The organism is Pseudoalteromonas sp. BSi20480 (assembly GCF_000241365.1).
In the GTDB taxonomy this organism is placed as follows: Bacteria; Pseudomonadota; Gammaproteobacteria; order Enterobacterales; family Alteromonadaceae; genus Pseudoalteromonas; species Pseudoalteromonas marina.
Map to the genome: position 1 here is coordinate 1 of NZ_BADX01000148.1, position 57671 is coordinate 57671.

Annotated in this window: 51 protein-coding genes and 1 pseudogene (1 of these 52 running past the window's edge); 36 read left to right on the plus strand and 16 right to left on the minus strand. The window is 38.6% G+C overall.

What is annotated here, in order from left to right:
- Positions 1 to 19: 19 nt before the first annotated feature.
- On the plus strand, positions 20 to 1150 hold the full coding sequence (rnd, locus tag P20480_RS04325) for a ribonuclease D (RefSeq protein WP_008131726.1): 1131 nt from the start codon (positions 20 to 22) through the stop codon (positions 1148 to 1150).
- A 61-nt stretch (positions 1151 to 1211) separates the two neighbouring features.
- On the opposite strand, the gene minE is transcribed toward rnd, so the two are convergent.
- From minE to minC, 3 genes are read right to left on the minus strand one after another with little or no spacing between them, the layout of a single operon-like run.
- Positions 1212 to 1475 carry a cell division topological specificity factor MinE gene (minE, locus tag P20480_RS04320; protein ID WP_006793461.1) on the minus strand — a complete coding sequence of 88 codons (264 nt, stop codon included), beginning with the start codon at positions 1473 to 1475 and terminating at the stop codon, positions 1212 to 1214.
- A 1-nt stretch (position 1476) separates the two neighbouring features.
- Positions 1477 to 2286, minus strand: a complete 810-nt coding sequence (gene minD / locus P20480_RS04315; RefSeq protein WP_006793462.1) for a septum site-determining protein MinD — start codon at positions 2284 to 2286, stop codon at positions 1477 to 1479.
- A gap of 5 nt (positions 2287 to 2291) precedes the next feature.
- Positions 2292 to 2996 carry a septum site-determining protein MinC gene (minC, locus tag P20480_RS04310; protein ID WP_008131728.1) on the minus strand — a complete coding sequence of 235 codons (705 nt, stop codon included), beginning with the start codon at positions 2994 to 2996 and terminating at the stop codon, positions 2292 to 2294.
- 155 nt (positions 2997 to 3151) lie between these two features.
- Here minC and P20480_RS04305 point away from each other — a divergent pair, with 155 nt between their 5' ends.
- Entirely contained in the window at positions 3152 to 3433 is a 282-nt protein-coding gene (locus P20480_RS04305) for a YcgL domain-containing protein (RefSeq protein ID WP_006793464.1), read from the plus strand.
- A complete protein-coding gene (locus P20480_RS04300) occupies positions 3426 to 4442 on the plus strand; it encodes a lytic murein transglycosylase (RefSeq protein ID WP_006793465.1) in 1017 nt (338 codons plus the stop codon). The genes P20480_RS04305 and P20480_RS04300 overlap by 8 nt, the downstream gene beginning before the upstream one ends.
- A 32-nt stretch (positions 4443 to 4474) precedes the next feature.
- On the opposite strand, the gene P20480_RS04295 is transcribed toward P20480_RS04300, so the two are convergent.
- The 3 genes from P20480_RS04295 to P20480_RS04285 form a co-directional block, all read right to left on the minus strand.
- Positions 4475 to 5020, minus strand: a complete 546-nt coding sequence (locus P20480_RS04295; RefSeq protein WP_006793466.1) for a GbsR/MarR family transcriptional regulator — start codon at positions 5018 to 5020, stop codon at positions 4475 to 4477.
- A 176-nt stretch (positions 5021 to 5196) separates the two neighbouring features.
- Positions 5197 to 7614 (minus strand): TonB-dependent receptor, encoded by a 2418-nt coding sequence (locus P20480_RS04290; protein ID WP_008131730.1) that lies wholly within the window; start codon positions 7612 to 7614, stop codon positions 5197 to 5199.
- A 415-nt stretch (positions 7615 to 8029) separates the two neighbouring features.
- Entirely contained in the window at positions 8030 to 9307 is a 1278-nt protein-coding gene (locus P20480_RS04285) for a Xaa-Pro dipeptidase (RefSeq protein ID WP_033025754.1), read from the minus strand.
- Positions 9308 to 9450: 143 nt separating this feature from the next.
- Between P20480_RS04285 and P20480_RS04280 the strand changes: the two genes are divergently transcribed.
- From P20480_RS04280 to P20480_RS04195, 18 genes and pseudogenes are all read left to right on the plus strand, one after another.
- A complete protein-coding gene (locus P20480_RS04280; protein WP_008131732.1) occupies positions 9451 to 11280 on the plus strand; it encodes a DUF885 domain-containing protein in 1830 nt (609 codons plus the stop codon).
- A gap of 97 nt (positions 11281 to 11377) precedes the next feature.
- Positions 11378 to 11890 (plus strand): YcgN family cysteine cluster protein, encoded by a 513-nt coding sequence (locus P20480_RS04275; RefSeq protein ID WP_008131733.1) that lies wholly within the window; start codon positions 11378 to 11380, stop codon positions 11888 to 11890.
- Complete coding sequence (locus tag P20480_RS04270; RefSeq protein WP_008131734.1) at positions 11890 to 12408, plus strand: RNA methyltransferase; 519 nt, start codon at positions 11890 to 11892, stop codon at positions 12406 to 12408. Before P20480_RS04275 ends, P20480_RS04270 begins: the two co-directional genes overlap by 1 nt.
- 157 nt (positions 12409 to 12565) lie before the next feature.
- On the plus strand, positions 12566 to 13459 hold the full coding sequence (locus tag P20480_RS04265) for a substrate-binding periplasmic protein (RefSeq protein WP_008131735.1): 894 nt from the start codon (positions 12566 to 12568) through the stop codon (positions 13457 to 13459).
- 98 nt (positions 13460 to 13557) lie between these two features.
- Positions 13558 to 14808 (plus strand): sugar MFS transporter, encoded by a 1251-nt coding sequence (locus P20480_RS04260; protein ID WP_008131736.1) that lies wholly within the window; start codon positions 13558 to 13560, stop codon positions 14806 to 14808.
- A 251-nt stretch (positions 14809 to 15059) separates the two neighbouring features.
- Positions 15060 to 16949: a methyl-accepting chemotaxis protein gene (locus P20480_RS04255; RefSeq protein WP_008131737.1), complete on the plus strand. Its 1890-nt coding sequence runs from the start codon at positions 15060 to 15062 to the stop codon at positions 16947 to 16949.
- Between the two features lie 2 nt (positions 16950 to 16951).
- A pseudogene (locus P20480_RS04250) lies at positions 16952 to 18039 on the plus strand (GGDEF domain-containing protein).
- Positions 18040 to 18047: 8 nt separating this feature from the next.
- Positions 18048 to 18662: a DsbA family protein gene (locus P20480_RS04245; protein ID WP_008131739.1), complete on the plus strand. Its 615-nt coding sequence runs from the start codon at positions 18048 to 18050 to the stop codon at positions 18660 to 18662.
- A gap of 210 nt (positions 18663 to 18872) precedes the next feature.
- Entirely contained in the window at positions 18873 to 19625 is a 753-nt protein-coding gene (locus P20480_RS04240; RefSeq protein ID WP_006793478.1) for a DUF3450 domain-containing protein, read from the plus strand.
- A gap of 10 nt (positions 19626 to 19635) precedes the next feature.
- Complete coding sequence (locus P20480_RS04235; RefSeq protein WP_008131740.1) at positions 19636 to 21003, plus strand: MotA/TolQ/ExbB proton channel family protein; 1368 nt, start codon at positions 19636 to 19638, stop codon at positions 21001 to 21003.
- 3 nt (positions 21004 to 21006) lie between these two features.
- The gene (locus P20480_RS04230) at positions 21007 to 21534 is read left to right on the plus strand and encodes a MotA/TolQ/ExbB proton channel family protein (RefSeq protein WP_006793480.1); all 528 of its coding nucleotides are present in this window, start codon (positions 21007 to 21009) and stop codon (positions 21532 to 21534) included.
- A gap of 50 nt (positions 21535 to 21584) precedes the next feature.
- A complete protein-coding gene (locus P20480_RS04225; RefSeq protein WP_006793481.1) occupies positions 21585 to 21995 on the plus strand; it encodes an ExbD/TolR family protein in 411 nt (136 codons plus the stop codon).
- A gap of 9 nt (positions 21996 to 22004) precedes the next feature.
- Positions 22005 to 22610 (plus strand): energy transducer TonB, encoded by a 606-nt coding sequence (locus tag P20480_RS04220; RefSeq protein WP_006793482.1) that lies wholly within the window; start codon positions 22005 to 22007, stop codon positions 22608 to 22610.
- A gap of 30 nt (positions 22611 to 22640) precedes the next feature.
- On the plus strand, positions 22641 to 23969 hold the full coding sequence (locus P20480_RS04215; RefSeq protein WP_008131744.1) for a tetratricopeptide repeat protein: 1329 nt from the start codon (positions 22641 to 22643) through the stop codon (positions 23967 to 23969).
- 307 nt (positions 23970 to 24276) lie between these two features.
- On the plus strand, positions 24277 to 28365 hold the full coding sequence (locus tag P20480_RS04210; protein WP_008131748.1) for a hypothetical protein: 4089 nt from the start codon (positions 24277 to 24279) through the stop codon (positions 28363 to 28365).
- A gap of 63 nt (positions 28366 to 28428) precedes the next feature.
- Positions 28429 to 31128: a TonB-dependent receptor domain-containing protein gene (locus P20480_RS04205; RefSeq protein ID WP_008131750.1), complete on the plus strand. Its 2700-nt coding sequence runs from the start codon at positions 28429 to 28431 to the stop codon at positions 31126 to 31128.
- 203 nt (positions 31129 to 31331) lie between these two features.
- Positions 31332 to 32471 (plus strand): aspartate-semialdehyde dehydrogenase, encoded by a 1140-nt coding sequence (gene asd, locus P20480_RS04200; RefSeq protein ID WP_008131752.1) that lies wholly within the window; start codon positions 31332 to 31334, stop codon positions 32469 to 32471.
- Positions 32472 to 32718: 247 nt separating this feature from the next.
- Entirely contained in the window at positions 32719 to 33834 is a 1116-nt protein-coding gene (locus P20480_RS04195) for a DUF748 domain-containing protein (protein ID WP_008131754.1), read from the plus strand.
- 52 nt (positions 33835 to 33886) lie between these two features.
- Here P20480_RS04195 and P20480_RS04190 read toward each other — a convergent pair whose 3' ends face one another.
- Entirely contained in the window at positions 33887 to 34690 is an 804-nt protein-coding gene (locus P20480_RS04190; RefSeq protein WP_006793489.1) for an ion transporter, read from the minus strand.
- A gap of 101 nt (positions 34691 to 34791) precedes the next feature.
- On the opposite strand from P20480_RS04190, the gene P20480_RS04185 reads away from it, so the two are divergent.
- From P20480_RS04185 to P20480_RS04165, 5 genes are all read left to right on the plus strand, one after another.
- Positions 34792 to 35004, plus strand: coding sequence for a hypothetical protein (locus P20480_RS04185; protein ID WP_008131755.1), 213 nt, complete (start codon positions 34792 to 34794; stop codon positions 35002 to 35004).
- Between the two features lie 8 nt (positions 35005 to 35012).
- Positions 35013 to 35294 (plus strand): hypothetical protein, encoded by a 282-nt coding sequence (locus P20480_RS04180; protein WP_008131756.1) that lies wholly within the window; start codon positions 35013 to 35015, stop codon positions 35292 to 35294.
- A gap of 68 nt (positions 35295 to 35362) precedes the next feature.
- Positions 35363 to 35554 (plus strand): YwbE family protein, encoded by a 192-nt coding sequence (locus tag P20480_RS04175; protein ID WP_006793492.1) that lies wholly within the window; start codon positions 35363 to 35365, stop codon positions 35552 to 35554.
- Positions 35554 to 36069 (plus strand): DUF4240 domain-containing protein, encoded by a 516-nt coding sequence (locus P20480_RS04170; RefSeq protein WP_008131757.1) that lies wholly within the window; start codon positions 35554 to 35556, stop codon positions 36067 to 36069. Before P20480_RS04175 ends, P20480_RS04170 begins: the two co-directional genes overlap by 1 nt.
- A gap of 226 nt (positions 36070 to 36295) precedes the next feature.
- On the plus strand, positions 36296 to 36751 hold the full coding sequence (locus P20480_RS04165; RefSeq protein WP_008131758.1) for a hypothetical protein: 456 nt from the start codon (positions 36296 to 36298) through the stop codon (positions 36749 to 36751).
- A gap of 15 nt (positions 36752 to 36766) precedes the next feature.
- On the opposite strand, the gene P20480_RS04160 is transcribed toward P20480_RS04165, so the two are convergent.
- The 3 genes from P20480_RS04160 to P20480_RS04150 form a co-directional block, all read right to left on the minus strand.
- Positions 36767 to 38026, minus strand: coding sequence for a Y-family DNA polymerase (locus P20480_RS04160; RefSeq protein ID WP_008131761.1), 1260 nt, complete (start codon positions 38024 to 38026; stop codon positions 36767 to 36769).
- Complete coding sequence (gene umuD / locus P20480_RS04155) at positions 38014 to 38427, minus strand: translesion error-prone DNA polymerase V autoproteolytic subunit (protein ID WP_008131762.1); 414 nt, start codon at positions 38425 to 38427, stop codon at positions 38014 to 38016. Before umuD ends, P20480_RS04160 begins: the two co-directional genes overlap by 13 nt.
- 83 nt (positions 38428 to 38510) lie before the next feature.
- Complete coding sequence (locus P20480_RS04150; RefSeq protein WP_008131764.1) at positions 38511 to 38930, minus strand: MarR family winged helix-turn-helix transcriptional regulator; 420 nt, start codon at positions 38928 to 38930, stop codon at positions 38511 to 38513.
- Positions 38931 to 39052: 122 nt separating this feature from the next.
- Here P20480_RS04150 and P20480_RS04145 point away from each other — a divergent pair, with 122 nt between their 5' ends.
- Both P20480_RS04145 and P20480_RS04140 read left to right on the plus strand, forming a co-directional pair.
- Positions 39053 to 39796 (plus strand): siderophore-interacting protein, encoded by a 744-nt coding sequence (locus P20480_RS04145; RefSeq protein ID WP_008131767.1) that lies wholly within the window; start codon positions 39053 to 39055, stop codon positions 39794 to 39796.
- A gap of 328 nt (positions 39797 to 40124) precedes the next feature.
- Positions 40125 to 41117: a patatin-like phospholipase family protein gene (locus tag P20480_RS04140; protein ID WP_008131769.1), complete on the plus strand. Its 993-nt coding sequence runs from the start codon at positions 40125 to 40127 to the stop codon at positions 41115 to 41117.
- A 54-nt stretch (positions 41118 to 41171) separates the two neighbouring features.
- Here P20480_RS04140 and P20480_RS04135 read toward each other — a convergent pair whose 3' ends face one another.
- The 3 genes from P20480_RS04135 to P20480_RS18600 all read right to left on the minus strand — a co-directional run bounded on the left by P20480_RS04135 (position 41172) and on the right by P20480_RS18600 (position 43401).
- Complete coding sequence (locus P20480_RS04135; protein ID WP_008131771.1) at positions 41172 to 42035, minus strand: DMT family transporter; 864 nt, start codon at positions 42033 to 42035, stop codon at positions 41172 to 41174.
- A gap of 148 nt (positions 42036 to 42183) precedes the next feature.
- On the minus strand, positions 42184 to 42894 hold the full coding sequence (locus P20480_RS04130; RefSeq protein ID WP_008131772.1) for an AraC family transcriptional regulator: 711 nt from the start codon (positions 42892 to 42894) through the stop codon (positions 42184 to 42186).
- A gap of 75 nt (positions 42895 to 42969) precedes the next feature.
- Positions 42970 to 43401 (minus strand): Lrp/AsnC family transcriptional regulator, encoded by a 432-nt coding sequence (locus tag P20480_RS18600; RefSeq protein ID WP_033025759.1) that lies wholly within the window; start codon positions 43399 to 43401, stop codon positions 42970 to 42972.
- 165 nt (positions 43402 to 43566) lie between these two features.
- Between P20480_RS18600 and P20480_RS04125 the strand changes: the two genes are divergently transcribed.
- From P20480_RS04125 to P20480_RS04105, 5 genes are all read left to right on the plus strand, one after another.
- Entirely contained in the window at positions 43567 to 44637 is a 1071-nt protein-coding gene (locus tag P20480_RS04125; protein ID WP_008131776.1) for an ornithine cyclodeaminase, read from the plus strand.
- The gene (ctlX, locus tag P20480_RS04120; protein ID WP_008131778.1) at positions 44634 to 45545 is read left to right on the plus strand and encodes a citrulline utilization hydrolase CtlX; all 912 of its coding nucleotides are present in this window, start codon (positions 44634 to 44636) and stop codon (positions 45543 to 45545) included. The genes P20480_RS04125 and ctlX overlap by 4 nt, the downstream gene beginning before the upstream one ends.
- Positions 45546 to 45663: 118 nt before the next feature.
- Positions 45664 to 47070 carry an alanine/glycine:cation symporter family protein gene (locus P20480_RS04115; protein WP_008131780.1) on the plus strand — a complete coding sequence of 469 codons (1407 nt, stop codon included), beginning with the start codon at positions 45664 to 45666 and terminating at the stop codon, positions 47068 to 47070.
- A gap of 139 nt (positions 47071 to 47209) precedes the next feature.
- Entirely contained in the window at positions 47210 to 48232 is a 1023-nt protein-coding gene (locus tag P20480_RS04110; protein ID WP_008131783.1) for a patatin-like phospholipase family protein, read from the plus strand.
- A gap of 95 nt (positions 48233 to 48327) precedes the next feature.
- Complete coding sequence (locus tag P20480_RS04105) at positions 48328 to 48798, plus strand: hypothetical protein (RefSeq protein ID WP_008131785.1); 471 nt, start codon at positions 48328 to 48330, stop codon at positions 48796 to 48798.
- A 210-nt stretch (positions 48799 to 49008) separates the two neighbouring features.
- On the opposite strand, the gene P20480_RS04100 is transcribed toward P20480_RS04105, so the two are convergent.
- Complete coding sequence (locus tag P20480_RS04100) at positions 49009 to 49572, minus strand: lipid-binding SYLF domain-containing protein (protein WP_008131786.1); 564 nt, start codon at positions 49570 to 49572, stop codon at positions 49009 to 49011.
- Between the two features lie 139 nt (positions 49573 to 49711).
- On the opposite strand from P20480_RS04100, the gene P20480_RS04095 reads away from it, so the two are divergent.
- Together P20480_RS04095 and P20480_RS04090 are read left to right on the plus strand one after the other, a co-directional pair.
- Entirely contained in the window at positions 49712 to 50923 is a 1212-nt protein-coding gene (locus P20480_RS04095) for a tyrosine-type recombinase/integrase (RefSeq protein WP_008131788.1), read from the plus strand.
- Complete coding sequence (locus P20480_RS04090; RefSeq protein WP_008131791.1) at positions 50923 to 52119, plus strand: cation:proton antiporter; 1197 nt, start codon at positions 50923 to 50925, stop codon at positions 52117 to 52119. Before P20480_RS04095 ends, P20480_RS04090 begins: the two co-directional genes overlap by 1 nt.
- 59 nt (positions 52120 to 52178) lie before the next feature.
- Here P20480_RS04090 and ydiJ read toward each other — a convergent pair whose 3' ends face one another.
- Entirely contained in the window at positions 52179 to 55223 is a 3045-nt protein-coding gene (ydiJ, locus tag P20480_RS04085; RefSeq protein ID WP_008131793.1) for a D-2-hydroxyglutarate dehydrogenase YdiJ, read from the minus strand.
- A gap of 144 nt (positions 55224 to 55367) precedes the next feature.
- On the opposite strand from ydiJ, the gene P20480_RS04080 reads away from it, so the two are divergent.
- Positions 55368 to 55580, plus strand: a complete 213-nt coding sequence (locus tag P20480_RS04080) for a PGPGW domain-containing protein (protein WP_008131796.1) — start codon at positions 55368 to 55370, stop codon at positions 55578 to 55580.
- 63 nt (positions 55581 to 55643) lie between these two features.
- Here the strand turns inward: P20480_RS04080 and ppsA are convergent, their stop codons facing one another.
- Positions 55644 to 57671 carry the 3' portion of a phosphoenolpyruvate synthase gene (gene ppsA / locus P20480_RS04075; RefSeq protein WP_033025757.1) on the minus strand. Its footprint extends 345 nt past the window's final position, so 2028 of the gene's 2373 nt are visible here — the last part of the coding sequence; its start codon lies off the right edge, out of view; it ends in the stop codon at positions 55644 to 55646.

Genomic DNA, 57671 nt, shown 5'->3' on the forward strand with positions numbered 1-57671 from the left:
TTTTTATGTAGGAGACTAAGTGCAATATCAATTAATTCAAACACAAGTTCAGCTTAATACCTTTGTTGAGCAGATCCAAAATAAGCCTATATTAGCTATTGATACCGAGTTTATGCGTCGTCGCACTTTGTATCCAGAAGTTGCACTGATTCAGGTTTTTGACGGTGAGCATTTAGCACTTATCGATCCTTTAGCTGAGCTCTCGTTATTTGATTTTTGGCAGGTTTTAAAAGACCCCGCAGTTTTAAAAGTGCTTCATTCACCATCTGAAGACATTGAAGTATTTCAAAAATATGCTGGGTTTGTTCCTGCACCATTGTTTGATACTCAATTTGCTTTGCAATTGCTTGGTGAAGGAAACTGTATGGGGTTTGCCCTTATGGTTAAAACACTCCTAGGTATTGAAATAGATAAAAGCGAATCACGTACCAATTGGCTACAACGACCGCTAACTACTAAGCAACTTGATTATGCTGCCGCTGATACATTTCATTTATTACCGTGCTTTGAATTAATTATCGATCGCATCAACAAAGCTGACTTGTTTGAGATTGTTTTGGATGAGAGCGAATTAATTGCTAATAAGCGAGCTTTTCAAACACCGGATGAATTGCTTTATAAAGATATTAAAAATGCTTGGCAGTTAAAACCACATGAATTAGCTGTATTAAAAGAGCTAGCTATATGGCGCCGTAATAAAGCAATACGTAAAAACCTTGCTCTCAATTTTGTGTTGAAAGAACATAACATGACCGAAATCGCTAAGCGAGGGCCATCTAGTTTAAATTCATTGCGTCAAATACCGGGTGTAGAATCGATTGAAGTTAATCGCTCAGGGGTTGAGATATTAAAGTGTATAGAAAAAGCTAAAGCAATTGCTGTTGACGAGCACCCGCAAGTGTTGAAGCGTTTAATAGATTTTCCTAATTATAAACAAACGGCAAAAGATATTAAGCAAAAAATAACGAAAGTTGCTAAAGCTAATAATATCCCTGAGGATGTTTTAGCATCTAAAAAACAAGTAAATCAATTAATTAGCTGGAATTGGAAGTTAACGGCAGAGCAAAAAATGACACATATAAAGCCAGATTTATTGAGCTCTTGGCGTTATAGTTTTATTAAAGAAGCACTAAAAGAGTGGGATACCTAAAAGGTTAATATTTTAGTAGTTGTTAGTTATAAAGAGGGCGCTTAACGCGCCCATTCTTCAATTATTTCTTTTCTTCGTCAGGTAAAGTTACGTTTAGCTCTAATACGGCTAAGTCGTCTTCATTCTGATCAAATTGTACCTGTACTGCATCACTATTAACGTTCACATATTTTCGAATTACATCCAAAATATCTTGTTTTAATTGTGGTAGGTATTCAGGTGTTCCACGCTGAGAACGTTCGTGTGCGACAATGATTTGCAATCGCTCTTTTGCAAGAGACGCACTGTTTTTCTTTTCTGAGCGGAAATAGTCAAGTAACGACACATTAGCCTCCAAAAATCCGTTTAAAAATGCCTTTTTTCTCTACATCTAAGAAGCGAAAATCGACGGTTTCACCAAGTAAGCGGTTTATGGCATCAGCATATGCTTGACCAGCATCTGATTCGCCATCCAATATTACCGGTTGACCTGAATTTGATGCACTCAATACTGCTTGTGACTCAGGAATAACACCTAACAAATCGATAGCTAATATGTCTTGTACATCTTCTACCGAAAGCATTTCACCTTTAGCAACACGCTCAGGGTTGTAGCGTGTTAATAATAGGTGCTCTTTGATATTTTCAAGGCCTTCTTCAGCGCGTTTAGATTTGCTATGCAAAATACCTAAAATACGGTCAGAGTCTCGTACAGATGACACTTCTGGATTGGTGGTTACAATCGCTTCATCAGCAAAATACATTGCCATCATCGCACCCGCTTCAATTCCTGCTGGTGAATCACATACAATATAATCAAAGTCTTCTTTTAGCTCGTTTAAAACGCGTTCTACACCATCACGAGTTAGTGCATCTTTATCACGCGTTTGCGATGCTGGCAGTAAAAATAACTTCTCAACACGTTTGTCTTTGATAAGTGCTTGGTTTAGGTTTGCTTCACCGTTTATGACGTTTACAAAGTCATAAACAACGCGGCGCTCGCACCCCATAATTAAATCAAGGTTACGTAAACCGATGTCAAAATCGATAATAACCGTTTTGTAGCCTTTTAATGCTAAGCCTGTGCCTATTGCGGCACTTGATGTTGTTTTACCAACACCACCTTTACCCGAGGTAACGACAATTACTTTTGCCATGAGATTTATCCTTTAACCAAAGCTGAAATTTCTAATGATTCATTTTTTTGTTGTATTTGTACTGCACTGCCCCAAAACTCACCTTGTAGAGAGTCACTGATCCAGTAGTTGCCATTTATGGAAACAAGTTCTGCTTCTAGCTTTTGGCAAAATATATGTGCGTTTTCTAATCCTTTTGCGCCCGCTATTGCGCGACCACGAAGGGTTCCGTAAATATGTACGTTGCCATCTGCTATTACTTCTGCACCATGACTAACAGCGCCTAATACAATAAGGTCGCGGTCTTTTGCATACACCTGTTGTCCCGAGCGTACAGTACCGTTAATTATTTGTGCTGGAAGTATAATATTTTTTTCGACAATTGACGTGTTTGGTTGCTTTTCAACGGGCTCTGCTTTTACGTCTTGCGAATAATTTAATACTGAAAAGCCAGCTTTTTTGGCATTTGCATGCTGCCCATCAGAGCCATTGCATACACCCACTGCGTTGAAGCTCATTCGTTCGATAAGTGACTTTAAATGAACAAAGTCTAAAGAACTGGTTTTTACTTCTTCTAAATTGACAACAATAGGGGCTCCTTCAAAAAAACGAGGGGCTTGGGCTATTTTTACGTACAATTGTTCTGCTAAAAGGTTTATATCAGCACTGTAAAGATGTAAAACTGATAACGTAAAAAGATTCCCTTTTAACTCAAAAATTTGGTCCGACATACACGCTCAATTGAATTGTATGATAAGAAATTATAATTAGATAAACACAGGCTGAATAAGGCCTTAATCAAAATTTCTAATCTAAATTTTCTAACTTATTATTACTCTCATGGTATAGTGTGCAGCATTGTTGTGCAAGAATTTATAGGGTCATAATGTTAACTGCGGTATATAAAAGTAAGAAAAAGACGGATACCTTCTTATTTGTTGAAAAAAGAGATGATTTTAGCAAAGTTCCAGAACCTCTAATGGCTATGTTTGGCAAACCTCAATATGTGATGCTCATCAACTTAGCTAAACGTGAGCACCTAGGTGGTGCGGATTTGGAAACCGTTAAGGGTGCATTAACCGATCAAGGATACTATTTACAACTTCCACCACCGGAAGATAATTTGCTTACTGAACTAAGAAAACAAAATGGAGCCGATCGTGATTAAAAAACTGGCAGTTGTATTATGTGGTTTATGCTTGAGTTCGTCAGTTGTTGCCAAAACACAAGCCGAATTTAAAGATTACTTAGTAAACCTAAAAGAAGAAGCAATCGCAAAAGGCTACGAAACGTCGTTAATTGATAGTGCATTTGCGACTGCGACTTATAAAGAGAAAGTGGTATCAGCTGATAAAAACCAGCCTGAAGTGAAAGAAACACTCGAGACCTATTTACCAAAACGTGTACCACAATGGAAAATTGACCGTGCTCGTAAACTTTATGCTGAGAACAAAGATATTCTTGAGCAAGTAGCTAAAGAGTTTGGCGTACAAGCACGCTTTATAGTCGCTTTATGGGGTCTTGAAAGTAACTTTGGTACTATTCAAGGCGGTCACAATGTTATTTCATCATTAGTGACACTTGCCTTTGATGGCCGCCGTGAAGCACTTTACAAACGACAGTTGTGGGCGGCTTTAGACATTTTAAAATCGGGTCATATTACCTTAGATAAGTTTAAAGGTTCGTGGGCTGGGGCTATGGGGCAAACTCAATTTATGCCAACGTCTTTTAATGCTTACGCAATTGATTATAACAATGATGGTCGCAAAGATATTTGGACTACAAAAGAAGATGCGTTTGCTTCAATTGCTAATTATTTAAAGCAAGAAGGGTGGAACGACTCATTAACTTGGGGTCGTCAAGTTATGCTTCCTGATAACTTTGACAATAAATATATTTTAGTTCGTGGTACTAAAACACGTAAACAATGGCTTGAGTATTGGAATGATTCTGAGCGTTCACTCGATGAGTGGCAGGCTTTAGGGGTGAGAAGAGCAGACGGTACTGCGTTGCCTAACGTTGATGTACGAGCAGCACTGGTTATGCCCGATGATATCAACGGCCGTATGTTTTTGGCCTATGATAACTACAAAGTGTTAATGCATTGGAACCGTTCTTACTACTTTGCAACAAGTGTGGGTTATTTGTCTGATAGAATCGGATACCCAAAAATATAGTTGAACAAAAAATAAAGCCGCAAAATGCGGCTTTATTCTTTTTTAAAAATTTTCTCTTTTAAATCGATGACCTTGCCAATTCCTGATCCCAGTTTCATAAGCTTGTTGAGCTGCTCGGGAGTTAAACGCTGTAACTCAGACGACCATTTAGTGACCGTTTCAAGTAGGTTGTGAATTTCTTCCATTTGCTTTTGGGCATACACTTCTTCTTCGTTATTCGCTTCGTCGAGTAAGTTATCTCGCAAAAGGCTGAGCGTTGGATCGATTTCACGTTTTTTTCGCTCTTCAAATACTCGATTAGCCATATCCCAAATATCGCCTGCAGGCGCATAATACTCTTTACGATCACCCGGAATGTGCTGAACTTTAATTAATTGCCAAGATTGCAGCTCTTTTATGCCCATACTCACATTGCCACGCGAGATACTTAGTGAGTCGGCAATTTCATTCGCTGTCATCGGGTTTTTAGTAATTATTAGTAAACCACACATTTGGCCTATTGTACGGTTAAAGCCCCAACGGCTGCCCATTTCGCCACAATGCATCACAAAGGTAAAATTCTTTTCAGATAAAGTCATATCATTAACTTTCAGTAATTTCAGAAATTAAATGCTAGCATGTTGATTTGCGATAGCAAGGCATTAAGTGCACTAAAATAATCTTAGTTTGGCTTAAATACTATTTAAGCCATTTTATGCATAGTTTTTAAATATTAAGGGCGCGTGTAAATACACGCACCCATAAGTTTTAACCGCTAAAGTGTGTAACTAAAACTTAATTTAGCATTACGCTCTTCACCAGGCATACCGCCTAAAAACATCGCTTTAGAATAATACTGTTTGTTAAATAGGTTGTTTAAATTAAGCTGTATGTTCCACTGTTTAGTTGTATACGAAATTGCAGCATCGTACACAGTGTAGCCAGGTACATAGCCATCAGGAATACTAAATGAACTTGAGTTAGTACTTCTGTTATCAACGTAAGTAATACCCCCGCTAATATTAACTGACTCGGGTAAATTAAATATGTTTGCATAGTAAGTAACCCATGTGCTTGCAGTTACATAAGGCACCCCTTTTTGACGAGTGTCGTAAGCGCTACTATTGGGGTTAGATTTATCACGCGCGTCTTGATATACGCCGTTAACATTTATTTTCCACTGCTCATTTAAATACGCATTTAAATCAAGCTCAACGCCTTTGGTTTGCTCTTCGCCATCAAAGTAGCTTTCTACTATATCAGGGCCAGACACACCAGCTTCATACAGTGGGTTACTGTATTCAAGATTTGTACGAGCGCTTTCAAACACAACTAAAGTAGCTAGTAGCTGGTCGTCAAATGCTTTATACCTAAAGCCTAAGTCATTACTTATTGATTCTGAGTCTTCTCTATCTGCTTCGTTACCAGCAACAGAGCCTAATACACTGTATGCGGTTCGGCCTTTAGAGTGATTAACAAACACAGAAAAATCTTCAGTAGGCTGATAAGTAGCACCTAAATTATAGGTTAAACCTGAATCAGATGTGTTTGCTTCAGGGGTTGGCTCTGCACGGCTTGAACTGTAACGTTCATCTACACCATTATGTTCGTAGCTCTGCTTAATACGGTTATAGGCGACTCCTATGCGTGTAGTCAGTGTGTCATTAATATAACCTACATGCTGAACGCCCATTCCCCATGCTTGAACCTTTTTATTATAATCACTCGTTTTTAGAGGATCGTAATCGTCAAAGCCACCGATTGGCCAATTTGGTTGCCTCATGTCATAGATATAGGGTAAAGCACCTTGATAAAGCACATTACCATCAGTGTCGTAAATTACTTTATCTCTGTCATAAATAGAGTATTGTTTGAAACCAATATCTCGGTCTTCATAATTTGCATTAACTAAGAGTTCGTTATCAATATCGCCTATCTCAAAGTCGTATCTTAAATCTAAAAAGTACTGCCATGATTTTTCATCTGCTTCTACTTGGCGATACTCTTGGCGCCTAGCTGCAAATGGATAAAGTACATCATTTTCAGCTAAAGGAGCACGAGGCTCTTGATTAATAACGCCACTGCGAGTTGAGTACACGTAATTAAAAGCCCCTGTTTGACGAGCAAAGCTTGATGTGTAATTACGGTACTGTAGTTGCTGGTTTAAAAATAAGTCATCAGTAATAAAGTAATTATGCGTAAGCTTAAATCGTAATTCTTCACCTTCATTATCATCGGCCATTGGTGAAATAATCCCATTGGTACCAAAGTCATAGGGTGTTAAACCATCTGTTGGAGAAAGAGAGTTCGCTAATTGTAATTGCTGTTCACTTGTCAGTTGTAAGCCACTGCCTGTCGGATCGTTTACTAAGTTTGCAGCGGTTACTTCACCAGCAGTTAAGCCATTCGCTGTCTCTGCGTTGTATATGCGAATAGGGTGGCCAATTGAGTCAACAGCAATTGAATCCTTAATATAGGCAGCAGAGAGCATAACGTCTTGTTTATCGTTTAACACATACTTAAGTGATGTATAAATTTCATCACGCTCTTCTTTTAAATCACGAAAGCCATCGCTTGATGCTGTTTTAGCCATTACGCGATATGCTAAGTTGTCGCTAAGTGCATTTGTGCTGTCAAACGCAAGAGAGTAGCTGTCCCATTGACCAAGCTCTAAAGCGACTTTATGTTTTTCTTCAAATTCAGGTTTTTTTTCAATTAAATTAATTACACCACCAGCGCTACCAATACCATATAAACCTGTTGCTGGGCCTTTTAACACTTCAACCGACTCAACATTGGTTAATGAGCGAGTTGGATTAAAGGTGTTTCCAAGTCCAGCTCCCCCATACATACCATCATAAGTGTAATTGGCGTCAAGACCACGAATAACCAGGTTATCGCCAATGCCATAATTATTACCCGCTTGGGTTAAACCACTCACATTACGAACAAGATCTTGTAGGTTGTCTACGCCCTGTGATTCAATTAATTCACGATCAACAATAACAACAGGAGCAGGGGTTTCCATTAAGGACATATCTGACTTTGTGGCAAGGCCCGAACTCATAACAACTTGATTTTGTTTTTGATAAACACTTATGTGTTCAATATCTTGTTCTGCAGTGGTTGATGCTAAAGCGGCTTGTGCATTTAAACAAGCAAGGGTGAGGAGTGAGAAATTAAACTGTTTCATTATGATAATCATTCGTATTTATTAATTGAAGTAATAGTAATGATTATTATTTGCAAAATATACTAAAAGTTCAATAAATATTAGATTAAAACAACTATTTGCTTGTTTTTTATTACAAACAAGCGGGCTTAGTTAATAAAAACCAAACAAATATAAAAGAGGGGACGAATTTGGCAATTAAGAAAACAAATTGCAATATGATTTTCTTTAACAACTCTCCCAAATTAAGAGTAATAAACTAAAAGTGACAATAGAGATCAGGTAAAACAATGCTATTAAAGCTTTACCTTTAACACATTGTTTTACTGAGCTTTTAATTTTAGTGTTTTTAGGATTGAGAATTAAAATTTAATGAATTTTAACGTTAAAAGTAAAGGCTAACACTATAAAGCCAGCCTTAACTTAGATTTAAATTTTATTTTTCAGTTTTATAAACAATACCTGCTTTCATCACAAACGGTATTTGCTCTAATGTTGAAATGTTTTTTAATGGGTTTCCTTCAACAGCGATAATATCGGCGGCATATCCCGTTTTTATTTGCCCTAGTTTATTATGCATTTTTAAAAGTTTAGCGCTGTTAATGGTAGCTGATTGAATAGCTTGCAGTTCAGTCATGCCAAATTCAACCATACGTGAAAACTGCTTTGCATTATCACCATGTGGGTAGATGGCAGCGTCGGTTCCAAATACCATGTTCACACCAGCTTTTACAGCTCGGCTAAAGCTATCTCTTTGTTTTTTAGAAACTTGGCGTTCTTTGTTTAGGTTTTCTTCGTCTACACCATTTTGTTCGCCAAAGCTTAATGTGTATTCTGTGTTGTATATATCCATAGAAAGCCAAGTGCCATGTTTTGTAGCCAGAGCTATGGCTTCATCGTCTAAAAAGCTTGCGTGTTCTACGCTGTCAACACCTGCAATGATGGCTGTTTTTATGCCGCTTGTGCCGTGTGCATGTGCTGCAACGGGCAGGTCGCGCATGTGCGCTTCTTCAACAATGGCTTTCATTTCTTCAAGCGAATATTGTTGTACACCTACTTTGGTACCCTTTGAAAAAACACCACCTGTAGCACAAAACTTTATAGCGTTTGCACCGTACTTTATATTTTCACGTACTTTTGTTCTAACCGCCCATGGCCCGTCTGCTACACCTGTTGAGGTATATTTTAGCTCAGGCGGTAAACGGTTATTGTCACAGTGCCCGCCAGTTATACCCAGTGAAGGACCTGCAGCCCAAATTCGTGGGCCTACAATGTCACCCGCATTAATACCGTCTCGCACCGCAATAACGCTATAACCATCTGCGCCCACATTTCTTACGGTAGTAAAACCTGCTTCAAGGGTCTTTTTAGCAAAATAAGCCGATTTAACTGCCATGCGTGGGATTGATTGACCCAAGCGCTCACTTCGAGAAACAGTAGGATCACTCGTTAAGTGTACATGCATGTCCATCAATCCAGGGACTAGTGTTAACTGTGGCAGGTTAATAAGTTCATCATTTTTACCTAGTTTCGGCTTTTTATTACGTTCTATTGAGGTGATCACACCATCATCAATAGTAATTAATGGCGATTGAATGAGTGTGCCATTCTCTACATCTAACATGGCTTTTGCAGAAATGTAGGTGACTGCCTGGGCAGGTAGACTGCTCAAACATAATATGGCTATTGAGGCTGATAATAGGTGCTTTTTCACTTTTTAATTCTTTTATATGAAAGTTACGTTGTTTTGACTTTACCAAGCTCAAGTAAAAGTGCAATAAAATAACGACTAAGTTACTACTTTATTTAGCTTAATTTAAAGCTCATAATCGAGCTGAGTTTTTTATAAGGATTAATATGAAATTATTAAAATTAGCACTGGTCGCTTCTTCAGTGATCGGTGCGCTAATGGGCTGTAGTAGCACAACGTCTCAACAAAATAATAGTAAACCGGTTTCATCATCTGTAAATGCTGTGGTTTCAGAATTATCGGCCGAGCAGCAATTAAACGTGCTTGTTGATCAATACTACAACGAGTCGCTTGCATTTTCGCCAATCAGGGCAACATATAGCGGTAAAAATGAATTTAATGATCAGTTCACGCCTGAAATTTCAGCGACAAATCGTAACAAAAAGGCGGCTTTTTATAAAAAGTATCAACAACGCCTTGCTTACATTGATTCAAAGCAGTTAACAGGGCAAGCGCTATTAAGTTATGAGATTTTAAAACGTGACCTTGCACTTAACCTCGAGGGGATGCAATTTCCAAGCTACTTTCTGCCTATTAATCAAATGTCGGGAGCACATAATGTGTTTGCTGGATTTGGCTCTGGGCAAAGTGCACAACCTTTTAAAACAGTACAGGATTACAATAATTTTTTAAAACGTAGCGATGGCTATATCAAATGGCTTAAAAGTGTTGAGCTATCTATGGCTGAAGGTATAAAACAAAATATTGTTTTACCTTTGCCACTTGCAAAAAAGTTAGCCCCACAATTTAGTGCGCATGTTGTAAATAAGGCTGAAGATTCACTGTTTTGGGGACCTATAAAAAACTTACCTAATTCGTTTACAGTTGAGCAAAAACAAGAAATAACAGCGCAATACCGCGATTTAATCATGAAGCAATTAGTGCCGGCTTATCAAAGCATGCACACATTTTTAATTAACGATTATATACCTAGTAGTCGTGTGTCAGTAGGCTACAGTGATTTTACTAATGGTAAAGCTTGGTACGAATACCAAATAAAGAAAAACACAACGCTTAACTTATCTGCTGACGAAATTCACAATATTGGTTTAAGCGAAGTATCGCGTATTTTAAGCGAAATGAAAAAGGTAAAACACACCGTTGGCTTTGACGGCGATTTGCCTACATTTTTTACTCACTTGCGTGATTCAGATGAGTTCTACTTTAATACCGCTGATGAGCTTATTGAAGCGTACGAAAATGTTAAGAAAAAAATTGATGCAAAAGTACCGCAGTTATTTGATGTGGCCCCTAAAGCGCCTTACATTGTTAAACCAGTAGAGGCTTATCGTGCTCAGTCTGCGGCGGGTGCTTCTTATGCAGCCCCAGCACCAGATGGTTCACGTCCGGGTATTTTTTATATCAATACTTTTAATTTAAAAGCACAACCTAAGTTTTTACTCGAAACACTCTCGATTCATGAAGCGGCACCTGGTCATCATTTTCAAATTGCTCTTCAACAAGAAATAGACGGTTTACCTGATTTTCGTAAATTTGGTGGGTATACGGTTTTTGCTGAAGGGTGGGCACTGTATGCAGAAAGTTTAGGGAAAGAGCTTGGGTTATTTACCGATCCTTATATGTGGTATGGGCGTTTGGCTGACGAGCAATTACGGGCAATGCGTTTAGTGCTCGATACTGGTTTTCATGCAAAAGGGTGGACGCGCGAGCAAGGTATACAATACATGCTTGCTAATTCATCAATGGCTGAAAGCGATGTAGTGGCAGAGGTTGAACGTTATATTGCGTGGCCAGGGCAAGCACTTTCGTACAAATTAGGGGAGTTTAAAATTAAAGAACTTCGCGATTATTGTAAAAAAGAGCTAGGTTCTCAATTTGATATTAAAGTGTTTCATACGCAAATATTAATAGATGGCGCATTACCTATGCCTATTTTGGAGAAAAAAATAAAGCGTTGGGTGAAAACCCAGCGTTAATTAATAGCGTAAAGTGCTTATCAATTTAAGGTATTCGCTTTGCGCCATTTAGTGCAATACGTTAGAATGCGCGCTCTTAAAAGGGCGCGAGAACACTATGTTTGATCAACAGTTAGCAAATACACAGTTTTGGCTTACAAAAAGCTTGAGCGAAATGAGCCAAAATGAATGGGAAGCTATTTGCGATGGCTGTGGTAAATGTTGTTTAAATACGTTTATAGATAGTAAAGACGAAGACGATTTTTCCCCCACAGATCAGCTACGTGAAGGTGAACAGCTCATTTTCACAAATATTGTTTGTCAGTATTTAGATAATAATACCTGTGGGTGTAGCGAATACGAAAACCGCCAAACACTTGTCCCTTCTTGCGTAAAACTAACCAAAGAAAACCTTAAAGATATTTTCTTTATGCCGCAGAGCTGCAGTTACCGCCGCCTGCATGAAGGGCGTGGTTTAGCTTCGTGGCACCCGTTATTAAATAACGGCGATAAAACACTTATGCATGATCTCGGTATTTCAGTAAAAGATAAAACAGTCAAAGACAGTAATGTAAGATTAGATGATTTTGATTTATACATTGCTGAGTGGCCAACAAAGGATTGCGATTAATGAGCAAGTTAAAAGCGAGTATTGGTTTAATAAACCCGAAGAGCCCTACTAACGTTGGCGGTGTGTTACGAGCTGCTGGGTGTTACGACGCAAAGCAGGTTTATTTTACGGGTAATCGATATCTTAATGCGCAAAAATTTCATACCGATACTAAAAATGTGGTTGAACGTATTCCATTAACCTCTACTGATAGCCTAGAAAAAGTAAAACCTGATGGAGCAACCGTTGTTGTCGTTGAGTTAATTGAAGGGGCTACACCGCTCCCTGAATTTAAGCACCCAGAAAATGCATTTTATGTTTTGGGCCCAGAAGATGGTTCTGTTCCTAAAGACGTACTAAAGTGGTGCGATGAAGTAGTTTACATTCCTACTATAGGGTGCATGAACTTAGCTGCAACCTGTAATGTAGTACTTTACGATAGGCTTTCTAAATTAGGTGGTGTTAAAAGCAGTGATGACACAATAATAAGTTCGCGCGATACCAATAATAAAATGAAATGGGTTAAACCTGCTTTATAACTTTTGTAATGCCAATTAAATCTGCTAGTTGGCATTAGACACTGTCTATATTCAATTTCACGTTCTACCAATTTTTCATTCTCTTGATTAATTCCTCCTTCAAAAGTGTAAATAACGCCTACACTTAACTGACTATTAGTTTGACGATAGCTTTATTATGCGCATTGTAGTCTTTTTGTTGTCCTTTATTAGTTGTTTTAGTTTCGCGAGTCAAAGCGTAACCTTCATTCATAAAAATAGCCTTAAAACTGTAGAAGGGCAGCGTTATAAATCGGGGCTTTTATATAGCGCCCCAAATAGTAAACGCACATTACATATTGTTACTTTAGATTGGCCGCCTTATATAAGTAACGACTTATGTAACAAAGGGTGGGTCTATCATTTTGCCGTTGCTGTTCTTAATAGTCAGGGTTACAGCGTTTATTTAGAATTTTTACCTTGGGCAAGAGCTGTGCGTAATGTGGAACTTGGAAAAGCCGATATTTTAATGCCTGAGTACTTTATTGAAGACACTGCGCCTTCAGACTATGTTAAAAATAAAATGCGAAGAGAGCTGCTTGGTATTTCAAATTCGTTTCAAGGTGGAAATATTGTATTTCTAAAGCGAAAAAACGCACATGGTATTTTTACAGGTAATCTAAACTCATTAAAAGGCTCAACAATAGGTGTTGTAAGAGGGTATCAAAACACGCCTGAATTTGATGCCATGATGGATAATGAAGAGTTTAAAGTTATTAGTGCGGTAAACGATTTGCAGTTAATGCAATTACTTTTTGCCAAGCGGGTCGATCTTATTATAGGCGATCCTTCGGTGTTAACCCATTCAGTTACGTTTTCTGAGCTTAACCAAAATGAAAAAATAAAACTGCTTAATGCAGTTGAGCAAGATGGTAAACCACTACATTATAACTCATTGTATTTTGCTATAAGTAAGCTAACTCCTAACTGGCTTGAAGTGCTAGATGACATAAATCAAGCCTTATATATATTTTATAATAGCGGTGAGACTGAGCGTTTAATCAATACTGTTTCAGAAGAATGTGCAGTTTGAATAAGTATGATGGTTTGGAACGTTCTAATTACCTTGTGCCCAAACAACTTATTAACAATGTAGAATCAGTTTAACTTGTTAATGGAGTGAAAATAAAAATGAGCACACTGAACACACATCACGATTATGGCGTTAATAAACAGCACAACAAAAATTATCTGTTTCCCCTAACTGCAATGACAACCCTGTTTTTTTTATGGGGTTTTATTACAGTATTAAATGATGTATTGATTCCACGATTAAAAGGCGTATTTGATCTTAGCTACTTTGAGGCAATGCTAGTGCAGTTTTGCTTTTTTGGTGCCTATTTCATTGTATCTATCCCCGCTGGTATTTTAGTTAAACAGCTTGGTTATAAAAAAGGTATTTTAACGGGGCTTATTATTGCTTCGATTGGTTGTATGCTTTTTTACCCTGCAGTAGTAGTGCATGAGTATTGGTTGTTTTTAGGCGCATTGTTCGTGCTTGCTGCTGGTATAACCGTATTGCAAGTATCAGCTAATCCATACGTTGCGGCTCTTGGCCCAGATAAAACCGCCTCTTCACGATTAAACTTAGCGCAAGCGCTTAATGCCTTGGGTACTACAGTAGGACCGTATGTAGGAGGCATTCTCTTTTTCGGTACTGCTGGTACATTGGCTGCGTCTGCTGCATCGGCAGAATCAGTAAAAGTGCCTTATTTAATGTTGGCTGCAGCACTTTTATTAATTGCCATTGTGTTTGCATTTATAAAGTTACCTGAAATTGAAGCCCATAAGGAAGACAGCACAGACACCGAAACTCGCTCTTTAATGCAAGCACCTCACCTTACTATGGGGGTTGTAGCAATATTTTGTTATGTAGGCGGTGAAGTAGCTATAGGTAGCTTTTTAGTTAATTACTTTGGTGAAGCACACATTGCTGGGCTTGAAGAGCATGCTGCCGCGGCACTTATTAGTTATTATTGGGGCGGAGCAATGGTTGGGCGTTTTGTAGGCTCTGCGTTGTTACAAAAAATTGCGCCTTCTAAAGCAATTGCCTTTAATGCTATCAGTGTTATTGCGTTGTTATTAATCACTATTTTTACACAAGGTGATGTCGCTTTGTATTCAGTATTGGCAATCGGGTTGTTTAATTCAATTATGTTTCCAACTATATTTTCTGTTGCGATTGAAAAATTAGGCCCGTTAACCAGTAAAGGCTCTGGTTGGCTATGTTTAGCGATTGTAGGTGGTGCATTAGTGCCTTTATTACAAGGGTATATTGCCGATACCGTAAATATTCAAGATAGCTTTTTCGTGCCTATGGTATGTTATGTATTTATAGCTTGGTATGGTTTAAATGCTGTTCGTTTAGCTAAAAAATGGTAGAAAATGTATTGAATAATAATGGCTGAATACGTATTCAGTCATTATTATTTTCTTTTTATTTGGAACATTCCAAGTTCGTTATCTATTGAACATTATTTATGTAAAATTAATTACTTAAAATTTGTAATTAAGTTTATCTAGTCCTTTTTCATTGTTTTTAGCTGCTATTTTCGGAAAAACCGAAAATAGCTAAGACAATGCTCACAATATTTGCTAAAACTAGAATGCTAAAAATAAATTAAAGGGCATTTATGTTTGGGGCATTCAAATTTACTACAAAAGTCACAATAGCAGCGTCTGTTGTACTCGTTTTGGTATTAGGGTTATTCACTGTAAATAACTACTTTACCTTAAAAAACCAAACACAAAATCAGCTTGCTCTCGTCTTGCAACAAAACTCAGAATCTGTTTCTCAAAATATAGCTAGCTGGTTAAATGCAAAGCTGGCCATTGTTAGCGCGTTTGCTAAAACCCACCAACCATCAGATCCAAATACGCTTACATTACTACAATTAAACACAGCAGGGTTAGCAGGTAGTTTTAAAAACACCTATATTGGCCAATCTAACGGTAATTTTATTTTAAATGATCAAAGCATCGTTTTACCGCCAGATTTTGATGCAACATCACGTCCTTGGTATAAGCTAGTCGAAAACAAAACCAATACTGCCTTTACTACTCCCTATATTGATGTAACAACTAACGAGTTAACTATATCTGCTGTTGTGCCTATAAACCACAATGACCGTTTTGTTGGTGTTGCTGGTGCTGATATTGATATGCAAACTGTGACAGAAATTATTAATAATATTGATTTTTTAGGGCTGGGTTATGGTTTTTTACTCGATGACAGCGGCCAAATATTAAGTCACCCACAAAGTAACGTTAATTTAAAAAATATCGCTGAGTTATTTGGCACCAAACCATCACTTAGTAGCAAGTTTGTTGAATATCAAATAGCTGGCGAAACTAAATTAGTTTCGTTTAATAAAATACGTGGTATTGAAAATGTAAATTGGTATTTAGGGGTTGTTATTGATCAACAAAAAGCATTTGCTAGTGTATCTAGTTTTGGTGAAACGGCATTTATTTACTTAATTGTGGGTACAATCGTAATTGTAATTTTAATGCAATTTTTACTTCGTTATTTAATGCGTCCAATGAATCGGTTAAATGACGCTATAAAAGATATTTCACAGGGAGAAGGTGATTTAACACGTCGTTTAGAGATAGAAAATGACGATGAGTTTGGTGAACTCAGCCATTCATTCAATGTGTTTATTGAAAAAATTCAATCATCAATCGAACAAGTTAAAGATACAACAATACTTCTTGATGACGTAATAGCCAGTCTGCTATCACAAACACATTCTTCACTTGCTATGTATGACGATCAAAGTATGCGTACTGATAGCGTTGCAGCTGCAATTAATCAATTTACAGGGATGACATCAGATATATTCAATAGTGCGTCTGACGCATCAACACTTGCAAAAGATGCGAATAAGCACTCTACACAAAACCAGGAAATATTAAGCACTAATGTTGCAGGGATCCATGAGCTATCTGCCAATATAGTGCAAGCTCAACAAACTATTAATAGCTTAAATGAACATACAGAAAGCATTGGTAATGTTTTAGAAGTGATTAAAGGCGTGAGTGAACAAACCAACTTACTTGCATTGAATGCAGCTATTGAAGCAGCTCGCGCAGGTGAAGCAGGGCGTGGTTTTGCAGTAGTGGCGGATGAAGTTCGACAATTAGCTCATCGCACCAAAGAATCAACGCAAGAGATTGAAGAAACAGTCATAGAATTGCAAAAAGGGTCAACTTTGGCTGTGGAGTTAATGAAAACAAGTTTACAAGGCAGTGAAAAAAGCGTGTCAGAAGCTGATGCAGTTGGAAAATTAATGCAGCAAGTTATAGAAGATATAAAACAAATAAGTGCTGCCAATCATACCGTTGCAGACGCTACAGAAGAACAAAATCAAGTTGTTAAATCATTAGATGCAGATATACAAACTATCAGTGAACTATCTATTCAAAGTAAAACCAACCTAAATAATACTCTGAACGAATGTACAAAACTGAGACAACAATTCGGTGATTTAGAACAAATGGTCCAAAAGTTTAAAGTATAGATATGGAAGAGGAAAAATTAGCTAAGTCAAATTGGCGCAATTTAATTAACATAGATAGCGTTTACAATTCGGACAGGCAGCGCCAAGCACTTCATTATTTACAATGATAGCCTTTGCTATTGTTATATTAGGTTTTTTACTTCTTTCTAATTATGATGTGTATTCGCCCATCTTAAGTGTGGCTTTGCTCGTTGCTAATATGACTATCATTGCCTGCACTGTTTACTTCTTTAAAACCGGTAAGCTAGAGGTTGTGTCTTTAATAACCATGCTAATCATTTTTATTATGTGTATTGCGCTCATTTACACAGGTGGTAAAGAGTACACAGCGCTGTATTGGCTCATGTTTTATCCAGTTGTTACCTTTGCTACTCTCGGTGTTAAATTAGGGTTATGGCTTAGTGGGTTTTTATTGGTCTGCTGTTTAGGGCTATTATACGGCCCTAATTTTGGGCAGGTCGATTACGGTCTTGTAGAAAAATCACGTTTTATGGCTTCGTTTAGTTTGGTGTTTATTTTTTCGTTGATTGGTGAATTTTTTAGATATAAAAGCCATCAATCTATTGCTGAAATAACTTTGGCACAAAAAAAGGATGCGTATACCGATCAGCTAACAGGGGCTGCCAATAGGCGTTTTGTTACATCTCATTTTTTTAAGCTGGTTAGCGATAATCCCGATAATTATTTACCGTTCTCAATTTTACTTTTGGACTTAGATCACTTTAAATCTATCAATGATAACTATGGTCATGATAGTGGTGATACTGTCCTAATAGAATTTACTAAAATGCTGGAGTCACACTTCAGCAGCGATTCAATAAAAGCGCGTTATGGTGGTGAAGAGTTTGTGGTTATTCTCCCAAAGGCGACTATTCAAATTGCAGAGCACATTGCTAACAACTTTAGAGAAAGTGTCGCCAATACAACACTTTTGAATGTTGAAAGTAAAAACGTAGCACTTACCTGTAGCATAGGTGTAGCACAAGTAAATAAACTATCAGATTACAATGATGCTTTAAAACAAGCCGATCGATGCCTTTATAAAGCAAAGGAAACGGGTCGAAATAAAGTTGTTTCAGCTTTTATGTAGGAGTTGTTATGTTTCAAAGTAAGTTAATTTATATACACGATCCAATGTGTAGTTGGTGTTGGGGCTATGCACCTACGTGGCTAAAATTAAAAGAACAACTTGAGCATAAAATTATTGTTGAATATAAAGTGGGCGGCTTAGCTGCCGATAGTCAGCAGCCTATGCCAAAAGCAATGAAAGAAATGCTTGAAGGTACGTGGCATAAAATACAAAAGCAATTAGGTACCCAGTTTAATTATGACTTTTGGCGTAATTGCGAACCTCGACGTTCTACTTACCCGGCTTGTAGAGCAGCTCTGATCGCGCGAAAAACCAATAAAGAAGTGCAAATGATAGAAGCAATCCAGCGTGCTTACTATTTAAATGCGCAAAACCCTTCTGATGAAGCCACCTTAGTAGCGCTCGCTCAAGGCATTGGTCTAGATAAAGAGGGATTTGCAAATGAATTAGTCAGTTCATCATTAAATAATGAATTGAGTGACGAGTTGGCATTTGTTAATACGTTGCCTATTAATGGCTTTCCTTCCTTGGTACTTATTCATAACAACAGCTACTATCCTATTGGCGTTAATTACACAGACTGGCAAAGTACTTACAGCCAAATTTTAAATATTATTGATTAGGCAGCGTTAATTTTAACGCTTCGACCGTCTTTATTCTGCTATAAGTCCTAATTATGACAGCTGTCATAAAAGCGACTTTTTTGCGCAACATCCTTGTCATCTTTTATCTATAAACTTCCTTCATTGAATTATTCAAGCCACTAAAGCTCTGTTTATTGGCTTGAAATACAACCTAGCAAATCCGCTAATTAACGAGTAAAGGTGTATGCGATGAAAGGCGTTAAACCATTAATCTTAGCTGGTATTGTGGCCGCAAGTGCAGCAGTACACGCTAACGATTTAGATAAGGTTATTGATAAAAGCAGCGAAATTAATAAATCAGCTGCGCAATCACAAACAAAAATAGACAAGATTGCAGATTCAATGCAAGGACGTTTACAGCAATTTAAAACGCTCAATAAAGAGATTGACGGTTTAGCTGTTTATAACGCGCAGTTAAATAAACAGCTTAATAATCAAATTGAAGAAATGGAATCGCTTAACCTATCAATGGATCAGGTTTCTATTATTGAGCGCCAAATTACACCACTTATGATGCGAATGATCACAGGACTTGAGCAGTTTGTATCGTTAGACATTCCCTTTTTGCAAGACGAGCGCGCTAAGCGTTTAGTATCACTGAAAGCCATGATGGACCGCGCTGATATCACCTCGAGTGAAAAATTTCGTCGTGTGCTAGAAGCTTACCAAGTAGAGGTAGACTACGGGCGCACTATTGAAGCTTACACCGCATTGTTAGATGTAAACGGTAAAGAGCGTGAAGTTGACTTTTTACGCATTGGCCGATTAGAGCTGATTTACCTAACACGTGATGGTAAACACGCTGGTAGCTACAACACAGAGACTAAAACGTTTGAAACATTACCAGATTCAACAATTAGTCAAATCAATAAAGGTTTACGTATTGCGCGCAAGCAACTTGCCCCAGATATGCTAACTCTGCCAGTACACGCAGCAGAATAAGAGGTTAAAAATGAAATTGTTTACTCAAATGACAAAAATGGCATTGTTTGTTACAAGCCTCGGTTTTGCAGGCGTTAGCACTGCGGCAGAAACAATGGATCTTGATTCATTATTAAAAACATTAGAAAACGGCAAGACCGTTCAAAGTGCGCAAAATAAACAACGAGAGCAGGAGTTTACCTCTCGCCAAAATCAGCAAGTTAAAATGTTAAATGATACAACTGCAAAGCGTAACCAAATGCTTGTTGAATCAGAGCGCCTTGAAACACAATTTGAAGAAAACGAAGTTAAACTCGCTAACTTAACCGATACCTTATCTAAGCGAATGGGATCACTTAAAGAGTTATTTGGGGTATTACAGCAAGTTGCAGGGGACTCTAGCAATAAGTTCGCTACTTCGGTTGTATCAGCAGAATTACCGGGCCGTAGTGACTTTATGGACGAGTTAGCTCAAAAAATGGGTTCAACGTCTAAGCTTGCTTCAATAGAAGATATTGAAAAGGTGTGGTACGAGCTGCAACGTGAAATGACTGAGCAAGGTAAAGTCAGTCGCTTTAATACTTCAGTTATTGTTGAAGGTGGAAATAAAGCAGAGCAAGAAGTTGTTCGTGTTGGTGCCTTTAACTTAATTTCACAGGGTCAATACTTAGAATATAACCCAGGAACAAACACGCTGAGCGCGCTTACTCGCCAACCAGTGTCTCGTTATACCGCTACAGCTGCTGACTTACAAGATGCTAAAAGTGGTGTTGTACAGTTTGCATTAGACCCAACAGGAGGCTCTATTTTAGGTTTACTTGTTCAAGCACCAGATACATCAGAGCAAGTTCATCAAGGTGGTGCGGTTGGTTATGTAATTTTAGGTGTTGGTTTGCTTGCTTTATTAATTGCAATTGAGCGCTTTATTTCATTGTTACTTGTTGGTGGAAAAATTCGTCGCCAATTAAAAGATTCAGTAGCGCGTGACGACAATCCGCTAGGTCGTGTAATGAAAGTAAAAGACGACTACCCACATGTTGCTTACGACACGTTAGAGCTTAAATTAAGTGAAGCAATTTTACGTGAAATGCCAAAAATCACACGTAACTTAACGCTTATTAAAATCATCTCTGTTGTTGCCCCATTACTTGGCTTGCTAGGTACAGTTACCGGTATGATCAACACGTTCCAAGCAATCACATTATTTGGTACTGGCGACCCTAAACTAATGGCTGGTGGTATTTCTCAGGCACTAGTTACGACCGTACTTGGCTTAGTTGTGGCAATCCCAACAGTGTTTATATACACATTACTAAACACGCGTTCAAAAGGCTTACTGCTTATTTTACAAGAGCAAAGCGCAGGTATCATTGCTGAGCGAAGCGAGAAGGGAGAATAAACCATGGTGCTATTGATTGACTCAATCAATGCTATCCGTGATTTTCTCGACACCGGTGGCCAAGTCCTCTTGGTCATTGGGGTGTTAATCTTCGCGATGTGGTTATTGATACTCGAGCGATTTATATACTTTTTCAACGGGTTTCGCGGATACAAAAATAGCATTAAAGGAACATGGTCAACCCGTAACGAACGCAATAGTTGGAATGCTGAGCAAATACGCCAAGCTATGATTTCGCGAGCAAGTATGCGTTTAAATGCAAACCTTCCGCTTATCAATGTCATGGTGGCTTTGTGTCCACTACTTGGGTTGCTTGGCACAGTAACGGGCATGATTGAAGTGTTTGATGTAATGGCTATAACAGGCACCGGGAGTGCGCGTTCAATGGCGTCAGGTGTATCCAAAGCCACAATCCCGACAATGGCGGGTATGGTAGGGGCATTATCTGGTGTATTTGCCTCAACGTACTTACAACGTAAAGCCAAACGTGAAGTAGAACTACTTGAAGATAGCATGTTGCTAGATCACTAAATAAGTTTTATGAGCGGCTAAACATACCCGCTCATATCAGGAGAATAAAAATGAGAGCGCCTTTAGGTAATTTAATGCAAGAAGATGAAGCTGAAGAAATAAACATGACACCCATGCTAGATGTTGTATTTATTATGCTTATCTTCTTTATTGTAACAGCTTCATTTGTTAAAGAAGCAGGCATTGACGTAAACCGCCCAGAAGCCGCAACTGCGGTTAAAAAAGAAAGAGCCAATATCTTAGTCGCTATTTCAGATAAGGGTGAAATTTGGATTAACAAACGCCAAATAGATGTTCGCGCAGTGCAGGCGAATATTGAACGCTTAAAAGCTGAAAACCCACAAGGTAGCGTTGTAATTCAAGCCGATAAAAAAGCAACCACCGATACGTTAATTAAAGTAATGGATGCCGCACGCGCTGCAGGTGTGTTTGATGTGTCAATTGCGGCTCAAGAAGCGTAAGGGTAAGTAATGCGTTATTTAGTAGCATTAATTGTTGCCGGTGTAGTCACGTTTATGCTGTTTTTGGGCATGCAAGCACTTATAACTGGCGGTGAAGGGGCAATGAGCGAACCAGCTAAAGGTAATGTTCTTGATTTTGTTCGTTTGAAAAAAGAAGAAAGTGTTCAAAAGAAAGAGCGTAAACCACAAAAGCCACCTACGCCAAAAGAGCCGCCACCACCAATGGAGTCGCCACAAATGCAAAGTAGTGATGCTAATGCCAACGCTAACAACTTTGACTTTGGTGCTAATGTTGATGCCGAAGTGAACCTGGCGGGTGGATTAGCACTGGAAACGAGCGATGGCGAATATTTACCTATTGTAAAAGTTGCACCGGTCTATCCGCGTCGTGCGCTATCGCGCGGTATTGAAGGGTATGTGATTGTTGAATTTACAGTGACAAAGCAAGGTACCGTTCGCGATCCGCAAGTTTTAAAAGCAGAGCCTGAGTCGTTATTTGATCGGGCTGCAATGGACGCTGCTCTTAAATTTAAATATAAACCGCGTGTTGTCAACGGTGAAGCTGTTGAAGTAGCGGGTGTTCAGAACAAAATATCTTTTCAAATTGGCGGATAGTAGCTAACTAGAAAAGACCGTGAGGCGATTATGAAATTATTAACCAAAACTAAACTTTTAAAAGTAACACTACTTTGTACCATTGCGATAGGGTTCAGTATTGTTACACCCAGTGCACTAACGTTGTTACCTGGCGTATCAATCGCAAGTGCTCAAGCGGCGCAGGAGCAAAAAACAAAACGCGTTCCTGCGCTTCGTGAAAAAGTATACAGCCAACTGGCTCGCGCACAAAAATTGGCAGACGATGGCGATGTTAAAGCTGGACTTGAAGCGCTCGATAGCATTAATGAACGTTCTTCAAGTATGAACTCGTACGAAATAGCCATGATGCATAATTTTTACGGGTTCATTTACTACAATCAAAATGACTTACCAAAAGCGATAGCTTCATTTGAACGCGTTGTGGCAGAAGAAGGGATCCCTGAAACATTGCGTTTAAGCACCACTTTTAGTCTAGCGCAGCTTGCAATGGCAAACAGCGATTACGATAAAGTCATTGCCTTTTTGGATAACTGGGATGAGATTAACACTCAGCCAATACCTGAAGGGTATTACTTACTTCGTGCACAAACGTATTACCAGTTAAAAGATTATAAGCAAGGCCTAGACTACATCACTAAAGTTATTTCATTAAGTGATGACGAAGGTAAAACCCCAAAAGAAAACTGGCTTGTATTACAGCGCGCTATGTTTTATTCACTAAATCAAACTAACAAAGTGGTTGAAGTGCTTGAACGCATGGTTAAGCTTTATGATAAACCAGAATACTGGGTACAGCTTTCGGGTATGTATGGTGAAACAGGGCAAGAGAAGAAGCAATTAGCTGTTATTGAAGCTGCCTATCAGCAAGGGTTTTTAACATCAAGAGCCGACTTACGCCAACTTGCTCAAGTTTACTTATACAATGGACTTGCTTTTAAAGCGGCAGAAGTTATGAGTAAAGCAATAGATAATGGCATTGCCGAAAAAACAGCTAAAAACTATGCGTTTGTAGCCGAGGCGATGATCCAAGCAAAAGAAGATGAAAAATCGATAGAGTATTTTGTTAAAGCCGCCGATTTATCAGATCATGGGCAATACGATCAGCGTTTAGCTGAGGTGTATGTTAATACAGAGCACTATGAAGATGCTGCCGATTCAGCGCGTAAAGCGCTTGATAAAGGGGGACTTGATTTTGAGTCGAATGCCTTTGTTGCACTGGGTATGGCGCAGTACAATTTGCAAAATTTCGATGCGTCTATTTTAGCGTTTGAACAAGCTGAAAAACACAAAAAATCACAGCGTTTGGCTAAGCAATGGATTAAGTATGTTAAACGTGAAAAAGTACATGCTGAAACGTTAAGAACCGCTCTGCTTTAAATTTTAGACCAACAAGTCACTACTTCGTTGGTGCTTGTAATATCAATTTCATAATCGCACTACGCAAGCCGGCTCAATAATAATTGAGTCGGCTTTTTTATTGCTTTGGTAATTAAGTTGTTGAATTTTAATAATATAGTTTTGTCATGTTATGTTTATTAAAGTGTAACTCCAGTGTCATATAGCTCCCGTAAGGTAAGCCCTGCTGATAACTCAAGTGACCTTAACGCATTATTAAGTGCTTTAAAGTGACTTGAGTTTTTATAAAGCGCTAACAAAATAATTAAATACTTTAACGGAGTGAACAATGAAATTATCTGACTTATTCAAAGTTAGTTTGATTGCAACTGCAGTATCTTTAGCGGGTTGTGGTGGTGACTTAGTAGTATCTGAAGGCGACACAACAATTAACGAAGGCGATACAATAACAAACGTTGTTGAAGGCGGCTCAGACACAGGCGGTGAAACGTCATCTCGTGATGATTCACAAAACGGCACAACTGGTTTCCCTACCACTATTGATAACGCATTTGTTCAAGGCTTAGCCACAGACGTATCAAGCGAATTTCCGGAAATTACTGATAAGCCAGTGTATCGCCTAACAGCAGATACAACGTTCACTAGCGATGCAACACTTACAAACGACGCGCATTGGATTGTAAATGGTCGTACAGCAGTAGGTAATGACCGTGCAGATAACGCAAAGCTTTATATTCAACAAGGCACAACAATTATTGGTGAATCTGGCGATGACTTTTTAGTCGTTCGTCGTGGTTCACAGCTTGAGTCGGTTGGTACGGTAAGCCAGCCAATTACTATGACCTCTATTCAAGATGTAACAGGTGGTGAAACAGCCATTGGTCAATGGGGTGGTTTAGTATTATTAGGTAATGCACCTGCTAACTCATGTGGCGACCAACAAGGTGAAGCAACAGCCGATGAGCTAGCTAACTGTGGTGTCTCTGCTGAAGGTGACGCCGGTCAGTTTGGTGGCGATGTTGCAGATGATAACTCAGGTACATTAAAGTACTTAATCGTTAAGCAAGCAGGTAAAACTCTGGGTAATGGCGATGAGCTGAACGGTATTTCGTTTGCCGGTGTAGGTTCTGCAACAACTGTTGATTACATTCAAGTACACGAAAACCTTGATGACGGTATCGAGTTTTTCGGTGGTACAGTTGATGTAAGCAATGTTGTATTAACCAGCATTGGTGATGATTCACTTGACTGGTCGTTCGGTTGGACAGGCTCTGCAACTAACGTATACATTCAACAAGCTGCAAACGTGGGTGATAATGCGATTGAAGCAGATAACTCTGAGTTTGATTCAAGTGCAACACCACTTACAATGCCAACCGTTTCAAACGTAACAATTGTAGGTGCTGAAGGTAACAACGGTATTCGTTTACGTGCAGGCACTGCGGGCGCATTAAGTAATGTATTCGTAACGGGTCCAGCTACTTATGAAAATTGTTTACGTGTGGGTTCAGACTCTGTACCACGCGCAGAAGATGGTACATTAACTATCACTAATTCAGTTGTTGCATGTCAAACAACAGCTAACAACTTTGGTAGTGAAGCGATTAATGGCGGCGATGTTAAATCGTGGTTTGAAGCTCAAGACGGCAACCAAACGCTAACTCCCGCAGATTTAATGCTTGATGATAATGGTTACACACCACTGCCGGGTTCACCGCTTATTGCCAATGGGCAAATTGGTGCATTTAATGGCACAACTAACTGGATGGAAGGTTGGACAGTAGGTATCAATGGTGGCTTCCCAACAGATATTTCAAATGCGTTGGATCAAGGTTTAGCGACCAATGTATCAAGTGAATTTCCACAAATTAACGATAAGCCTGTTTACCGTTTAACACAAGATACAACATTTACAGCCGATGTAACGCTTACAAACGATGCACATTGGATTTTAAATGGCCGTACTGCGGTAGGTAACGATCGCGCTGATGCAACTACACTTTACGTTCAAGCGGGCACTACGCTTATCGGTGAAACTGGTGACGATTTCTTAGTTGTTCGCCGTGGTTCACAAATTAACGCTAATGGTAATGCAACAGCACCTATCACTATGACATCTATTCAAGATGTAACGGGTGGCGAAACAAATATTGGCCAATGGGGTGGTTTAGTATTACTTGGTAATGCTCCTGCTAACTCATGTGGCGACCAACAAGGTGAGACTACACCAGAAGAGCTCGCTAACTGTGGTGTATCGGCAGAAGGTGATGCAGGTCAGTTTGGTGGTGATATCAGCGATGATAACTCAGGTGTTCTTCGTTACATTGTTGTAAAACATGCTGGTAAAACACTGGGTAATGGCGATGAACTAAACGGTATTTCGTTTGCTGGTGTAGGTTCACAAACTAAGGTTGAGTATATCCAGGTTCACCAAAACCTAGACGACGGTGTAGAGTTTTTTGGTGGCACAGTAAACGTACGTAACATTGTACTGACTGATATTGGCGATGACGCATTTGACTGGTCGTTTGGTTGGACAGGTCGTGCACAAAATATCTACATTCAACAAAGTGCTGTTGAGGGCGATAATGCCATTGAAGCTGATAACTCTGAATTTGATTCAAATGCAACGCCATTGACTAAGCCACTTATTTCTAACGTAACTATTGTAGGTGCAGATGGTACTAACGGTGTTCGTTTACGTGCAGGTACCGCGGGTGTGCTTCGTAATGTTGTTATCACTGGCCCAGATGGGTATTCAAACTGTTTACGTGTAGGTTCTGACTCGGTAGCTAATGCGGAATCGGGTGAGCTTTCTATTGAAAACTCAGTAGTAGCCTGTAATGAAGATAATAACTTCGGTAGCGAAGCAATTGCTGGTGGTAACGTTCAATCGTGGTTTGAAGGCCAAACAGGTAACCAAACACTCACGGCTACAAACCTAAGCTTAGCAACTGATGGATATACACCTAAGTCGAGCTCACCTTTACTTGGTGCAGGTGTTGATACCTCTGGCCTTGATTCGTTCTTCACTAAAACCGATTACATTGGTGCGTTTGACGGTGATAATAACTGGATGGAAGGCTGGACCGTTGCTATTAAACCTAGCTTCCCAACAGATATCCAAAACGCTTTAGAGCAAGGGCTAGCAACAGATGTGTCTGCAAGTTTCCCAGCTATTACCGATAAGCCTGTTTATCAGTTAAATTCAGATGTGGTATTCACAGCTGATGTAACACTAACAAATGATGCACATTGGATTTTAAAAGGGCGTACAGCTGTTGGTAATGACCGCGCAGATAACACAACATTGTATGTTCAGTTTGGTACAACATTAATTGGTGAATCGGGTGATGACTTTTTAGTTGTTCGTCGTGGTTCAAAAATTGAGGCCGTAGGCACAGCAACTCAGCCTATCACCATGACATCTATTCAAGATGTAACGGGTGGCGAAACAACGATTGGCCAATGGGGCGGCTTAGTATTATTAGGTAATGCACCGGCTAACTCATGTGGCGACCAAGAAGGTGAAGCAACCGCTGATGAACTTGCAAACTGTGGTGTATCTGCTGAAGGTGATGCGGGCCAATTTGGTGGTAATAACCCAGAAGATAACTCAGGCACATTAAAGTATGTTGCTGTAAAACAAGCGGGCAAAACTTTAGGTAATGGTGATGAACTAAACGGTATATCACTTGCTGGTGTAGGTAGCCAAACAGAGCTAGATTACATCCACGTTCATGAAAACCTAGATGACGGCGTAGAGTTTTTCGGTGGCACAGCAAACATCAGCCACTTAGTGCTTACAAATATTGGTGACGACTCTTTAGATTGGTCATTTGGTTGGACGGGTAAAGCGCAATACGTACTTATTAAACAATCAGGCTCTGAGGGCGATAACGCGATTGAAGCTGATAACTCTGAATTTGATTCAGATGCATCACCGCTTACTATGCCTACTATCTCTAATGTAACTATTATTGGTGACGCAGGCGTAAACGGTATTCGCTTACGTGCAGGTACTGCGGGCATACTTAAAAACGTAGTGGTAACGGGTGGCGCAGATTACGCAAACTGTTTACGTGTAGGTTCTGACTCAGCACCACGTGCCGAAGACGGTTCACTTACTATCACTCACTCAGTGGTTGCGTGTGAAACAGCTAACAACTTTGGTACTCAAGCAATTGGTGATGGCAATGTTGAGTCTTGGTTCTTAGGTCAAACTGGTAACTCAGTGCAAACAGCTGCAAGCCTTGCACTAGCGAGTAACGGTTACATGCCTTCAAGTGAATCATTACTACTAGGTGCAGGTTTTGATTCTTCTAGCCTAGATAGCTACTTTGATACAGTAGATTACATTGGTGCAATGGATGCGCAAACAGACTGGACAGCGGGTTGGGTAAAAGTAGGTCTTTAACCTTAAACGCTTTAGGCCGGGCGAAAGCCCGGCTAATGTCTTGTTTTGTTTTGGAGTATAAAAATGAATTCTTATAAACCCTCTAAACTTGCCTTATCAACATTAAATTGCGCCGTTTTGGCTGCACTATTTGGTTGGTCGGTAAATACTGCTGCTGCAGAAGCCGACATTCAAGAGCAAGAAATAGAAGAAGTGGTTGCAGTAGGGCAACGACTCAAAGGGAGCGCAGGTGCAGTACTGCAAGAACGCCAAAATCAGGCGTTTGTTGCTGATATTATGGGTGCCGACCAAATTTCACGCACTGGCGATGGTGATGCTGCATCGGCTCTTCGCCGTGTAACAGGCTTAACCTTAGTTGATGGTAAATTTATATATGTGCGTGGTTTAGGTGAGCGTTACTCAAGTACACAATTAAATAGCATGTATGTACCAAGCCCCGATCCTACTCGCTCGGTTGTGCCACTCGATTTATTTCCATCTGAAATAATCGAAAGCTTAAGTGTACAAAAATCATTTTCACCAGATATGCCTGCGCATTTTGGTGGTGGTAATGTAAACATTCGTACCAAGTCTATTCCGTCTGACTTTTTATTTAAAGTACAAGTAGGCTCATCGTATAACACGTCAAATAGTGATTCTGGCTACTTTTACGAAGGCGGTGATGATGATTGGATGGGCCGTGATGATGGCACACGTGCGCTATCTAATGTATTTACTACAGCACTTACCAGCGACGCAGGCCTTGAAGGCAATATTAATTCAACGCTTGAAGAGCGTAAAAATCTTGTTCAATCGCTTGATTGGAATGTAGGCATTAGCAAGGAAGATGTTGACCCAGCTATGAGCTTTTCTGTTGCCGTGGGCGACAGACTAGAAAGCGAAATAGGCACCTTTGGTGTGCTTGCGGCTGTTTCTTATGACAACGAATGGGAAGTTGTTCAAGAACAAAGTGGTTCAAGCCTAGGTAGTTTGGGTTGTGAGAACAAATGTTTTGCACAATATTACGATGGTACATCGACTGAACAAAATGTTCGCTGGAGCGGAACGTTAAACCTTGGCTATGAGTTTAACTCAAACCATCGATTTGAGCTGACTAACATTGCATTACACGATATGAGCGATCGGGTTCGAAATCGTAACTATTACGATGCCAATGAAACCGAAGAGGGTGTTACTGAGCTTCGCCGTGTTGATATTAGCTACGAAGAACGAGAAATGTTTTCTTCTCAGCTTAAAGGCACGCATAACTTTCCAGAGCTAAATAATTTATTCTTTGATTGGTATGGTGGCTTAAGTAGAGCTAATCGTAACGCACCAGGCGGTTTAGATCTTGTTTTTCAACAAAACTATAACGACGGTGTATTTGAGTCAGAGCAGCTTCAAGATGTTGCAGCAACTAATATTACGCGTGAATACCAGGTACTTCACGATGACGTAGAAACATTTGGTTGGAACATGGGGTTACCTTTTTATGGGGACGGCTACGAGCTCGAACTTAAAATTGGCGGTGACTTTTCAGAAAAAAAACGTGATGCAAGCAATGTTAAATTTGGCATAACGCACCGTGGTATAAGCGATGAGTTTACGTTTGGTAATAACATTAGCGATATTTTTGCTGATGCAAACACATCAAACGACGCGTTTTACACAAGTGCTACGGGTTCAGGTATTTTTGATGATGGTACAACTGACGGTGACAAATACAGTGCAGCGCATAAGTTAGATGCTTATTACTTTATGGCTGACTACTTTTTTGAAAATACATGGCGTATTACCGGCGGTGTTCGCTGGGAAGATTTCAAACAAGTATCAATTGGTTATCAGGCACATTCAAACTTATTCGAAAACACGCTTGAAGAAATTCAAGACGTTGTCATTAACGAAGATACTTTTTTTCCATCACTTGCTGTTACGTACATCATGGATGAAGAAATGCAGTTTCGCTTAAACGTGAGTGAAACCACCATTCGCCCAGACTTACGTGATGTAAGTACCTCGTTTTTTGTTGACCCGCTGACTGAATTTTTGGTTCGTGGTTCGCCTAGCTTACAAAGCTCTGAATTAACGAATGTTGACTTTAGGTTTGAGTGGTACATGCCAACAGGTAATAACCTGTCAGTTGCGTTGTTTTACAAGGACATAGAGAACCCAATTGAAATGGTTGAACTTGCAGGTGTAGGTGGTGCGTCTCCGCAATTACTTACGGCTAATGCGCAGTCGGGTAAGCTATCGGGTATTGAGGTAGATTTTTTAACTGACTTTGGTTTTATCAATAAAGATTGGTCGTCTGCATTTTTGTCGGGTAACGTAACGCTATCTGATTCGAGCGTCAATTTAGGTATAAATGACTCAGATAATGTCGATTCATTATTTGAAACGCAACTTAAAGAAGCACTCGAAGCCGATACCGTTTCAAACATTGTTACTAACAACAAACGCCGTTTAGTAGGCCACTCTGAATGGGTTGCTAACTTACAAATGGGTTACGATTCAGATGACGGTTTTCATTCAACATCGGTTATTTACAATGTGTTTGGGCCGCGAATTATCGTACCAGGTACGCGTGGGAATGAAGATGCTGAAGAAAAGTCATTTCACTCACTTGATTTAGTTTATTCTTACTTTCCTAACTTTAACTCTAAAGTTAATTTTAAAGTGAAGAATATTTTAGGCCAAGAAAAACAAATAGAGCAAGAAGGGTTAACCCTTTGGGGCCAAGAAACAGGCACCGAGTTTAGCTTAAGCTATAGTTATGAATTTTAGTTTTAGCTTGCGTTAAGCCTTGTAAATTCGCGCTATAAGCCCTGTATTAAATACAGGGCTTTTTTTATACCTTAATTTCGCATGAAAAATTTTTAAGTTCTGTTTTATTAACTAGTTTTAGCCGTCTAGCAGTGTTAGTTTGTTAACTTGAAAATTGAATCTCACGCAATGAATTTAATTTTTAATGTATTAAGGCATCTTTTATGAACAAAACAGTGGATAAAACAATGAAAAAAGTAGGTTTAGTCGGTTGGCGTGGCATGGTTGGTTCTGTGTTATTAGAGCGTATGGAAAAGCAAAATGATTTTGCCAATATAGACACCACTTTTTTTACTACCTCACAAGCCGGACAACTTGGTCCTGATTTAGCGGGTGATGCAAAACCGCTACTTGATGCAAGCGATGTATCTGAACTTTCAAAAATGGATATTATTGTTACGTGTCAAGGGGGCGATTACACCAAAGCGGTTTACCCAAAGCTTCGTGAATCGGGGTGGGATGGTTACTGGATTGATGCAGCTTCTGCACTTCGTATGAGTGATGACAGCATTATTGTTCTTGACCCTGTAAATAAAGATGTCATTACTCAAGGTTTAGAGCAAGGCGTTAAAACCTTTGTTGGCGGTAACTGTACGGTATCGTTAATGCTCCTTGCTTTAGGTGGTTTGTTTGAGAAAGACCTTATTGAATGGGTAAGCCCTATGACTTACCAAGCAGCTTCGGGTGCGGGTGCACGCAATATGAAAGAGCTGATTTCACAAATGGGCGCTATTCATTCAAGTGTTGCTCAGCAACTCGATAACCCAAGTTCAGCTATTTTAGAAATTGATAAAATAGTCAGTGAAAAAATGGCTTCAAGCGATTTACCACAAGATCAATTTGGTGTGCCATTAGCAGGTAGCTTGATCCCATGGATTGACGTGCCTATGCCTAGTGGACAATCAAAGGAAGAGTGGAAAGCACAAGTTGAAGCTAACAAAATTTTAGGCTCTACCCAGCAGCCTGTACCTATTGATGGTTTATGTGTTCGTATTGGCGCAATGCGTTGTCATAGCCAAGCAATGACTATTAAATTACGCGAAGACATAAGCGTAGAGAAAATAGAAGAAATATTAGCTTCGCACAACGAGTGGGTTAAGGTTATCCCAAATGAGCGTGATATTACATCCACCGATTTAACGCCGGTTAAAGTAACAGGCACGCTAAGTATCCCAGTGGGACGTATTCGTAAGCTTGCTATGGGACCTAAATATATTAGCGCATTCACAGTGGGCGATCAGCTTTTATGGGGTGCAGCAGAGCCACTTCGTCGTATGCTTCGCATTATTGTAGACGCTGAGTAATTCCAGTTTTTTAATTTGTCTATTTTATAGGGTTAGCATAGTGCTAACCCTTTTTAGTTTTTATTCCTTCCTTTTACACTCTTTTGTGGCTTTTAAATAACCTCCTGTGTGGCATACCCATTGCAAAAGTTAAAATAGTACTTTGCGTGCACCCAGTAATTTAAGTACTTAACAGCGCAGTTGTGCTTATTTTTGTGTAGTTTTTACACATTGTCATGCTAATAATTACACAAATAAGGATGGTTATATGGCGTTAATTTCAAAGGTTACTCGAGCTAAATGGTTTACTGGTTTTGTTTTAATCATTGTGCTTTTATTAATATTCCGTGTTGGTGCGCCCCATGCTATTCAATATTATGTTAATCAACAAATTAAAGACACGCAGGGAATAACAGGTCACGTAGGTGACGTTGATTTATATTTGTACCGCGGTGCGTATGCTATTGACGGCATAAAAATTTATGCAAAAGAGGATAATTTAGCGGCTAAACCACTACTTAGCGTTGCAACACTCAATTTTTCGCTTTCATGGTCAGCACTACTGAAAGGGAATTTAGTGACAAATATGCAATTTACGCATCCTGAAATTGTGGTTTACGACAAAGCCCCTAATAAAACGGAGCAAAATAAACAAGTTAAAAACGAAACAACCTGGATAGGGCTTGCTAATAATTTAGTCCCTTTTTCAATTGACACTTTAAGTATTGAAAACGGTAAAATTTCGTTAGTTAATGCCACTAGCGAGGGCGATAAACCTACCTATATCTCAAATATTAATGCAGAAATTAAAAACATAACTAATGCTAAAAACCTCACAAAAACGTTAGTGACTTCGTTAAACGTAGAAGGGGATTTAATGGGCGAAGCTGCATTGTCTCTTAAAGGGCAATTAGACCCATTTAGTGAAAAAGCAAACTTTGACTTTAATGTAGAGGTTCAACGTTTTTCGGTTAAACACCTAGAAACGGTTTTTAAAGTGTATACCCCGTTTGACATTGAAGCAGGAGGCATTGATGGGGCAATGGAGCTTGCTGCAAAAGACAATGTTTTAAACGGCTATGCAAAGGCCGGTGTTTATAACTTGAGTGTTTTTTCGTGGCGTGAAGATATAGAAAAAGACGACGATGGATTGTTCACTGCTATTTTTGAAGGCAGCATAGATATACTCAGTGAATTACTTGAAAATGATGAATCTGAGTTAGTTGCTGCGCGCATACCGATCGATGGCACTTTAAACAACACCGATATATCTACGTTTCAGGCAGTGGTGTCGGTATTAAAAAATGCGTTTTTAGAGGCGTTTAAAATGGAAGTGGACGACGTGATATCGTTTGAAACAGTAGAAAGTACATCAGATGAGTAACAGGCTAATTGAGTTTTAAGCCCCACAAACATATTTTGTGAGGCTTAAACTGTTACTTTTTACTCAGCAATGTTTTTAACTCTGCTATTTGCGCTTGTAATTCGTTAACTTGTCCTTGTGTTGCAGGAAGCGAGTCGTTATCGGCCTGTTCTTCTCGTGCATTTCGGTGTTCTTCACCCATTACTTCTAAAATTGCGCCAACCATCATATTTAAAAATACAAAGGCGGTTAAAAATATAAAGGTCAGGTAGTAAATCCAGCTTAGCTCATACACCGCCATTGTTTCGTACATTATGTCGGTCCAATCTTCAAAGGTCGCTATTCTAAATAGCGTTAGCATTGATATAGACACATCTTGCCAAAGCACGGGGTTAATGTCAGCAAACATCATACTGCCCATAGCGGCGTAAATATAAAAAATAACAAACATAAGCAGAGCTATGTAGCCCATTTGCGGGATTGCTTTAAGCAAGGAGTTAACGAGTAGTCTAAGTTCAGGGATCATCGACACTAACCTGAGCACTCTAAATATACGTAGTAAACGCGCTATTAGCATTGTAGAGCCCGCAGCGGGGTATAAACTACCCAATACAATAATGGTGTCGAATATATTCCAGCCCTTTGAAAAGAAGTCTTTTATGCCTTTGCTTGCAACAAAGCGAATAATCAGCTCAATTAAAAAGAATGCGGTTATGCCAATATCCATCCAGTTAAGTGCAAGCTCAACCGTAGGATGAAGACTATAGGTATGAGCGCCTACAGTAAGGGCAGAAACAATAATGACAGCTATAACAAATGATTGAAATATCTTGCTTTTGTCTATACGCTGAAACAAGGCTTGTAACTGCGACATCATAATAAGTGGTCCTGTAAATACGAAGATTTTTATGGCGCTAATATACAATATATTCGGCATAATTTAACGTCTTTTTAAACGCAATAGTGTAAGGAAATTTGATGGTTATTAATAAATTAAAAGTATGTGCTGTATTTATAATCGGATTACCTATTTTAGCCGGGTGTAGTTCCGACGCACGCTTTGAACAATTGCAATCAGCCCGCCTTAACGAATGTAATTACAAAGCCGATAAAGAATATTATGAGTGCCTTAAAGAGCAAGACTCAAATTACGAAGAATTTAAAAAACAACAAGCAGAAAAAAGTAAATAATCCTCCTCATGACTAAAACACAAAAACAACGAGACAAACAAATACGCGCAGCGCTGACTAAAGCCTGTGAGTCTATAAAAGACTCAGTGACCGATTTTGAATACCTTACTCACACTGTTGATTTAAATAACGAAGCTAACACCTTAAAAGTTAACTGCTATTTTGAAGATACTATAGCGCTTAATAACGCTGACTCTGAGATTGAACACCTTAAATCTATAATTATTACTCAACTAACGGGTATTAAATTGACGATAAAACCGACACATATAGTGTTTTTTGCCAATTAAAATGGGTTTTGTTGGTTTGCCTGCAGTTGGGCGTTATAATTAAAAAAATTATATTTAGGGTTTAAATAATGGCTGTTCCTTCTCGTTCGCAAATATCACCAGGCACTGTAGTTAATATTGTTTTAAAAGAAGATCAACGAAGCGGTACATTAACGGAAGGCGTGGTAGAGCGTTTATTAACTAAATCACCAAACCACCCGCATGGTATTAAAGTGAGATTAGAAGATGGCCAAGTTGGCCGAGTAAAAGAGATTTTATAATGGCAGCGTTATCAGAGCAGGCTTTTTGGGAATTAGTGACTACACCCGACTTAGGCCTTGATCCGCAAAGTGTAAGCGACCATCTTAAAGCAAATCTAAGCAATTTAGACGATCAGCAACTTATTGCATTTGATAAGTTTTTTGGCATAAATATGCGTAAATGTTTTACATGGGATTTATTTGGCGCTGCATTTGTTATGGCAGGCTGCAATGACGAATATGGTTTTAGTGAGTTTAGATGCTGGCTTATTTCACGCGGTAAAACAGTGTTTGATAACGCGCTCGTTAATGCCGACTCCATTGCATTATGTACACCTGTTTATCACTTAAATGAACAGCCTTACCCATACATTGACGAGTATGACCTCATCGCCGGCTTATTATATGAAGAGCGCAATGAGGGTGAATTACCCTTCGTGCCATCAGGCGATCAACCCGCAGGCAAACGCTTTAAAGACAAAGCAAAATTTTTAAAACAAGCCTACCCACAATTATTCTCAAAATATTGGCAGTAAATCTTATAGTAATGCGCTTATTTAGCGCATTATTTTAAATCGTTTTATTGTTCGATAACGTATCTCAAAATGTGATAAATAATTACATGCCTTAATTTAGTTTTTTCTTTTTATATAGCCTTGTCTTCTAGTAGTAAATCTCTGTTATATTTAGCTATGTAATAAAGTTAAGCCATTTAGTATACGAACTAAAAAAATAATTAACGCATAAGGATACGTTTACTTAATGAAACACATCAAATTGACTTTATTCATGTTTGTTTTTGTCAGCGTCCACGTAGCCGCTGAGCCAAGCAATAAGGCACGCTTTATACCCCTTTTAAAATCAAAACTTGGTACATATAAGGTGGTTTCTGCTAATTCAGGGTTATGCGTAAACAGTGACTTGAGTTTAATTAATGCAAGTAACCCAAGTGAGGGGTTTAAGCTGGGTGAACAAATTGTGTTTGGCTCATTACATAACGGAACTCAAACTATACAAAAGCCAAACTTTTGCTTTATTACTAGTTCGTTAAAATATAAAAGTGATGGGCTTGATAATGGTTTACGAATGAGCCGTTGTGAGGATCCTGTAAACGAAAAAACAATTCGACAAAGCATTCGTTTTTTACCTAACGACATGCTTATTTATACATTAAGCTCACCAAGTGTTCAGTGCAAGTTTAAAAAAGCTGTCCAGTAATATATCAACTATTAGCTAATCGCATTTTATTTTTGGTATATCCCGCCAGCGGGTTGTGTACTGAGGCGATAAAAAATCTCTGTTCATATGCCAGCGATCGTTTAGTTTACTACTTGCTAAGCCCAACATACCCTTGCCGTATCGGGTATTAATAGCATCTAAACAGCCCATTAACTTTGGGTTATCTTGTTGTGGTGCAAATAAGTCACTTTGCTGAAATTGCTCAGCGGTGAGTTCTAGTGCACCTACACCACATTTATAAAACCGCACGCCAGGTTGGTAAATTTTTTCAAACACCTCAGACACCGCATTGGCCATAACGCAGGTATCGTTTGTTGGCATGCTAAACTGATACATATAAGACTTTTTATAAAATACATCTTCATGAGATGAGCTAGATGCAAAAATATATAATTGCTTTGCAAGCGATTTTTGGGCTCTTAGTTTTTTGCCCACAATAGTGACATGGTTAATTAAAGCGGTTTTAAGAGCGGTTGGTTCATAAATACGCTCTCCAAAGCTGCGAGTTGAGTAAATTTCGCGTTTATCTTGGCGTACATCATCCCAGTTTAAACATACTAAGCCATTAAGCTCGCTTACTGTACGCTCTACCACCACACTAAAAGCGCGGCGCATAGTTTTTGGGTTTTGTTGGGCAAGTTGCCATGCGGTGTTTATGTTCATTATTTTTAGCTTTTTAGCTAAGCGCTTGCCAATTCCCCATACATCTTGGCAGTCCATGCGCTGTAAAATAGCTCGCCGACTTGCTTCGTCATTTATGACAGCAACACCGTCAAAGCCTGTTAATTTTTTAGCTGCATGATTTGCTGCTTTTGCAAGTGTAGGCGTTGGCCCAAACCCCACGCCAACGGGGAGCTTTGTTTCTCGCCATACGGTTCGTCTAATAAGGTGCCCGTAAGTATGCCAATCTTTTACAACGTTTTCGTAGCCGCTAAAGTGCAAAAACGATTCATCAATACTGTAAATATGCTGGGTATCACAAAAGCGGCCAATCACACTCATCATTCGGTCGCTTAAATTAGCGTATAGTTCATAGTTACTAGAGCGTACAACCACATTATTTTGTTCTAGTAACTGCTTAACTTTAAAATAAGGGCCAAATTTAGGAATATTTAAACGTCGCGCAATAGGGCATACCGCACATACGCAGCCGTCGTTATTAGTGAGCACAACCACAGGTTTTGAACGAATGGCGGGATCAAATACTTTTTCGGCGCTGGCATAAAACGCCACGGCATCGACTAAGGCATACATGAAAGTAACTCAGGGCTTTGGCGATGCATCCGAATTGACAAACTGACTACGCCTTCAAGCTGAAACTCATCGCTAGGCGTAATATTAACGGGTTGATATACAGGCGAAGCCGATAGTAATCGAGCGTTTGTTTTATCAAGTAGCTTACACACAAATAAGCCATTTAAATTAGCCACAATTACATCGCCATCTTTAGCGTGCTCTGCTCGGTCGACTACGAGTAAATCACCCTCAAAAATCCCTACTTCTTGCATAGAGCTACCCGACGCAATACCAATAAAAGTGGCATCAGGGTGCTTTATTAATAGCTCATCAAGGGAAACGCCAAGCTCAGTGTATTGTGCTGCAGGAGATTCAAACCCGCAAATACCTGCTTCTATATAAATAGGAATAACAAACATAAATAAACAACCAAAACACATATACTGTATAAGTGTACAGTATATGTGTTTTGTTTAACTTATGCCAAGTAATGAAGTGAAGATCATTGCATATTTTTGATCATTTGCTGAGCCGTGTTTAAAAAGTCATTGATTTGATTGGGGTTTAACGTTTTACACATTTGATCGTTTACATGTTTTTCAGCGGCCAGTAATTTTTCAAAAAGCACGGCACCCTGATCGGTAAACGTTAAAATAAAACAGCGCTTATCGTGTTCGCTGGCACACTTATTTATAAGCTTTAAAGCTATAAGTTCTTTTACAAGCCGCGCTATTTGAGCCTTATCTCGTTGGGTTTTATTCACAATGTCGTTTGCTGTGCACTGCGAGGTACTTGCAATAATATGTAAGCAACGTACATGCATTGCATTTAAACCGAGCTCGCTGGCATTAATGGCTTCGCGTATGGTTACCCGGTAGTTTTGCATTAACATAAATAGCGTATTGGCTAAAGAGGTGTTCATAATACATTCCAAATGGTTGACAAAGTCAATTAAATCTATATAGTTGATTTTATCAACCAACGGGGCGTTGTGCAATGTCTGCTTTATATAGCAGTGATTTTTAATCAATGAGGTTAATTTATATGGCAAAAAAAGTACGCAAAGCAACAGTATTAAGCACACAGCAAATAACCCCGCATTTACAACGTATAGTTTTAGGCTCTGAAGAGTTTACAGATTTAACTTCTGATCACATTGGTAGTTATGTAAAAGTGCTTATTCCAAAAAACGGTGTGGCCGACTTCAATTTAAAAACGGCGTGTATGCGTTCGTACACAATACAAAATGTAAATAAAAGCAATGGTGCAATTACGCTCGATTTTGTTATTAATATGCACCAAGGCCCTGCAACTAACTGGGCTAAAGCCGCTAAAGTAGGTGATGAACTGGCTATTGCAGGCCCCGGTCCTAAAAAGCTAGATAATTTTACCCACCCTCGTTATATATTGATGGGCGATTTGACCTCAGTAAACGCTATAAAAGGCTACATTAAGCAATTGCCAATAAACGCCAAAATTGACGCGTTTATTCACGCCCCAACTGATGCGGATATAATCAGCTTAGATTCAACGCGCCAGGTCACTTGGTTAATAACTACAACGCCAGAGGTTGAGATGGCTAATGCATTAACCACACTACAGCATTATGAACAGCCACCTATTGTATTTATGGCACTTGAAGCTGGGCTAGTGCGTGAGCTTAAAGCAGCATTAACTAACACGCTTTCTATACCAAGGGGCAACATAGTGGCATCAGGTTACTGGAAAAAAGGCTTAAATTCAGAAAACTACAAGTTAGAGCGCCAAGCTAATAAACAAACGGCTTAATTCTTTGTAGCTAAGTAAAATAGGTTACTTAGCTATTTAATACACTGGTCAATACTCATTTTTTATTTTAGTTAAGCAAGCGTACACCTAAGGCTTGTTAAAGTAGTGGCATCAATCAGTAATTGACAATTTAAATTAATTGATGTGATGCCTAAATATTTAAAATCAGAAAAACGCATTAGTCATTATTAGCTAAGTGTACTAATGGATAGTTTTTGTTCTATTTTATCAATCAAACTGATTTAAACAATCAATTTTAAGGCATTACTTTAATTCTATAAAATGTATTTATTGAAACAAACATTATTAAATTAAAGGCAGGTACCCCGTGAACTCTCTAAACAGCGCAACAGCTTCTTCAGTAACTAAAATAGCTCAGCCTAAGGTTGCGTTAATTGCTGAAGGTGGCGGGCAGCGAGGGATTTTCACCGCAGGTGTACTTGATGCGTGGTTAGAACAAAACTACGACCCATTTGATTTATTTATTGGCACGTCGGCAGGCTCACAAAACTTAACAAGCTATTTAGCACGTCAAAAAGGTTACGCTAAACGCCTAATTAGAGGGCTGTCTCGTAATAAACGTTTTTTTCAACTAGGTCGCGGCCTAATGGGAAAACACATTGTTGATTTAGACTGGTACTTTGATAAAACAAAAGAAGTAAATAGAGCGATTGACTTTAAAACAGCTAAAACGTCTTTAGGTGAACGTGAGTTACTTATTACTGCTACAAACGTACGTGACAGAAAAGCGTATTACTTATCGCCAACGGGTGAAGAACACCAATGGAGAGAGCTATTAAAAGCGTCAAGTGCTTTACCATTTTTATACAAACAAGGTGTTAAATTAACGCCTTGGTTAAATGCGCAAGCGGCTAACGAAACCACGCAAATTAGCAAACCCCAAGAAGATTTTTTTCTTGATGGTGGGCTAGCAGCACCATTACCAGTACGCGAAGCGTATAACCGTGGGGCACGTAAAATTGTGGTTATTAGAACGGTAGATGCTGATTTTCAAGCGCAATCTGCATGGGTTCAAAAGCTTAGATCGCTTGCTACAGCTGCCGGTTACTGCCCAAAAACACTCGACTACCTAATTCAGCACGAACAAGCTTACTTAGACGAACTAAACTTTATGGCAAACCCGCCAAGTGATGTAGAAATTATACAAATTTTTGCAGACGAAACACTGCACAGCAAATTATTAGGCAGTACAAACGACGATCTACGTAAAGATCATAAGCTTGGTGTAAAAGCAGGCCGTGAATACTTAAAAAGCCAAAATGCACGTATTGTAGATTACGCACACAGCTATGCCATGTAGCTGTGATTAACGCTTAAACTTAAGTTTAAGCGTTAATAAAGTGCCTTGGCGAAATTAAAGCGATGCTTTTTTTAGATTTATCGATGGTTTTTTATTGCTAATTGCCGCGCCTAATAAAATAAGCGATAAAGCAATAAACACTGACCAACTAAAGGGAGCCTGCGAAGCGAGTATTAAAATAAAAGTAGAAAGCACCGGCGTTAAAAAACTTAACGAAGCTAATAGCGAGCGGTTACCAAATTTTAAACCATGATCCCATAAATAAAATGCACCTCCCACTGGGCCTAATCCTAATAAAATAGCGCCTAGCCATTGTGAAACAGACAAACTAGTAACGGTTGTTTCAAAATAAAAATGTGCACAAAGGGCAAGCAAAGCCACAATAAGTGAAAGCCAGCCTATGTCATCTACATGGCTATTAAATTGCGACATTAAATAAGAATAACTAGACCACAATACTGCGCAGCAACCTGCAAAAAAATACCCTAAGTAATACTCACTATTGATAGATAACCCACTGCCATCGGTAATTAAACTAAGCGTGCCTAAAAATCCCAGTAATCCGCCCAATATTGCTTTAAATTTAGACCCAGGGGTAGCCACAAATACACCCAGTAATAATGGCCAAAGATACACTATTAAACTTACCTCAATTAAAGGACCGTATTTTAAAGCCATAAAATAACAAAAGTGAAAACCAAATAAGCCAGTAACACCTATTACAATTTGTTTTTTAGAAAGCTTAGGAGGAGTTAATAATGGCTGTTTTGTAGCAAAACGTTTTACTAATAAAATAATAAAAGAAAGTGCAAAGCACATAAAAAGTAACTGAAAAGCCGGGAGCGCTTTGGTTAAATTACCTAGTAATGCTAAAAGCCCCCACGAAAATATTGCTAAAAAACCTATGTGTGTTGCCATTAATTACCCTCCGTAAATACTATGTACTGAGTGTATCAATATAGGTTTATAAAAATATGCTAAAAAGACGGTATTATTGTTTGCTCTGACGCTATTTAACTACGTTCTGCTTGAGCTAGCTTTATTATCTCGGTGTAGGTTATTTAAATTACTGCTTTGCAAATGCTTTAGGTGGCTGTCCAAAGTATAAATTAAACCGGCGGCTAAACGCAGAGGCATCGTTATAACCAATGCGCTCGCCTACTAAAGCAATCGGTAAGTCTGAATGGCTTAAAAGGGCGCGAGCGTGCTGCATTCGCAACATAGTTAAATATTGCAGTGCACTCATAGTGGTACTTTTTTTAAACACAGTTTTAAATTGCGTAACGCTTAAACAGGCTATATCGGCCAGCTCTTTTAACGTGTAGGGGTAGGCTAAATTTTGCTTAACAATGGTTATTACATTATCTATTCGCTTATCAATATTACTGTGGCTGCTTTGCTCACAAAGTAATAAGTAAAATAAATCAAAAGTTGAATTAGTAAGCTTTTCGTCGTTAACAACGAGCAGTTGCTGCTCTATAAACTGTAAGTAACTTAATAAACGGCTATCTATTGGGATTTTAGGGCATAAAAGGTTAATAAGGTTATCAGGAAGCGCGTCTAAATCTGCCACAATAAAACGCGTGGCTTCATCGGCTGTAAAAGCATGCACTACGTTTTTCTCTATAACGATACAACTGCCCGTACTCACCGTTGTTTTAAAGTCATTATTTAACGTTATGAAAATTTCACCGTGTAAGGGTAAAACAAGTTGATGGTAATTATGCTGGTGGCACTTTATATCTTGCGAATAATACCGAATAGAAAGCTTATTCATTGCCTACTCCATTACCTAATAAATAAATCGAGTATTGCCTTAAATACTTTAAGTAAAACATAGCGTTAATAAAACCTAAGTAGATGACAATAATATACTGGTTTCGCTATTTAAAATGCCTTCTATTTCGCGCACTTGCCTGAGTACGCCATCAAACTCACCTAAATTTGCCGTCTGTATTTCTGCTACTAAATCCCAAGCGCCGTTAGTGGTATGCAATTTAGTGAGCTCTGGTATGCCCCGCAGAGTTTTAATTACCTGCGATATAGATTTACCCACCACTTCTACCATCATTATTGCTCTTACAGCTTCGGTTTCTATGTGTTCGTGTACACGCACCGTAAAGCCTAATATCGCGCCCGATGAAACTAAACGGTCTAAACGATTTTGAACTGTCCCGCGCGACACCTTTAAAACATCGGCTAGGGCTGAAATAGAAGCACGGCCATCTTTTCTTAATTCGGCTATTAAGGCGTTATCTAATGAGTCGTAAATATAAGGGGTCATTCGCTTACCTCTAATTAATTTCATACAAAATACTAAAACTTTACATTTATGCATAGCAAATTGATAAAAATTACTACTATTTGTATAAAGTATTGCCATATTAAATGGCATCTGTAGTCGATAAACTTATTTTAATTAGTTCATATTATTATTACAGAGGTAGTCATGAGTCATTTTATAGCAGAGCCAAAACAAGGCGTTCCATTTGTAAGTGTTCAAGCTATGGCTAAGCTAATAAATACAATAGGAATAGAAAACGTATTAGTTAGCCTAACTAAAACGTTAAAACACGATTTTGCTCGGTGGCATGAGTTTGATAAATCGCCGCGTTATGCAGCTCACTCTCCGGATGGTGTAATAGAGCTTATGCCGGTAAGTAATGGAAAAATGTTTAGCTGTAAATATGTCAATGGCCATCCAAAAAACACGTTTAAGGAGCTTCAAACGGTTGCGGCTTTTGGTATTTTGTCAGATGTTGATAGCGGCTACCCGGTAATGATTAGTGAAATGTGCCTATTAACCGCACTACGCACTGCTGCAACATCAGCGCTGGTGGCTACTTATTTAGCACCAAAAAACTCAACAACCTTAACTCTGATTGGTAATGGGGCTCAGTCAGAGTTTCAGGCTTTAGCATTTAAAGCGGTATTAGGTATTACGCACATTCGTTTATACGATATAGACGAAGCAGCTTCTCAAAAAGCATTTAATAACTTAAGCAATAAAGGCTTAACCGTGACTATCTGTAAAAGTGTAGAGGAAGCAATAAAGGGCGCGCACATAATTACCACATGCACGGCCGATAAAACCAACGCAACCATTTTAACAAACGATATGATCCCACAAGGTGTTCATATTAATACGATTGGAGGCGATTGCCCTGGAAAAACTGAGCTTGATTCAGCGTTGTTGGAGCGTGCTAATGTATTTGTAGAGTACGAACCACAAACTAGAGTAGAGGGGGAAATTCAACAAATGAGCAGGTGTTTTGCTGTAACCGAATTTCATAAAGTAATTAATAAACAGCACCTTGGTCGTACATACGAAAAAGAGCTTACTATTTTTGACGGTGTAGGCTTTGCAAGCGAAGACTTTAGCGCGTTAGTGTATATTCGCGAGCAGCTTATTAAGTCAGGAGAATACGAAATACTTGACCTGATCACTCAGCAGGGCGACCCACGCAATTTATTTTCAGTTCTTGAAATACCGCATAAAGATAAAGAGAGTGCAGCATGAGCCTAACACAACAAGCACCGAGCGCGGTTGTTATGGTTCGTCCGCATCACTTTACTTCTAATCCACAAACCATGCTCGACAATGCATTTCAAAGCGAATGTGAAGTAAAAAATGAAAGCGAGCAAGCATTTAAAGAGGTGACCCACGCGGTTGAGTTACTACAAAGCGAAGGTGTAACCGTTCATTTATTTGAAGATGAGCAAACACACACACCCGACTCGGTTTTTCCAAACAACTGGTTTTCTACCCATCAAAATGGGCAATTAATTATTTACCCAATGTTTGTTGAAAACAGAAGATTAGAATATCGTAAAGATATAATTGATTTTTTAACGGATCACTATAAAGTGGCGGTAGTGACTGATTATGCGCATTTATCGAAAGAAAATTCATTTTTGGAAGGGACCGGATCACTGGTGCTCGATCACCAATATAAACTTGCCTACGCGGTAGAATCTAAACGCACAACAAGGTCGGTCGTTAATACGGTGTGTAATTTACTTTCGTTTAAGCCGGTTGTGTTTAACGCAACTGACGAGCAAGGTATAGCGGTGTATCACACTAATGTACTAATGTGTGTGGCTAGCAAGTTTGTAATGATTGGCTTAAATATGGTGCCTGAAGAACAACGCAGTGAGCTGGTAGGGCATTTTTTAAAAAGCCATCACGAAGTAATTGATTTGTCGGTTGAGCAAATAAATAACTTTTGCGGGAATGCCATTGAATTACAAGGTAAAAATGGGCGAATTTTAGCGCTGTCACAAACCGCCTATAATGCGCTTACAGCCGAGCAAATAATTGCAATACAAAAAACGGCTAAACTGGTGCCTTTGCCCATACCTACCATTGAATCTGCTGGTGGTTCAGTAAGATGTATGATTGCAGGGGTACATTTACAAAGTAAATAAGAAAAGCTAAAGGCAACATGGTTGCCTTTAGTACGAATAAAATATTAAGCGTTGCCAGTACATTTTAAAATGCCTATGTTAAAGCGCATAACTATAAAAATATAATAAGGAATCCGCAATGTTCGATACGGTAGTAAAAAGTGTGAATAACCTTTTGTGGGGAGAAGGTCAGGTACTCATTTATATTTTACTTTTCACCGGCGTATGGTTTTCTGTGCGTTTAAAAGCAATTCAAATAGTTAAATTTAAGCATATGTTTAGCCTATTAAAAGGCAGCAGTAAATGTAATAAAAACGATATTTCATCATTTCAGGCATTGTGTACAGGGCTTTGTGCTCGGGTAGGTACGGGTAATTTAGCCGGTGTTGCAGTCGCTATATCGCTTGGTGGCAGTGGTGCAATATTTTGGATGTGGGTCATTGCTATATTGGGCATGGCAACCGGATTTGCAGAAAGTATATTAGGCCAAGTGTATAAAATTCGAGATAGTAACGGCGAATTTAGAGGTGGCCCTGCGTATTATATTCAACAAGGACTGGGAAGCCGTGCCTTTGCAATTGTATTTGCCGCGTGCTTATTTTTAGGGTACGGGTTTACTTTTAGCGCAATGCAAACCAATACGATTACTGATGCCTTAAACTACGCATTTGAAGTACCCACGTTTTACTCCGGTATTGTTATTACAGTCCTTGCAGGCTCAATTATATTAGGCGGCTTTAAAGCCATTGCCCGGTTTGCAGAGCGCGTAGTGCCAATTATGGGCATTATTTTTGTATTAGCCGCCGTTATTATTACCGTTATAAATTTTACTCAAGTACCGGCCATGCTTAAAGATATATTTTTGTCAGCCTTTGGATTACAAGAAGCGGGCGCAGGTGCGATGGGGGCTGCCATTAAAAATGGTATTCAACGCGGTTTATATTCTAACGAAGCGGGCGCAGGGAGTGTTCCGCATGCCAGTGCAAGTGCTAGCCCTATTCCTAATCACCCTGTAACACAGGGCTACATACAAATGCTTGGTGTGTTTTTCGATACGATCGTACTTTGTAGTTGTACAGCCGTTGTTATTTTATTAGCTGATATAGACATAAGCGGCGAAATGGAAGGCATACGTTTAACGCAAAGCGCTATGACCGCGCATTTGGCGCAAGGTGGCGTATACTTTGTAGCTGCAGCCATTACGTTATTTGCCTTTACTTCGGTGGTAGCTAACTACGCCTACGCTGAAAGTAACTTACATCTATTTAAGCTTGATAACAAAGTAGGGCGTGGTATTTACACCTTACTATATTTATCAATGATGTTGTGGGGCGCATCGGCCACATTAAAAGAAGTATGGGATTTAGCCGATATTGCGTTAGGGTTAATGACAGTCGTTAACGTAATCGCTATCATACTGTTAACGCCTACTATTTTGTCTGTAACGCAGGATTACCACACGCAAAGAGACAAAGGTATAGAACCCGAATTTAAAGTAAAAGATGTAAAAGTTCAGGGAAAATGCGAAGACGGCATTTGGGATTAATTCATGTATTTTAGCTAACTTTAACTACAAATAGCGGTTTTATGGCAGCATAAAACCGCTTTTTAATTTTGCATAACTATTCACATTTGTAGCGCGTTAAAGAGTTTAAAATACATATTTAAAAGGTAAAAATACAGACATGATCGACATTGTCGCAGGGAAGAACGCAGCAAAAATAATAAACGAGCAAGGCTTTAAGCCTGAGCTATTTACTTCATTTTTAGGCGCAAGTGGTGGGCCTAAATGGTTTACTTTATTTGGATTAGACAAATATATTTTTGGTGAATTTTTTAAAAACCGAACCCAACCGCTTAATTTAATTGGCTCATCTGCAGGGGCTTTTCGTTCAGCCTGTTTTGCACAAAACGACCCGGTTGCCGCCATTGAGCGTTTAGCAACATCGTATTCGCAAACGCGTTATTCAAGTAATAAACCAACACCTGCTGAAATTACAATTAAAGCCCGCGCATTACTTGAAGATGTATTTGGCGATAACGGCGTTACCGAAATAATAAATAACCCCGTATTTAAAGCACATTTTATAGTCGCTAAATCTAATGGCTTTATTGCCAGCGAAAATAAATTAATTCAGCTTTTAGGTTTATCAAAAAGTTATATGCTCAACCGCGTAAACCGAAAATTATTAGGCTCGCAATACGAGCGTTTTATTTTTGGTGCACCAAATAGTAATTTATCAATAACCGACAGTTATAATTTTAAAACGCAAAACATAGCACTTAACCAAACAAATTTAAAAGATGCCTTACTTGCATCCGGCTCTATACCGCTTGTTATGCAAGGTATAAAAAATATTGCAGGCTCGCCACAAGGCATGTATCGCGATGGCGGAATAATCGACTACCACTTTGATGTAAAAATTAATAACCCTGGCTTAATTTTGTATCCGCATTTTAATAGCGACCCAAAAGCAGGGTGGTTTGATAAAAACTTAAAACGCAAAGTAGCACCACAAAATTACGACAACGTGGTGATGATCACCCCATCAAAAGAATTTGTAGCCGGTTTACCTTACGGCAAAATCCCAGACCGAAACGACTTTACCGATCTTGATGCCGACACGCGTATTAAATATTGGAATACTGTGTTTAGTGAAACTGAAAAATTGGCTGAAGCATTTGATAAAAAGACAAATAATATATAAATTAAAAGGAAATTAAAATCGAAACTCTAATTAGTAAAGAATTTCTTCCTCTATTCAGTTCCGCTATCACAGGAGGGATTGCGATATTAGCTGTATTGATTACAGGGTTTATAAACTTTAAAATAAATAAAAATAATAACGAAGCTAACTATAAGAAAGAAGCTTTAAACAAAGTATTAGATAAACAAGAAGAAATTATTTCTTCTTTAAGTAAATATGTTGATGAACAGATTATAGAAGTGACCACTCTTATTTTTTTATATGATGGTAAAATTGATACTAGTTACGCACTTGAAAGAATAGATACAGCAAAAGGATTACATGATTATACCAAAATAAAAACACTGGCTATGATTTATCTAACGAAGGAAGAATTTAAAAAGGTTGAAGAAATTAACGATATAACTCTAAAAATATCAGAGTTTATACCAGACACAATAGAGTCTGTGCTAGACAAAAAGAAAGTCAAAAATATAAAAGCACTCCGAGAAGAGCTAGTAAGTTCATCTGATAACTTGAAATGTATAATTTCTAATAAATGTAGAAAAATTTTAAATTTAGAGTGACATTTTTTAATTATTAAATATTGGAACTTGGTTTTAATGCTATTCATTTAATCATTATATAAATAGTATTAAAACCAAGAAAAGACTCAGAGAGCTTATTAGGATACCGGTAATAACAACCCATAAATTACGTTATGTTAAATTGTGATATCAATAATAAAGCGAGCGTGATTATATAAATCAGCCCGCTTTTAGGAGAGTTATTAACGGTTAATTTAGCTCAGAATCTACCCAAAATTTAGTCCCTTTTAGAACAGCTTGTAGAGCAAGTCCATTTTCGGTTACAGAATATACAGTAACTTGGTCTGCAATGGCTTCGGCCACCAATGCTCCACCTGTATCTTCGTATTTTGCTGCAGCATCTGCGTTCCCACCAAATGCCCAACCGTGTTCAATAAATCTATTTACTGCTGCTTGAGTATGAAAAACCATAACTACATTAAAATCTTTAACACCTAAACCTAACCCTAAACCAGCTTCACCCATGTTCATGTAAGTAGATTTACCTGTTAGGTTATTTTTTACTACGCCATAACCACCACCAAAACTAGCAAGAATAACGTTAACATTCGCGTTATCAAAAACAGCATAACCAGCAGAGTTTGCTATTTGCGTTTTAACATCTGGCTTTTTAGTATAAAGTTTACTAAGTGTGTTACTTTTCATGCTTTGTACTAAAGAACGTTTTTCACTAGGAGATGCACTACCGGTAGTCGCACAACCTGTGAGTATTAACGAGAGTGTAAGTAAAAATAATATACTAACTTGTTTCATAACTTTTCCTTAATAAGGTTTGGCATGGTCATTTAAGCATAGTCTAAAATAAACAGTTATTTACTATGTCCAATACTAGACAGTATCGGACTTAAAGGTTATTCTGTAACTAACCTATTTAATTGAATATTTATATACTATGCTTGTTGCGTTGGTCGATACGTTAAAACAATTAAGATATCAAATTGCTCATCTTGATGACGGTACTCTTAATTCGGAATACCCAGAACTTGCAACCTTTATACAGCAAGTTGCCTTGACTGTAACTGAATCAGAATCGGATCTTAAATTTTTATATCAATTTTTATATGTCTATGGCCGAAAATCAGAAGCAACATACAGTCGATTTAGAAACGAACTTGAACGGTTTTATTTATGGTCGTGGTTAATTGCCGAAAAGTCAGTATTCGAATTAAAACGTGAAGATATTGAAGCCTATGTTGATTTTATGGTTGAACCCGATAAAAAGTGGGCATCGACTTCTGTTCAGTGGCGTTATAAAGATGAGCAAGGCATTCGCCGATTAAATAAAAACTGGCGCCCTTTTATGCTTAAAGAATCTACGGCTAGCCAACAAACATTGTCGGCTATGTTCACAGCGCTTAATGTATTTTATAAATTTTCATTACTTGAAGAAAAAACCTTTGCCAACTTTGTACCAGTAGTGAAAAAAAATAGCCCGTATTTAGTTGTGCAATCTCAAATTCAGATCCCAGACACATTAAGCGATATACAATGGGAGTATGTGTTTGGAGTAACTCGCGATTTATGTGAACAAAACCCAGATTTAGAACGAAACTTATTTACCCTAGCGTGTTTAAAGGGATTGTATTTAAGAATTTCTGAATTATCGGAGCGACCTCAGTGGTCACCGGTTATGTCTCACTTTTGGCAAGATAACGACGGCTTTTGGTTTTTACGAATAATGGGAAAAGGTAACAAGCTACGAGATGTTACGTTAAGTGATGATTTTGTTGAATATTTAAAACATTACCGATTATACCGAGGGTTACCCGCCCTTCCCCGCGTAGATGAAGCCGAGCCACTGGTTCATAAAATTAGAGGCCAAGGTGGTATGACTGTTAGGCAAATTAGGCGATTAGTTCAACAAAGTTTTGATTATGCGCAACAATCATTGTTGGATGATGGTTTTAAAGATGATGCTGAACAATTAGGTGCAGCAACTGCCCATTGGCTGCGTCATACGGGAGCAACACACGACGCGCAAACGCGGCCACTTAAGCATTTATCTGAAGATTTAGGACATGCAAAAATTGCGACCACCGATCAAATTTATATTCAAACAAATATTAAAGAGCGAGCAAAATCCGGGGCTAAAAGGAAAATTTAATGACCTACTTAGTGATAGCGTTTATAGGCGCTTTGTTTTTAATTTATTCATTGACGCTTCGCCAACTAGAAAAAACAGAAGTAACTGGCCCAATGTTTTTTGTTATTGGCGGTATTACATTAGCCAATTTAGTACCCAATAATGGCGGTGAGTTAAAAGCGGGCGTTGATTTATTACTACCGTTTATAGAATTAACTTTAAGTATATTTTTATTTTCGGATGCGGCTAAATCTAAACTAAGTGTATTAAGGCATAGTTTTCAATACCCTGGCTTATTATTATTTATTGCCCTCCCCTTAACATTATTACTGGGACTTGCGGTTGGTTTATTTTTGTTTGCTGAGCTCTCGTTAATTCAAGCGGCATTAATTGCTATTATTTTAACGCCAACAGATGCGGCACTTAGCAAAGGATTACTATCAAGCGGTCAAGTGCCCGAAAAAATTCGTGAAGGTATCAATACCGAAAGCGGATTAAATGATGGATTATGTGTACCCGTATTTTTAATATTTATTTTATTGGCAAAAAATCCTGAGTCAGCAATTACAACCTCTCATGTAATGAGTGTATTTTCAAGAGAGTTAGGTATTGCATTACTTGTTGCTATAACGAGTATTTCGATTTTTATGCCGAGTTTAAATTTTGCAATGAAGCGGCATTACTTTGCTCAAAACACTAGCCCATTTTTATTATTAGGTTTTGCAATGGCGGTATTTTCTGTTACCCAATATTTGCATGGCAGTGGTTTTATTGCTGTGTTTGTAGCGGGTTTATTGTTTGATAAGTTTTCAACTAAAACAGTGCGTACTGAATTAATAGAAGATTCAGAACATATTGCTGACTTTACGTCTCTGATGATTTGGTGTTTATTCGGTTATGCATGTGCTTATTTAGTCTTGCCAAAATTAAATTTTGAAATAGTAACGTATGCATTATTAAGTACTACATTGATAAGAATTATACCTGTAATGTTGTCACTACTTTTTACATCTTTAAATTTAAAAGAGCGTTTTATTTTTGCATGGTTTGGGCCAAGAGGATTGGCCTCAATTGTATTTACGCTTATGGTAATTGATGAGCAAATAGAAAATAAATTTCAGATTGCGAGCATTGCAATGACTACAATTTTGTTTAGTGTATTTATTCATGGCATTAGTACAAAACCGATAGCTGATAGTTTTAAAAATGCAAAGTAAAAATAAAAAAGGCGTAACTAAATTTAAGTTACGCCTTTTAAATATGTTTGAAAAAAATTTTAACTTAGTACATGGGCAAGTAATTCGATAGGATGTTTAGGCTTAAATTTTTCATAGCGTTTTACTTGGCTACGACACGAAAACCCAGTTGACAAAAGTTGCTCTGATTTAGTTTTTTCAACTATGGGTTTCCAACTCATTTCGTAAAGTGCGCGTGAGTTTTCTTGATTTTGAGCTTCATGCCCGTAAGTACCCGCCATACCACAGCAACCGGTATTAGTTGTATTTAAAGTTAGTCCGATATCAGTAAATATAGTTTTCCAAACATTAGCTGCTTTTGGCAAAGATGTAGTTTCTGTGCAGTGACTTAATAATGTAAATTCAGTTTCATTATTATTTGCAGTTAGCCCTTTAAAAGATTGCGTTTCCAACCATTCGTGAGCAAGTTGTACGTTAAAATCGCCGCGGTTATTTTCTAAAATTGTGTTGTATTCATCGCGATAACACATAACCAAAGACGCATCTAATCCTACTAATGGCGCATTAATATCGTTTAACTGATTTAAAAATTCTGCGGCATTTTTGGCAGTTACTTTAAATTCGTGCAAAAAACCTTTTACATGTTGCGGTTTACCATTGGGTTTAAAGGGTAACAACATTGGTTTTTTACCAAGTTGAGTAATTAAGGTTATAAAACTTTCAACTAGTTCGGCTTCATAAAAGCTGGTGAACGGATCTTGAACTATTAAGACGTATTCACTTTGTTGTTCGGCAGTTAAATTATTTAAAAATTCAAAATTAAATTGCTGTGCTTTGTTTATCCGATTTGCTAGTGACGGAATACTAAGTTGTGGTGTATCAACATAACCCACCGTGTTTTTAATTATGCTGCTAACAAATTTTGTTTTAACAATTGGATTTATTATTTTACCGAATTTAGCCATAAGTGGCGCGCTACTTTCAATATTACCCACTAAGTAGTCTTTGAGTGGACGCGCATAATAACTGTGATAATAATTTAAAAAGCGAGCACGAAAAGTAGGTACATCAACTTTAATAGGGCAAGCAGTAGTACATGCTTTACAGGCTAAACATTCATCCATAGATGCTTTTACTTCGTGTGAAAAATCGTAAAGGCCTTTCTTTTTTTCGCGGCTATGTACAAACCTTTCCCACCAGGTAATTACTTCACCTTTATTTAATTCTTTTTCTACACCCAGCAGATCTATGTTTTTAGATTCTTGAAGGCGTAACCATTCACGCATTAAACTGGCTCGCCCTTTTGGTGAGTTACGGCGATCGCCGGTTACTTTATACGACGGACACATTGGCGAGTTTTCATCATAATTAAAACAAATACCATTTCCGTTACAGGTCATGGCGTTGTTAAAACTCGTTTTAACGTCGATTGTAATTTGTTTGTCGAACCACGATCTTTTCTGCCCATCAACACTAACTAGTGAGTCTTCACTATCGATAGGTGTGCATATTTTCCCAGGGTTTATTCGGTTATATGGGTCGAACGCTGTTTTGATTATGCGCAGTTGGGTAAACAAATGTTCACCAAAAAACTCGGGTCCATACTCACTGCGGTAGCCTTTACCATGTTCGCCCCACATTAAACCGCCGTACTTAGCTGTGAGTTTAACCACTTCATCTGAAATGGTGCGTAAAAGTTTTTCTTGTTCAGGATCGCACATATCCAGTGCCGGTCTTACATGTAAAACACCGGCATCAACATGACCAAACATACCATATTGTAAATCATGACTGTCGAGTAAGGCTCTAAACTCAACTATATAGTCGGCTAAATTTTCAGGCGGTACTGCAGTATCTTCTGCAAAGGCCAATGGCTTTTGGCTGCCTTTTACGTTTCCAAGTAAACCAACTGACTTTTTACGCATTGCGTAAATTTTTAAAATGTCACTTTTATCATTTGTTAGCTGGTAGCCTATTACACCATTGGTTTGATTGGCTACACATTCATCTAACAATGTACAAAGCGTGTTTACTTTGTCTTTTATATCGTCGGGTGATACTGCATTAAACTCAACCATGTTGAGCCCTTGCATATTTTTATTTGGTACATCGGTTATTAAGTCCGATACTGAATGCCAAATGATATCTTCGCGAGCAAGGTTTAATACTTTGCTATCGACAGTTTCAACTGAAGTTGCACGGGCATCAACCAAAAATGGAGAGTGTCGAAGTGCTGAATCAAAGCTATCGTACTTAATATTTATAAGTGTTTTAAATTCGGCAATCGGTGTAAGGTTTAATTTTGCCTCGGTGACAATACCTAGTGAACCTTCTGAACCTGTTATTAAACGGCTCATATCAAAAGTAAGTAAGTCATCACTTAGGACGTGCTCTAAGTCATAACCGGTTAAAAAACGATTTAACCGTGGAAACTTATTTAAAATAGCATCACGTTCATCAATGGCTATATTAAGTACAGTTTTATATATTGTGCCAACTAGCGTGTCTTGCTCTGCAATTATTTTTGCTTTTTCGACGTTTATTGGAGCGGTACTCATTGGTGTACCGTCTACTAAATAGGTTGTAAGGCCTAAAACATGATCGCTTGTTTTACCGTAAACAAGTGAACCTTGCCCTGAAGCATCGGTGCTGATCATACCGCCTATAGTTGCACGATTACTGGTAGATAAGTCGGGAGAAAAGAAAAATCCATAAGGTCTTAAAAAGTCATTTAGCTGATCTTTTATTACGCCAGTTTGAACCCGAACCCACCCTTCTTCGACATTAATTTCGAGAATTTCACGCATGTAGCGTGATAAATCAACAACGATACCTGGTGTTAAAGACTGACCATTAGTGCCAGTTCCACCACCGCGCGGTCCAAATGTTAATGATAAAAAAGGGTCCCGTGATGCAGTTTGCAAAGCAAGTTGAATGTCTTTTTCGTTTTTGGGAAAAATGACACCTTGAGGCAATTGCTGGTAAATACTGTTATCGGTTGAAGCGGTAATACGTGTTGCATAACTTGCATCGGTATCACCGGTAAAGCCTTGCTTTTGTAATGTATTTAGGTAATTTGCGACAAGGTCTGACGCGGCATCTTGCTGAGTAATTGTTGCGATCATAACGGCATACTTTTAGACATTTGGTTAATTATATCATGCTGATTGCTAATAGAAATTGAAGAATTTACAGTTTGTAACACTCTTTTAGTCGATTTAAGCGCTGCTGTAATTATAATCAAGTTAACTACATGAGAGGTCATTTATATGAAAAAAATTGTATTACAGATCATGGGTGCGTTATTTATTTTATTAGGATTAATATTTGCGGTTGTACCTGGTCCATCACTTATATTTTTTATGGCTGGTTTATTGTGTTATTCGTTTTATTACCCAAAAGCGCGTTATTATTTGACCCTTTGCCAAAAAGCACTGACTAAATCGTGTCAGTATTTAGATAAAAAATTAGCACGCAGTTAAAATAAATTGACCAACAAAAAAGCCAGCAATATATGCTGGCTTTTACAAAGCTATAACAGGTTACTAAGCTAATTTTTTAGCTAAGTATAACCAAGTTTCGATTACTGTATCTGGGTTTAATGATACAGAGTCTATACCTTGGTCAACTAACCATGCAGCAAAGTCTTCATGATCTGAAGGACCTTGTCCACAAATACCTACATACTTTCCTTTTGCTTTGGCTGTTTGAATTGCCATAGAAAGAAGCTTTTTAATTGCAGGGTCACGCTCGTCAAACAAATGAGCAATTAAACCAGAATCTCGGTCTAAACCTAGTGTTAACTGTGTTAAATCGTTAGATCCAATTGAAAAACCGTCAAAGTGTTCTAAGAACTCTTCGGCAAGTAATGCATTTGACGGCAGCTCACACATCATAATTACTTTAAGACCATTTTCGCCACGTTTTAGGCCATGCTCTTCTAATAATTCAATTACGCGTTTACCTTCTTCAAGTGTACGTACGAAAGGAATCATGATCTCAATGTTAGTCATGTCCATAGTATTGCGCACACGCTTGATTGCTTCACACTCTAATGCAAAACAGTCGCGGAAGTCTTCTGATATATAACGTGCTGCACCACGAAAACCAATCATTGGGTTTTCTTCTTCAGGTTCGTATTGTTGGCCACCCACTAAGTTAGCGTACTCGTTTGATTTAAAATCAGACATACGAACAATTACTCGCTCGGGAGCAAACGCACAACCTAGCGTTGAAATACCTTCAACAAGTTTTGAAATATAAAACTCTACTGGTGAATCGTAACCAGCAATCATGTCGGTTATTTCTTCTTTAAGGGCATCTGTTTGTGCGTCGAAATTTAATAATGCTTTTGGATGCACGCCAATCATACGGTTTATGATGAATTCAACACGTGCAAGGCCAACACCTGAGTGTGGCAAACGTGCAAAGTCGAATGCGCGGTCCGGGTTACCCACGTTCATCATTACTTTCATTGGTAGGTTTGGCATTTCGTCAACACGTGAAGTAAGCACTTCAAAGTCTAAAATACCTTCGTAAATGAAACCAGTATCGCCTTCGGCACATGATACAGTGACTTCTTGACCAGCTTTGATTAGGTCGGTTGCATTGCCACATCCTACAACTGCAGGGATACCCAGTTCACGAGCAATGATTGCTGCGTGACATGTGCGGCCACCACGATTTGTAACAATCGCTGCTGCACGCTTCATGATAGGTTCCCAGTCTGGGTCGGTCATGTCGGTGACTAAAATATCACCAACTTGCACTTGATCCATTTCATCAATCGAGTCAAGAACACGAACAACACCGCTACCAATTTTATGACCAATTGCACGACCTTCTACAACAACTTTACTCGAACCGTTTAACTGAAAACGCTCCATTACATTTGTATCTTCGTTTGAACGCACAGTTTCTGGACGAGCTTGTACTATATATAGTTTGCCGTCGTTGCCGTCTTTTGCCCATTCGATGTCCATTGGACGACCGTAATGTTTTTCAATGATTACAGCTTGCTTGGCAAGGTCTTGTACTTCTTCATCTGTAATCGAAAATTTGTTAGAAAGTTCAGGGTTTACGTCAACTATTTCTACTTGTTTACCATGTGCTTTGTCGTTTGAATAAATCATTTGAATGGCTTTAGAGCCAATATTACGACGCACTACAGATGGCTTATCTTTTAGTAATGTTGGTTTATGTACATAAAATTCGTCTGGGTTAACAGCACCCTGTACAACCATTTCACCTAAACCGTAGCTTGAGGTTACAAATACAACATCTTCAAAGCCAGATTCAGTGTCGATACTGAACATAACGCCAGATGCTGATTTATCAGAGCGTACCATACGCTGTATGCCTGCAGATAATGCAACACCACGATGATCATAACCTTGGTGAACACGATAAGAAATTGCGCGGTCGTTAAACAAAGATGCAAATACATGCTTTATAGCAACCATAACCGAATCGATACCAACAACATTTAAAAATGTTTCTTGTTGGCCTGCAAAAGATGCGTCTGGCATATCCTCAGCGGTTGCTGATGAACGTACAGCAAATGACACATCAGC

Coding starts and splice junctions, on each gene's coding strand:
- minD (WP_006793462.1), bottom strand. CDS start 2,286: ATGGCAAAAGTAATTGTCGTTACCTCGGGTAAAGGTGGTGTTGGTAAA.
- minC (WP_008131728.1), bottom strand. CDS start 2,996: ATGTCGGACCAAATTTTTGAGTTAAAAGGGAATCTTTTTACGTTATCA.
- P20480_RS04305 (WP_006793464.1), top strand. CDS start 3,152: ATGTTAACTGCGGTATATAAAAGTAAGAAAAAGACGGATACCTTCTTA.
- P20480_RS04295 (WP_006793466.1), bottom strand. CDS start 5,020: ATGACTTTATCTGAAAAGAATTTTACCTTTGTGATGCATTGTGGCGAA.
- P20480_RS04290 (WP_008131730.1), bottom strand. CDS start 7,614: ATGAAACAGTTTAATTTCTCACTCCTCACCCTTGCTTGTTTAAATGCA.
- P20480_RS04280 (WP_008131732.1), top strand. CDS start 9,451: ATGAAATTATTAAAATTAGCACTGGTCGCTTCTTCAGTGATCGGTGCG.
- P20480_RS04275 (WP_008131733.1), top strand. CDS start 11,378: ATGTTTGATCAACAGTTAGCAAATACACAGTTTTGGCTTACAAAAAGC.
- P20480_RS04270 (WP_008131734.1), top strand. CDS start 11,890: ATGAGCAAGTTAAAAGCGAGTATTGGTTTAATAAACCCGAAGAGCCCT.
- P20480_RS04265 (WP_008131735.1), top strand. CDS start 12,566: ATGCGCATTGTAGTCTTTTTGTTGTCCTTTATTAGTTGTTTTAGTTTC.
- P20480_RS04260 (WP_008131736.1), top strand. CDS start 13,558: ATGAGCACACTGAACACACATCACGATTATGGCGTTAATAAACAGCAC.
- P20480_RS04255 (WP_008131737.1), top strand. CDS start 15,060: ATGTTTGGGGCATTCAAATTTACTACAAAAGTCACAATAGCAGCGTCT.
- P20480_RS04245 (WP_008131739.1), top strand. CDS start 18,048: ATGTTTCAAAGTAAGTTAATTTATATACACGATCCAATGTGTAGTTGG.
- P20480_RS04240 (WP_006793478.1), top strand. CDS start 18,873: ATGAAAGGCGTTAAACCATTAATCTTAGCTGGTATTGTGGCCGCAAGT.
- P20480_RS04235 (WP_008131740.1), top strand. CDS start 19,636: ATGAAATTGTTTACTCAAATGACAAAAATGGCATTGTTTGTTACAAGC.
- P20480_RS04230 (WP_006793480.1), top strand. CDS start 21,007: ATGGTGCTATTGATTGACTCAATCAATGCTATCCGTGATTTTCTCGAC.
- P20480_RS04225 (WP_006793481.1), top strand. CDS start 21,585: ATGAGAGCGCCTTTAGGTAATTTAATGCAAGAAGATGAAGCTGAAGAA.
- P20480_RS04220 (WP_006793482.1), top strand. CDS start 22,005: ATGCGTTATTTAGTAGCATTAATTGTTGCCGGTGTAGTCACGTTTATG.
- P20480_RS04215 (WP_008131744.1), top strand. CDS start 22,641: ATGAAATTATTAACCAAAACTAAACTTTTAAAAGTAACACTACTTTGT.
- P20480_RS04210 (WP_008131748.1), top strand. CDS start 24,277: ATGAAATTATCTGACTTATTCAAAGTTAGTTTGATTGCAACTGCAGTA.
- P20480_RS04205 (WP_008131750.1), top strand. CDS start 28,429: ATGAATTCTTATAAACCCTCTAAACTTGCCTTATCAACATTAAATTGC.
- asd (WP_008131752.1), top strand. CDS start 31,332: ATGAACAAAACAGTGGATAAAACAATGAAAAAAGTAGGTTTAGTCGGT.
- P20480_RS04195 (WP_008131754.1), top strand. CDS start 32,719: ATGGCGTTAATTTCAAAGGTTACTCGAGCTAAATGGTTTACTGGTTTT.
- P20480_RS04190 (WP_006793489.1), bottom strand. CDS start 34,690: ATGATGTCGCAGTTACAAGCCTTGTTTCAGCGTATAGACAAAAGCAAG.
- P20480_RS04185 (WP_008131755.1), top strand. CDS start 34,792: ATGGTTATTAATAAATTAAAAGTATGTGCTGTATTTATAATCGGATTA.
- P20480_RS04180 (WP_008131756.1), top strand. CDS start 35,013: ATGACTAAAACACAAAAACAACGAGACAAACAAATACGCGCAGCGCTG.
- P20480_RS04175 (WP_006793492.1), top strand. CDS start 35,363: ATGGCTGTTCCTTCTCGTTCGCAAATATCACCAGGCACTGTAGTTAAT.
- P20480_RS04170 (WP_008131757.1), top strand. CDS start 35,554: ATGGCAGCGTTATCAGAGCAGGCTTTTTGGGAATTAGTGACTACACCC.
- P20480_RS04165 (WP_008131758.1), top strand. CDS start 36,296: ATGAAACACATCAAATTGACTTTATTCATGTTTGTTTTTGTCAGCGTC.
- P20480_RS04160 (WP_008131761.1), bottom strand. CDS start 38,026: ATGTATGCCTTAGTCGATGCCGTGGCGTTTTATGCCAGCGCCGAAAAA.
- umuD (WP_008131762.1), bottom strand. CDS start 38,427: ATGTTTGTTATTCCTATTTATATAGAAGCAGGTATTTGCGGGTTTGAA.
- P20480_RS04150 (WP_008131764.1), bottom strand. CDS start 38,930: ATGAACACCTCTTTAGCCAATACGCTATTTATGTTAATGCAAAACTAC.
- P20480_RS04145 (WP_008131767.1), top strand. CDS start 39,053: ATGGCAAAAAAAGTACGCAAAGCAACAGTATTAAGCACACAGCAAATA.
- P20480_RS04135 (WP_008131771.1), bottom strand. CDS start 42,035: ATGGCAACACACATAGGTTTTTTAGCAATATTTTCGTGGGGGCTTTTA.
- P20480_RS04130 (WP_008131772.1), bottom strand. CDS start 42,894: ATGAATAAGCTTTCTATTCGGTATTATTCGCAAGATATAAAGTGCCAC.
- P20480_RS18600 (WP_033025759.1), bottom strand. CDS start 43,401: ATGACCCCTTATATTTACGACTCATTAGATAACGCCTTAATAGCCGAA.
- P20480_RS04125 (WP_008131776.1), top strand. CDS start 43,567: ATGAGTCATTTTATAGCAGAGCCAAAACAAGGCGTTCCATTTGTAAGT.
- ctlX (WP_008131778.1), top strand. CDS start 44,634: ATGAGCCTAACACAACAAGCACCGAGCGCGGTTGTTATGGTTCGTCCG.
- P20480_RS04115 (WP_008131780.1), top strand. CDS start 45,664: ATGTTCGATACGGTAGTAAAAAGTGTGAATAACCTTTTGTGGGGAGAA.
- P20480_RS04110 (WP_008131783.1), top strand. CDS start 47,210: ATGATCGACATTGTCGCAGGGAAGAACGCAGCAAAAATAATAAACGAG.
- P20480_RS04100 (WP_008131786.1), bottom strand. CDS start 49,572: ATGAAACAAGTTAGTATATTATTTTTACTTACACTCTCGTTAATACTC.
- P20480_RS04095 (WP_008131788.1), top strand. CDS start 49,712: ATGCTTGTTGCGTTGGTCGATACGTTAAAACAATTAAGATATCAAATT.
- P20480_RS04090 (WP_008131791.1), top strand. CDS start 50,923: ATGACCTACTTAGTGATAGCGTTTATAGGCGCTTTGTTTTTAATTTAT.
- ydiJ (WP_008131793.1), bottom strand. CDS start 55,223: ATGATCGCAACAATTACTCAGCAAGATGCCGCGTCAGACCTTGTCGCA.
- P20480_RS04080 (WP_008131796.1), top strand. CDS start 55,368: ATGAAAAAAATTGTATTACAGATCATGGGTGCGTTATTTATTTTATTA.